Origin of the sequence: Novosphingobium anseongense (genome assembly GCF_037482895.1) — a bacterium.
Lineage (GTDB): Bacteria > Pseudomonadota > Alphaproteobacteria > Sphingomonadales > Sphingomonadaceae > Novosphingobium > Novosphingobium anseongense.
The window spans coordinates 1,124,514-1,181,476 of record NZ_JBBHJZ010000001.1; the positions used below are offsets into that span (position 1 = coordinate 1,124,514).

The window sequence follows — 56,963 nt, forward strand, 5'->3', positions numbered from 1 at the left end:
GCCTCGCGGCGCTGTTCCTCGGTGAGGTTCGGCACGATCACGCCGACGGTCAGGCCGAGGAAGCGATAGATCTGGCCCATCCAGTCGGCATCGCGGCGGGCCAGGTAGTCGTTGACCGTGACGACGTGAACGCCCTTGCCCTCGAGCGCATTGAGATAGGTTGCGAGCGTGGCGACCAGGGTCTTGCCCTCGCCCGTGCGCATCTCGGAGATCTCGCCGCGGTGGTGGACGATGCCACCAATCATCTGCACGTCGAAGTGGCGCATGCCGAGCACGCGCTTGCCCGCTTCGCGCACCGTGGCGAAGGCCTCGGGCAGCAGGTCATCGAGCGAGGTGCCCTCGGACAGCAGGTGGCGGAACTTGGCGGTCTGGGCGACCAGTTCGTCGTCGCTCAGTGCTTCGAGCGTGGGCTCGAAAGCCGCGATCTGCTTGACGACCTTGTCGAGCGACTTGACGTAACGGTCATTGGACGAGCCGAAAACGGCCTTGGCGATTGCCCCGAACATAGCGGAATTCCTGAATTGTAGTGCGGATTCGGCGCGCACGGATCGGCACGCGCCATCGAAATGGTGAACGCGTGAAAGCGCTTATTCGCGCGCGCGATCGATCCCGAGCATGACGGGAGGAGCGCAATCTGCGTCCTGACGCATGACGACGATCGTGCAGCGCTCTTCCCGCTTGCCCGGATCGGCCAGGGGGGCGCGCACGGCAGGCCGCGCGACGGCGGCGTTTTCGCTGCGAACGATCGCCGCGAAGACCCCGATCTCGCTCGTGCCCTCGGCGCGAATCCGCGCCTGTGCCGGGCTCATCTGCGCGGCAAGGCCCGTGAACAGGGCCAGAAGGGTCAACAGCAGGCGGGTGGCCATGCATGGCAGATAGGAAAAGACGAGTCGCTCGTCCAGTGCGGTGACGTGTGGATCGGTGATTTTCCCCGCTCGTCGCGGTGTTGTCACAATTCGTCTCTGCCAGAGCACGGGATACCGCAGTGCAGCATTCACTCGGTTGAGCGCAAACCAAGCGCGATGATACCGTTTAGGCGAGGTCGGATCTTGGTTAAGGCAATATTAAAATGACGAAATCCTGGGAACTGACCATCAGCCAGGCCTTGGCGGAAGACTTATTTGAAGTCGTTCCAAGCCTTTACGAGACCTTTTGCCCGCTAGTCTCTCGCATCGCCGTCGATGTGTTTCGTCGTTTCAACATCGCCGCCAATCTGCTGCCCTGCCAACTTTGGCAGGCGTCGGACGAAGGCAACCATGTCATTGGTTTCATGGGCAATGCGACACCCGACAAATGGGACGGTCACGTCGTCTGCGTGACCAGCACGATGCTGATCGACGGCGCGGTGCGCGGACTGCACCGCGACTTCAATTTCGCCGTTCCCGCCGTTGCCGTGGTCGAGCGCTTCAACGCCCATTCGCACGCGATCGCGCGCTGCGATCTCGAAGGCAGCCGGCGCCTGTGGTGGTTCAACCCACCCTACGGCTTCGACACGACCCCGCCGCTCCAGCCCGTCGAACTGATCGACGAATATGCGAGCGCGGTGACGGAGCGTATCCGCGCGCGCCTCGGCGACACGCCGCCATCGATGGCCAGCGCGGCCTGAAGCCTTCGCGATTGCGGGGACTGCCGTGATTGACTAGGCGAAGCGCCATGTCCGACGCCGTCTCTCCGCTCGCCTCGCCCTTCCCCGCGCTGCCGGCCATCGCCGGCGTGACGCCGCGCATCGCGCGCGCCGGTTACAAGGACTGGGGCCGCTGCGACCTGACCTATGTCGAATTGACAGAGGGCACCGCCGTCGCGGGCGTGTTCACGCGCAACGTCTGCTGCTCGTCCGAGGTCGAGATCGGTCGCGACAACATCCAGCAGGGACGCGCACGCGCGCTCGTGGTCAATGCCGGCAATTCGAACGCTTTCACCGGCTATCGCGGCCGCGAGGCGGTCGAGGTCATCATGGGTCAGGTCGCCGCGCACCTCGGCTGCGCGCAGGATCAGGTCTTCGTCTCCTCGACCGGGGTGATCGGCGTGCCGCTGCCCAAGGACAAGGCGCGCGCAGGTGTGGAAGCTGCGCTGACGGCGCAGCCCTGCTCGTGGGAGGATGCGGCCAGAACGATCGGCACGACCGACACTTTCGCCAAAGGCGCGACCGCCTCGGCAATCGTCGACGGAAAGCGCATCGAGTTCGCCGCGATCATCAAGGGCAGCGGCATGATCGCGCCCGACATGGCGACGATGCTCGGCTACGTCTTCACCGACGCCGCAGTCGAGCCGGCCTTCCTCCAGCAGTGCCTCTCGGCCGCCAATGTCGAGACCTTCTCGTGCATCACGGTCGACAGCGACACCTCGACCAGCGACACCGTGCTCGCCTTCGCCACGGGCGCCGCGGGCAATGCGCCGCTGGCCTCGTTCGACAGCCCCGGCGCCGAGGCCTTCGCCGCCGCGCTGCACGACGTCTGCCGCCAGCTCGCGCACCTCGTCGTCAAGGATGGCGAAGGCGCGCAGAAGTTCATCGCCGTTGCGGTGACCGGCGCGGTCTCCGACGCGAGCGCGCGCAAGGTCGGCCTGGCGATCGCCAACTCGCCCTTGGTCAAGACTGCGATCGCCGGCGAGGACGCCAACTGGGGCCGCGTCGTCATGGCGGTGGGCAAGGCCGGCGAACCGGCGGACCGCGACAAGCTGTCGATCGGCTTTGGTGGCACCTGGACGGCGAAGGACGGGCAGCCGCTGGCCGACTACGACGAGGCGCCGGTGGCCGCGCATCTCAAGACCCGCGAGATTTCGATCGAGGTCGATCTTGGCCTCGGCGAAGGCCGCGCCACGGTCTGGACCTGCGATCTGACCCACGGCTACATCTCGATCAACGCGGATTACCGCTCGTGACTCAGGCGCTGACCCAAGCCGTCGCCGCGATCATGCGCGACGCCGCGGCACGTGCGATCATGCCGCACTATCAGGCACTCTCGGCCGACCAGATCGACGCCAAGGCCGCCGACGACGTCGTCACCGTGGCCGATACCGAGAGCGAGGCGATCCTCGCCGAGAGCCTGGCCAAGCTGCTGCCCGAAGCGGCGATCGTCGGCGAGGAAGCCGCGCACGCCGACCCGTCTCTGCTCGCGCGGCTCGGCGATGCGCTGTGCTGGATCATCGATCCGATCGACGGCACCAACAACTACGCCGCGGGCAAGCCGCCCTTCGGCATCCTCATCGCGCTGGCCGAGGCCGGCGAGACCGTCGCGGGCTGGATCTACGACCCGCTGACCCAGCGCCTGTGCCACGCGCACCGCGGCCAGGGCGCCTTCATCGGCGACCAGCGGATCACCGCGCGCAGCACGGGGCAGACCCCGCCGATCGCCGCGATTTCGCTGGTTTTCGCCGATCCGGCCCGGCGCGAGGCGCTCAAGACGCAGATCGCGCCGCACTACACGATGGTCGACATTCCGCGCTGCGCGGCCGAGCAGTATCCGCGCATCGTGCTGGGCACGAACGACCTGTCGATCTTCGAGCGCACGCTGTCGTGGGATCACGCCGCGGGCGTGCTGTTCGTCAACGAGGCGGGCGGCAAGGCCGCGCGGATCGACGGTTCGCCCTATCGCGTCGACGAGGACCGCAAGGGCCTGATCGCGGCGGCGAGCCCGGCCCTGTGGGACGAACTCGCCGCGCGGATGGTCAAGCTTTAGAGTTCGCTTTCGATCCAGCTCTTGAGCTGGCTCTTCGGCGCGGCGCCGAGCTTCTGGGCGGCGGGCTTGCCGTCCTTGAACAGCACGAGCAGCGGAATCGACTGGACGCCGATTTCGCCGGGGATCTGCTGGTTCTCCATGATGTCCATCTTGACGATGTTGACCTTGCCTTCGAGCTCCTCGGCGATCTCTTCGAGCGCGGGGGCGATCATCTTGCACGGGCCACACCAGTCGGCCCAGAAATCGACCAGCACCGGCGTGCTGGATTCGAGCACGTCTGCGGCGAAGCTGGCGTCGGTCACGGCTTTGGTCGGCATGTAAGGTACTCCTGAATCTGTTTTCGTGGTGCAATCTAGGGATGCCGTGCCGCTTGGCAACGGCGGGGACGAATAGGATTACTCCGCAGCGAGCAAGACGCGCTTGTGTTCCGCAAGAACCTCCGCCGGCAGCGCGATCAGCCGCGGCGCCGCGGTGTAGAGCAAGGCCGCCTCGACCACGCGCCCCGGATAGGCCGCCTCGAGCGCCGCCGCATAGGCCGCCATCTGTCGCAAGGTCGCGACGGGCACTTCGGACGCATCGGCCGGCGGCCGCCGCGCGGTCTTGAAGTCGACGAGCCGCACGCGTGTCGGTTCGATCAGCAGCCGGTCGATCTTGCCCGATACCACCTGCCCGCCGACCACGGCCGCGATCGGCACCTCGGCGAGGCCCTCGGGCACGAACAGGTCGCGCCAGTCGGGGTGCGCCAGCACCTCGAGCGCCGCGGCGAGCAGGTCGTCGCGCTGCGCAGGATCGAGCTCCTCGGCGTTGCGCGCCAGCCAGCGTGCGCCCGCCTCACCGCGCGCGGCTTCGGGCACTTCGGGCAGGCGTTCGAGCAGCTTGTGCACGAGCACGCCGCGCCGCGCCGCCTGGCTGCCCGCCCCAGGCGGCCAGGGCGGATCGGGCGACTGGTCCTCGCCGAGCGCCGAAGGCGCCAGCGGCTTGGGCGGACGCGGCTCGGCCGGTGCGCCGCGTTCGAGCCAGACCGGCAGCGGCTCGGGCAAAGGCAGTTCGACCGAACGCGTGCCCGGCGCCGCCGGCGGCAGCTCGCCGAGCGCGCCCCATTCGAACCGCGCGGTCCACAGCGGATCGGCCACCTCGTCGTCGGGTCCGAACAGCAGCGCCAGCTTGGCGTACCAGGAATTCTCCGCGGGCACCTTCTCGCGCGCGCTCAGCGCCCCGCCGATGAACAGCGCCTCCTCGGCGCGCGTCATCGCGACGTAGAGCAACCGCCAATGCTCCTGCATCTCCTCGCGCTCGATCGCCGCGTGATGCTCGGCGATCCGCCCGACGCGATCCTCCTTGCGCAGCCCCGGCAGCGGGATCTTGCGCTCGGGCTCGTGGACATCGGGCAGGTCGAGCCGCCCGCCGCGCGAAGCGGGATTGCCCGCGGCATCGGCCAGGATCACGATCGGCGCCTGCAGGCCCTTCGAGCCGTGGACCGTCATGACGCGCACGAGATCGCCCGCGCCGCTCGCCTCGCGCTTCAACTCACCCTCGCCCGCATCGAACCAGGCGAGGAAGCCGACGAGGCTCGGCGTCGCGTTCGCGGCATAGGCCGAGGCGGCGTTGAGCAGTTCGTCGATCGGATCGTTGGCCTCGCGCCCGAGCCGCGCGATCAGCTTGCGCCGCCCCTGCCACGGCCCGACGAGCAGCCAGTGGAGCAGCGCCTGCGGCGGATCGTAATCGGCCAGGCGCAGCAGCTCGTTCAGGGTATCGACCACCGGATGGCCGATCTGGCGCAAGTGCGACCAGAGCCTGATGCCCTTGTCGCGGTAGCCATGCGCGAGCAGGTCTTCCTGCGTCCAGCCCAGCAGCGGCGAGACCAACAGCGAGGCGAGATTGAGATCGTCGAACGGCTGCGCGGCGAAGCGCAAGGCCGCGACGAGATCGCGCACGGCCAAGGGCGCACCCAGGCGCAGGCGGTCGACACCCGCGACTGGGACGCCCGCCGCGTGCAACCGCGCGACGATCAGCCCGGCCAGCTCGCGCCGGCGACGGACGAGGATCATGACGTCGCCCGGCCCCGCGCGCCGCGCGCCGCCCTTCACCAGCGGAAAGCCGTGATGCATCCAGCGCCTGACCTGCTGGGCGATCTGCTCGGCCAGCTTGCGGTCGGCGCGCGAGAACCAGTTCTCCTCGACCGGTTCCTCTTCCTCGGGCGCGAAAGGATCGTCCTCGGTGACGAGGCCGACGGGCCGCCACAGCGCGACATAGCCGGGCCGCGCTTCGCCCTGATGCACCTCGGGCGCCTCGCGCAGGCCGATCTCCTCGTGGCCGATGCCTTCGAGCGCGGCGTCGACGAAATCGAGCACCGGCTGCGCCGTGCGGAACGAGCGGTCGAGCCCGTATTCGCGCAAAGGTCGCGGTCGTTCGTGCTCGGCGAGGCGCATGTCCTGCGCCGCATCGACCGCGCCGCGCATCGCCTGCTTCACGCGCTGGCGCGCCTGCTCGAAGTTCTCGGGGCTCGTGCCCTGGAAGCGGAAGATCGCCTGCTTGTAGTCGCCCACGACGAACAGCGTGCGCAGCTTTTCGTCGTGCTGGCCGAGCCCGGCGAAGAAATCGCCGGTCAGGGCGTCGATGATCCGCCACTGCGCGGCATTGGTATCCTGCGCCTCGTCGACCAGGATGTGATCGAACCGCCGGTCGAGCTTGTAGCGGATCCATTCGGCGAGATCCGAAGTCGCGAGCAGCGCCGCGGCCTGGCGGATCTGGTCGTCGAAATCGATCAACCCCTCGCGCTTCTTCGCCTCGTCCCAGGCCAGCGCAAAGGCGCGGCCGAGCCGCAGCGCGAGCACGAGGCGATCGGCCAGCGCGAGCAGGCTGGCCATGGCGCGCGCCGCAGCGATGCATTCGCCGACGTCGGCGACGTAGCTGGCATAGCCCGGATCGAGCTTGTCGAGCGAGGTCGTCGCGCGGAGCTTGCCCTCCTTGGTGAAGAACACGCCGTGCAGCGCATCGAGCCCGGCGGCACGCTGTTCGGGCGCGCCGACCAGCCAGGCCTCGATCTTCGCGGCGTTCTCCTGCCCCGTCTTGGCCTTCCACTCGCGGTTGACGTCGAGACAGCGGCGCAGCGCACGCACGTCGAAGGCGTCGTCGGCGCAGATCGTCGCGAGGAAATCCGCATCGGCATCGGCCGGCAGCCCGAGCAACTGGTTGATCCGTGGCCGCATCGGTTCCTGCCAGGCGCCCGTGCCTAACCAGGCCTCGCGCGCCTCGGCGCAGCGCAGCAGATAGGCCTCGACGTCCTCGGGCCCCATGCGCAGCGACAGGTCGGCGACGGCCGCGAGCATCTGCGGATCGCCGAGCGGCTCGCGCTCGGCCGCGGTCAGCAGCTCGGCCAGCACCTGCCGCGCGAGCAGCACGCGGTCGCGATCCTCCATCGGCCGGGTGCCGGGCACCAGTCCCGCCTCGTGCGGGAAGGCACCGAGCAACCACTGCGCGAAGGCGTGGATCGTATCGATCCGCAGGCCGCCTCCCGGGCAATCGAGCACCGCCGCGAACAGCGTGCGGGCGCGGGCGCGCGTCTCGTCGTCGGACGGCGCGCCGATCGCCTCGAGCCGCTGGAACAGCGCGGGATCGGGCAGCCGCACCCATTCGGCCAGCGTGCCGTTGATGCGCGCGGCCATCTCGGTCGCGCCGGCCTTGGTGAAGGTCAGGCAAAGGATCTGCGACGGCTCGACCCGCGGCTGAAGCAGGAGCCGCAACACGCGCGACGACAGCACCTGCGTCTTGCCCGTCCCCGCCGAGGCCGAGAGCCAGACGGTCTCCTCGGGCGCGACGGCGTGCATCTGGTTGCCGTGGAGCGGGTGGACCTTCGCGAGGCCGCTCATGCCGAGATTCTCCCCTGCAAGGGGAGGTGGCAGGCCGCAGGCCTGACGGAGGGGTGTCCCCGTTTCGGAGAGGGCGACACCCCTCCACCACGCACTTCGCGCGCGGTCCCCCTCCCCTTGCAGGGGAGGATCTGGACTAGCTCATTCCGCATCGTCGCCCTCCCCGCCGAGCTGGCCCAGCCACTCGTCGAGCCGCATCAGCTGGTCATAGTCGTTGTAGCCGCCGATGTCGGGATTGAGCCGCGCGGTGAACGGCTCGCTACCCAGGATCCAGCGATCGATCGCCTCGATCAGATAGCGCGTGGTCTCCGAGATGAATTCCTCACGCGGAATGCCCGTGCGGCGCCTGTCTTCGAGGATCGGCTCTTCCCAATAGCCGAAGGCATTCTCGCCGCGCTGCTTGGGATCGCGCGACAGCGACCAGTATTCGAAGCGCTCGGCCGCGCCCGAGACGCCCTCGAAGCCGCCCTGCTCGGCGATCATGCCGATCAGTCCGAGCTGGAGTGCGAAGCCCTCCTGGACCATCGATCGCGAAGGCGGCTGGCCGGTCTTGTAGTCGACCACGGCGAGCTTGCCGTCGGGCAGCCGGTCGATGCGGTCGGCGCGGCCGTGGACTCTCACGCCCTTGACCAGCATGTCGCCCTTGCGTTCGCTGGCCAGGACCGTGCGACCCTCCGCCTGCAGGCGGCCGATCTCCGTGCCGATCCAGCCCAGCGCCGCGACGAGCCGCGGACGCCAGAGCGTGCGCATCAGCGGGTGCGCGCTCATCTTGTCCAACTCCTCGTCGGCGATCTGCAGCAGGTCGCCGCCGTCCTTGTGCCAGCGTTCTAGGATCGCGTGGACCGCGGTGCCCTTCCAGGCGGCCGAGGGTTCGGCGTCGAGCGCATCGAGCGAGGACAGCCGCAGGATCGAGCTCGCGTAGAACTGGTAGGGATCGCCGCGCAGGCGATCGAGCCCGGTCACGGCGATTTCGACCTTGCGCTGCTCGGCACTGGGCATCGGCTGCGGCTGTTCGTAGCGCGGCGCCGGTGCGGCATCGTCGATCGCGCGCGCCAGGGTGACGGCGCGGGTCTCTTCATGCGCCTTGAGAAGTTCACCGAGCATGGCCTTGACGCGCAGGACGAAGCGCGAGGGAATCACCGGCGCGCCTTCGTCGCGCTGCGCCCAGGACAGCACGACCTCGGGCGCGCCGAGCGCGGCCGCGAGATCGTGCGCCGACAGACCAATGCGGAAGTCCGCGCCCGGCACGCCGAGCGCGCGCAGCACGGCCGGCGGCAGCAGCGCGTCGGGCGACGGCGAGGCCGGCCAGACGCCCTCGGTCAGCCCGCCGCAGATCACCAGGTCGGCGCGGCTCATCCGCGCCTCGATCAGGCCGTAGACCGCAACGCGCGGATGCCCGCCCCACGGTGGGCGCACGGCCTGGCGGTCCATCGCGTCGCGCAGCACGGCGTGTAGCTCGCGCGGATCGATGCGGGTTTCGGCCGCGCGCGCAGCCTCGCGCAGGTCCTCGACGAAGGACGACAGCGCGCGCCCATCGGGCTTGCCCCAGAGCGCGGTGCCGCAGAGCGCTTCGGCAACCGAGGCCAGCATTTCGAGCAGGTCGGCGAGCGAGGCGTCGTCGGCGAAAGCGAACAGCGGCGCGAGCATGGCCTCGACCCCGCCCCACCAGTCGCGCACACGGCCCTTGTCCGCCGCCGCGGCGATCGGCGCGAGCCCGGCCGCAGGCCGCGGACCGCGCAAGGCAAGGTCGAGGCTGCGCGCGGCTTCGAGCCAGGCCGGGCGATCCGCCTCGGCCGAAACCAGCGGATGCGTCAGCAGCGCGAGCAGCGGCACCGGCGCAGCCTGCTCGGCGACGAGTTCGGCGAGCAGCAGCAGCAGGCGCCCGGCCGGGGTCAGCGCCAGCGGCTGGCCGGCGGTGTCGTCGGCCTCGATGCCCCAGCGCTGCAGCAGCGCGACGACCCTGCCGGCGAGCCCGCGGTCGGGGGTGATCAGCGCGACCCGACGCTCGGGCTGCTCGAGCGCCTCGCGGATCAGCACGGCGATCGCCTGCGCCTCCTCGCCCGGATGCGCGGTCTCCATCAGCCGCACGCCCGAGAGGCGGCGCTGGTCGGCGGGCAGCTCGACCCAGCGCGCCGAGACCGCGGGCGGCAGGAACAGGTTGGAAATCGCGCGGCTGCGCTCGGGCGGCGCGGCGCTCATCCCGGCGCGATGCCAGGGCTGCACCTCGTCGCGCGCGATTCCCATGCGGTTGAGCAGCAGCTTGAGGTGGTATTGCGGATGGCTTGCAGCGTCGTTGCGACCGAATTGCGGGGCATCTGCAGACACGGATTTGCCTGCGTTTCCGAGCGAATCCCATACCTCTGCGTCGAGCGAAAGGTCGAGATCGGGCAGGATCACGGCGCCTTTCGGCAGCGCCGAAACCACCCGCAAGAGCCGCGCCAGCGCCGGCGAGGCGCTGGTCACCCCCGCCGCAACCACCGGATTTCGCGGGGGATTTTCGGCCCAGCGCGCGGCGGCATGATCGAACAGCAGGTTCCGCCGCGTCGGCGCATCGACCATCTCGCGCTCGGCCAGTTCGGCGTTCCAATGCGCCTGGACCATCAGGAACGCCCGCGTCGAATCCTGCCAGTGCCGCGCCAGGTCTCCAACGATTCCAACGACTTCCTCGGACAGCAGGTCGATCGGAGCAATCCCCTCGACCAGCAGCCGATCCATCGTCCGCCCCAGTTCGAAAGCCCGCCGCAGCAGCGCTGCGCCCTGCCCCGCCTCGTCGCCCTCGACCGCCCGCAAATGATGCGCGAGCCGCAGCCAACGCCAAGTCGGATCGGCCGCCCGCGGGACTTCTGCGCCCGCTCCCAGCGGGTCAAGCAGCGCGCCCAGCGTCTCGTCGAGATCGAGATCGCCCACCGCCGCCATCCGCGGCAACAGCATGCCGGCACCCGAAAGCCGAATGAAGGCCTCGGTCACGGTGCGCACCGCGCGCTGGCTCGGCAGCAGCAGGGTCAGCCGGGCGAGGCCCAGTTCACCGTCCGAATAGCGCGGGATCAGCCCCGCGACGAGCGCATCGGCGAAACCGCGGTGCGCGGCGATCGAGTAGATCCGCGGGCCCTCAGGCACGCGTCAGCAGCGCCTCGGTCGGCGCGATCGCGCCGGGCTCGCCGACCTCGCACCACAGGCCCGTGTGCGACAGGCCGTAGAGCCGCTCCTCGGCAATCGCGCGCTCCCACAGCACGTTGGTCGAGAAAGCGCCCGCGGGCGCTTCGCGCAGCAGCCGGTGCGAAACGATCTGGATACCGGTATAGATGAACGGCGCGATCCGCCCCGTGCGGCGACGGCTGATCCGGCCGAGCGGATCGAGATGAAAGTCGCCCTTGCCCTCGTAGTTGAACGCACGCGCATGCGGCACGACGAGCAGCAGCGCGTCCATCTTGTCAGCATCCCAGCGGTCGGACAACTCGCGGAACACGTTGCGCGGACCGTCGAGCCAGATGTTGTCGCTGTTGAGGCAGAAGAACGGATCGGGCAGCAGCGGCGCCGCCTTGACCATGCCGCCACCGGTCTCGAGCAACAGGTCGCGCTCGTCCGAAATCGCGGTTTCCGGCCCTTTCTTGCGCGCCTGAAGATGGGCTTCGAGCGCGTCGGCGAGGTAATGAACGTTGACCACGGCCTTGGCGACGCCGGCATTGGCAAGCCCGTCTAGACTGTAGTCGATCAAGGCCTTGCCGTTGACGCGGACCAGCGGCTTGGGCTGGCTCGCGGTCAGCGGCCGCATGCGCTTGCCGAGGCCCGCGGCCATGACCATGGCGGTATCGGAGGCGAGATCGCTCACAGATCGTAGCTCCCGCCGCCCGCCTGACGCAGCTCTGCCGGCACGTTCGCGTCGAACCAGGCCGCCACGGGCGCCAGCGCCGGATGCGCGAGATCGCGTTCGAGCAGCGCCCAGACGCGCGGGATCAGATCGAGGTAGCGCGGCTTGCCGTCGCGCTTCCACAGGCGGACGAAGATGCCGACGATCTTGGCGTTCCGCTGCGCGCCGAGCCTTGCGTAGTCGGCGAAGAAGTCCTCGGCCGGGACACCGGTCTTCTGGATATAGTGATCGAACATCTCAGCCTCGAGCTCGGGCGAGACGTCGCGGCGCGCGTCCTGCAGCAGCGAGACGAGATCGTAGGCGCGGTGGCCGATCAGCGCGTCCTGGAAATCGAGCAGACCCTGCTTGTGCAGTTCGCCGAGCAGCATGATGTTCTCGGCGTGATAGTCGCGCAGTACGGTGACGCCGGGGCGCTGACGCAACGCCAGCGGCTTGAGCACCTGCTCCCAGGCCTCGGCATAGCCCGCGCCGTCGACGTAGAGGTTCTGCGCCGGGCAGTACCAGTCGACGAACAGCTTCGCCTCGCGCTGGTATTCGGGAATGCCGTAGTCGAGGAAAGGCCCCGACGGCAGGCGATGGAGATCGACCAGCGCATCGACCGCAGCGCGATAGACTTCGCGCTCGTCGGCGGGCCACTGATCGAGATAGTCGCGCATCCGCGCCAGGCCGAAGTCCTCCAGCAGCACCAGCCCGCGTCCTGCGTCCTCGGCCAGGATCCGCGGTGCGCGCATGCCGTTGCTGTCGAGCCACTTGGCAGCGCGCAGAAACGGACCGGGATCCTCGTGCGGCGGCGGCGCGTCCATCAGCATCGCGGTCTTGTCGCCGCGCCGGATGCGGAAGTAGCGGCGGAACGAGGCGTCGCCGGCAAGCGGCTCGACCTCGCTGCCGCCCCAGCCGGCGTTGTCGAGGAAATGGTCCAGGCCTTCGGGCATCACGGTCAGAGACATGGCAGCCGCCCTAGCCAATCCGCCCCCGCCTCCACAATCGCAATCCGCCCGGTGCCCACATCTTCGAGCGCAATCGCGAGGCAGCCCGGCTCATGCCCGAAACCGCCGGCATGCTCGGGCCATTCGGCCAGCAGCGCCGCTCCCTGACGGTAGTCGTCGAGCCCGATTTCCTCGGCCTCGGCCGGGTGCGACAGGCGGTAGAAGTCGGCGTGAACCAGAGGCATGCGGGTCGAGGGCGGTTCGTAGAGCTCGACGATAGCGAAGCTCGGCGATGGTGTCTCGCCCAGGTGGCCGAGCGCGGCGATGATTGCCCGCGCGAGAGTGGTTTTCCCCGCTCCCAGCCCGCCCGAAAGCGCGACCACGTCACCCGGCTGAAGTTTCGCGGCGATAGCCTGGCCGAAGCGCTCCATCGCGTGCAGATCGGGCAGATCGATCCTCACGGCAGTTCGACGATCGCCGCTGTCCCCTGGCCCGGCTCGGACAGCAGCTCGAGCGTGCCCCCGTGCGCCTCGACGAGCTGACGCGCGAGCGGCAGACCCAGGCCCTGACGGCGCTCGACGGCCTTGCCGTCGGCGCTGACTTTCAGGCCGCCAAGCGCCCGCGCAAGCATAGCTGCGTCCATGCCGGGACCGTTGTCCGAGATGACCACACGCGCCCAATCCTGCCCTTTGACCTTGTGCCGCGACAGCTCGACGAGAATGCGGCCGCCGCCGGGGGTCGCCTGGATGGCATTGTCGAGCAGGTGCCCGAGCGCCCGGCCGAGCCGGCGCGGATCGCCCGATATGCGCCCGGCCGTAGCCTTGTTGCCGCGCAGATCGAGCGCGAGTTCGGCGCGACGGATGCGCGGTTCGCGCTCCTCGACCAGCCGCGTGACGAAGGGCATGAGGTCGATCTCCTCGCGCGCGAGCGGCAGGATGCCGGCTTCGCTCTGCGAGAGGTCGAGCACGGACTCGATCTGCTCGCCCAGGCGTTCGACCGAGGCGAGGATCGCGGTCACATATTCCTGACCGGTGTCGGACAGGCCGCCGCCCAGCCCCGCCTGGAGCAGTTCGGCAAAGCCGCCGATCGAAGTCAGTGGCGTGCGGAACTCGTAGCTCATGTTGGCAAGGAAGCGCGTCTTGACCGCATCGGCCTCGACCAGCGCGGCATTGCGTTCGCGCAAGGCTTCTTCTGCCTTTTGCGAGTCGGTGATGTCGAGCACGGTCAGCAGACCGTTGCCATCGGGCAGCGGCACGCCGGCGAATTCGAGCGTGCGGCCGTCGGCCAAGTGGACGCGGCCGCCAGTCTGCTTGCGATCGAGCGTCGCGGCACGGACGACGTTACCCACGCCCTTGGCCTGCGGCGGCCGCATGAGCCGCGCGGCGATGCGCTTGAGCAGATCCTCGATGTGCGGGTGCGTGTCGAGGAAATCGCTGTCGAGCCCCCAGTCGGCGGCGAAGCGACGGTTCCACAGCTGCATGCGACCATCGGGCGCGAAGACCGCGATCGATTCGAACAGGCTGTCGAAGGTCGCCGTGCGCGTGCGCAGCAACGTGTCGCGCACCGCCGAAAGGCGCAGCTGCTCGGTGCGATCCTCGGCCACGAGCACGAGCCCGCCATCGGGCATCGGCTGCGCAACGATACGCACATGAGTGCCGTCACCGAGCGGCCAGGCCTCTTCCTGTGCCTCGCTGGCGGCAAACCAGTCGGCCTTCTCGCGGCGCCAGGCCTGATAGTCGCGCGCCTCGGGCACACGGCCGGCGTCACGCGCGATGTCGAGCAGGCGCTCGAACGGCGGCGGATTGAGCACGTGCGCTGGGGTCAGCGCGAAGAGGCGCTGGAAGGGCTGGTTGGCGAAGGTCAGCTGCCGCTTGTGATCGAACTGCGCGACGCCCGCCGAAAGCTGATCGAGCATCGAGCGCTGCGCATCGCGGAACGCCTTGAACTCGCGGCCCAGCTCCTCGAGGTCCTCGACGTCGATCGCATAGCCGGCGATGCCGTCGTCGATCAGCGGCAGATCGCTGACGCGCAATGCGCGGCGTGCGCCGTCGATCGTCGCGTGGACCATGCGCTCGATGGGCAGCTTCTGCTGCGCGGCCTGAAGCGCGACCTGGGCGGCGGTGAGCCCATCTACCGCCTCGACGAGTTCGGTACCCTTCTCGACGACGCTTTCGGCATTCTTGCCCGCGACCGCGGCAACATAGGCCGAATTGACCAGCCGCAGCCGCCCGTCGTGGCCGCGGAACCACATCGGCATCGGCGCGGCTTCGATCAGCGAGACGAGCGCACTGAAATCGCCGCGCGCGCGCGCGGCTTCGGCGCGCAGCTTGACCAGTTCGCTCTCGCTATCGGAAAAGTCGAAGACCCAGACCAGCGCAGCCCCACCCGGCGAGACGTGCGGATCGGCAAGGTGGCCGCGCAAAGCCAACGACCGGCGCGACCCGCGCGGCGTCGCCACCATGCGGAACGGCGCAGCGGTCTTCTGGGTGCGGCGGACCTCCGTGGTCAACTCGGCGAGCTGTTCGGCGGTCAGGCCCTTGTCGCCCGTATCGAGCTCGGTAAGGAACTGCGGCACGGTTTCTAGCCCCAGCCAGTTGGCCAGGCGCTGCGGCGCCTCGATCCGCCCATCGGCGCGGACCAGCAGCGGCAGCGCGGGCGATTCGTCGATCATGCGTGCGAGCCGGCGCATCGAACGCTGGCCGGCCTCGGCGCGTTGCTGACGCACCCGCGCCATCACGATCGCCCAACCCGCGGCGAGCGTCCAGGCTGCCAGCAGCATTCCCAGGAGGACAAGCACGGTCTGGCTAAGGATCATCGCATCTTGGGTATGAGGCGGCGGGTAGGATTACAAGGGGATGCCACCCGCTCTTCGCCGTGTTCGCAGATGCGCCCACAGATGCGGTGGGTATAAACGCAAACGCCGACCTCACCCGCAAGGTGAGATCGGCGTTTCCCGATCGCGCGGCGCCGAGCCTCATGCGAAGCCCGACGCGAGGCCGCGATCAGTAGCGGTAGTGATCCGGCTTGAACGGACCTTCGGTGGTCACACCGATGTAGTCCGCCTGCTTCTGGGTCAGCTTGGTAAGCTTCACGCCGAGCTTCTCGAGGTGAAGTGCCGCAACCTTCTCATCGAGATGCTTGGGCAAAACATAGACTTCGTTCTTGTAGTTCTCACCCTTGGTGAAGAGCTCGATCTGCGCCAGCACCTGGTTGGTGAACGACGACGACATGACGAAGCTCGGGTGGCCGGTGGCGCAGCCCAGGTTCACCAGGCGGCCCTTGGCAAGGATGATGATCTGCTTGCCGTCGGGGAACTCGACGAGGTCGGTGCCGGGCTTCACCTCGGTCCACTTGTAGTTGTCGAGCGCGGCGATCTGGATCTCCGAGTCGAAGTGGCCGATGTTGCAGACGATCGCCATCGGCTTCATCGCCTTCATGTGCTCGGCGGTGATGACGTGCTCGTTGCCCGTGGCGGTCACGAAGATGTCGGCGCGGCCCGTGGCCTCCTCCATCGTCACGACCTCGTAGCCTTCCATCGCCGCCTGCAGCGCGCAGATCGGATCGACTTCGGTCACGAGCACGCGGGCGCCGCCATTGCGCAGCGAGGCGGCCGAGCCCTTGCCGACGTCGCCGAAGCCGGCAACGCAGGCGACCTTGCCGGCCAGCATCACGTCGGTGGCGCGACGGATCGCGTCGACCAGTGATTCCTTGCAGCCGTAGAGGTTGTCGAACTTCGACTTGGTGACCGAGTCATTGACGTTGATCGCCGGGAACGGGAGCTTCCCCTCCTTGGCGATCTGATAGAGGCGGTGGACGCCCGTGGTGGTCTCTTCCGACACACCCTTGAGCGCCTTGACCGTCTCGGTCAGGTAGCCGGGCTTCGCCTTGAGGAAGGCGTTGAGCGCGCGGACGAATTCGATCTCTTCGGCGTTGGTCGGCTCGAACAGCTTTTCGCCGGCCTCGACGCGCCCGCCCCAGAGCGCGAACATCGTGGCATCGCCGCCGTCGTCGAGGATGATGTTCGAGGTGGTATCACCCCAGTCGAAGATCGAACCGACATAGTCCCAATAGTCGGCCAGGCTCTCGCCCTTGATCGCGAAGACGGGGATGCCGGCAGCGGCGATCGCCGCGGCGGCGTGATCCTGGGTCGAGAAGATGTTGCAGGTGGCCCAGCGCACGTCGGCGCCGAGCGCGACGAGCGTTTCGATCAGCACCGCGGTCTGGATCGTCATATGGAGCGAGCCGGTGATGCGCGCACCCTTGAGCGGCTGCGAGGCGCCGAATTCCTGGCGCAGCGCCATCAGGCCGGGCATTTCGGTCTCGGCGATCTTGATCTCGGCGCGACCGAAATCGGCGAGGCCGATATCGGCGATGACGTAGTCGTTCTGGACTTCTGCGACGCTAGCCACGGTGGGGAAACTCCTGCTGCTTGAACCCGCGATCCGACCCTGCCGGATGCAAGGACGGGCGGTTGCACGATTGCCCCGCCCTTAGCCCAGGCGGGCATTAGGTGGCAAATATAAAGATTGCTTTATATGATCGCCAGGCAGTTCACGCAGATGATCTGCTGATAGGAAGCCGCACCCGCTTCATATCAGCACGAGAACGCGAATGGGCGGCCCCTTCTCAGGAGCCGCCCACCGTTCCCCGCAGAGGTTGGGGAGATACCGACCGCGCGCTGTCGCTTAACGACCGGCCCAGGCGAGACGCGTCGTCGAGCCATAGTCGGACAGCAGCTGATCGGCCGCTTCTTCCAAGGTCGCGCGACCGCGCACGGTGGCGAGATTGCGCGCCACAGACTTGAGTTCGGCACAGCCGAGCCACGGGTGCCCCTGCCCGTAACCATTGGCCATGACGGTGCTCAGGCGGTCGAGCGCACGCTGGGCGCCGGCGGCGCCATAGCGGCGCGCCATCTCACCCTTGAGCTCGGCGTTGGCGGCGTTCAGATCGGACAGCTGGTTCGTGGTGAAGCGTCTGTAGTCGGCCTGGAAATTGTCGGCGGTGGTGCGGCAGCGCAGGCCGGTCACCATCAGCATGATGTCGAGACGGCGCACCTTCTCGGCACCGCTCATCGAACCGGCGGCATGCGCGGGCGTCGCGGCGGCGATGCCCAGCGTCAGCGCGGCAAGTCCCAGCATCGTCGAACCGAGCAAGGAAGAGCCCAGCATCTTGGTGTCGGCAGCACGCGCCGCCGTGTAATTCGGTGTCATCGGTAGTCTCCCCGCGGAGCAGCGTCCCCGCGAGAAATCCAATGCGCCCGGCGTCGTTAGCATCGCTTCAATTTCGGCGGTTAAGGAGAAATAAAGCATGGTCGGCCGTTGTCGCGCGGCAGCCTTGGCCTATATCTCCGGCGGCCCAGATTTCTTTGACCGATTCCCATTAGGAAGGATGATGCGATGACCATTGCCGTTGGCGAAAAACTGCCCGACGTGAAACTCAAGAAGGCCGGCGAGAACGGCCCCGAAGACGTCCAGACCGGTGACTACTTCAAGGGCAAGCGCGTCGCGCTGTTCTCGGTCCCCGGCGCCTTCACCCCGACCTGCTCGGCCAAGCACCTGCCGGGCTATGTCGAGAAGGCCGGCGAGCTCAAGGCCAAGGGCGTGGACGAAATCGTCTGCACCGCGGTCAACGATGCCTTCGTGCTCGGCGCCTGGAACCGTGCCGACGGCTCGTCGGACGTGACCATGCTGGCCGACGGCAATGGCGATTTCGCCAAGGCGCTCGGCCTGCCGCTCGACCTGACCGGCGGCGGGCTCGGCCACCGCGGCCAGCGCTTCTCGCTGCTCGTCAACGACGGCGTCGTCGAGCAGGTCAACGTCGAGGCAGCCGGCGAATTCAAGGTCAGCTCGGCCGAGCACCTGCTCGAGCAGCTCTGAGCCTTTCGCTCCAAGCAAAACGGTCGGGCGCGATACCCTAGGGTGTCGCGCCCGATTTGCGTTTGAAGACCACGGCCACGCGATCGCCAAACAGCACCTGCCAGCGCTTGTCGGCCCGCAGTTCGGCGATCAGCGCGCGGTTCCACTCGGGGCTCAGCACATAGGCCGCGGGATGATAGCGGCGCTCGATTTCGGCCAGGCGCACCCTGTCCCAGCTCACACGGCGATAGAGATCCCATTCGGCCGGCGCGTAGCGATAGTAGCGCCCGTCGAAGGCCACGCGGCGATCGGGATGGCCGCGATCGATCACCGGACCACCCCAGGGGAAATGCGCGAAGACCGTGCCGCGGACCTGCGCCGCCTCGAGCCGATCGATCGCCGACAGCGGGATCGTCGCCTCGAAATGCGTCGGCCGCAGCAGCGGCACCGCGATGGCAACGACCAACAGCGCGAGCGGCGCGATGACGGCGGGCAGACGGCGCTCGACGGGCGGCGGCGGCACGGCGCGCGCGATCACAAGGATCAGCGTGATCGCCCAGAACAGCACGAACCGTGTGGCAATCACCGTCATCGCGAAGAAAACGATCGTTACCGCCAGTTCGCGCGGATCGATACGGTGGGGATTGCGCAGCAGCAGCCAGGTCACGACCACCGCGATGAGCAGCACGGGCACCGCGCCATAGCGGTTGAGCGCATCCCACAGCGGCAGCCATTCGCTGACGCCCATCGCCACGCTCGCCCGCGCGTTCTGGCCCGACCAGGCAAGGATCGACCAGCCGTCGGGCGTCGCCAGCATAGCCGCCGCCGCCATGCCGGCCAGCAGGGTCGTCTCCCAAGGGGCAGCGCCGCGCTTCTGCAGCCATTCCCACCACCCCCAGGCCGCATGAGTCCCCAAGGCGATCGCGGCAACGCTGACCGAAGGATGCAGGTTCTGCCAGATCACGAACAGCGGCAGCGCGAACAGCGCGGTGCGCCAGGGCCGAAGCTCGAGCCGCAGAAGCGCCAGCAGCAGCCCGAAACCGAGAACAGCGAAGCTCTGCGGACGCAGGCTTGCGGTCGGCAGCGCAGTGAAGAGCGCGATGGCCAGGCCGAGCACGACGCCAGCGGCCGAGCAGCTCCGCCGCCGGCATGCCGCGGCAATCGCGAAAAAACCGCCGAGCCAACACAGCGCATCGAATATCCGCAAGCCGGTCCAGCCGGCAGCCAGGCGCACCGCCGCCATGATCGCCTGCCCAAGCCAGGCGAAGGCGGGCATCGGCTCGCCAAGGTGATTGGCGGCGAAGGGCTCGCTCGCCAGCGGAGCCCCGTTCGCGAGGATGAGCTCGCCCAGCTTGAGCTGCCAGAAGACGTCGACGTCCCATATCGGGCGGACCAGCAGCACCGCCAGCATCGCGGCAGGTGCGAGCGCGAGGAGCCAGGCCGCGACGACGCCGCGCACCTGGCCAAAGGCGTTCGTGCTCTCGCTCAAAACGCCCCCTTGCGTCCAACCCTTATCGACGAACCGATCAATAGCCCATCAGGCTCAGCACTTCCTTGCGGCTCGACTGGTCCTCGAGAAACACGCCCATCAGCCGGCTGGTGATCATCGCGACACCGGGCGTGCGCACGCCACGGCCGGTCATGCAGCCGTGTTGCGCCTCGATCACCACGGCGACGCCCTGCGGCTTGAGATGATCCCAGATGCACTGCGCGACCTCGGCGGTCAGACGCTCCTGGATCTGCAGCCGCTGCGCGAAGCCGTGCAGCACGCGCGCGAGCTTGGAAATGCCGACGACATGGCTGCGCGGCAGATAGGCGATCGAGGCCTTGCCCGTGATCGTCGCCATGTGGTGCTCGCAATGCGACTGGAACGGGATGTCCTTGAGCAGCACGATCTCCTCGTAGCCGCCGACCTCGTGGAACACCTTGGCGAGGTGCACACCCGGATCCTCGGCATAGCCCTGGCAATATTCCTTCCAGGCGCGCGCGACACGCGCAGGCGTTTCGATCAAGCCCTCGCGGCTCGGATCGTCGCCCGCCCAGCGAATAAGGGTGCGGATCGCGTCCTGCACGTCATCGGGTACCGGCAGCTTGCTCAGCGGGCCGTCGTCTCCGTCGTGATGGTGATCCTGATGCTTGCTCATCGATCCTCTTTCTAAGTCTTTCCGCACACAGTCTATCGGGGGCGACGCAGGATACCGCCCCGCCTGAACAATCCGCGCTTCTCGCCGATCGGTTCGAACATCTCGTCGGGCCGTTCGGGATCGAGCCAAGCGCTATCTGCTATCGTCTTTTCAGCTTCCGTAAGCGGACGCAAGACAAAGGGTTCCAGCCGTTTACCTTCCCGCGGGAGCGATTCTATCGCCGCAATCATCGATCCGTGCCGCTCGATCGCAGTCGTGAGACCGTCGATCGTCACGCCGCAATGCTCGGCAAGCAGCGAGTAGCGCAGACCCTGGATCGCCGGACCGATATGGCCGTTGCCAGGCCGCGCCGCGTCGATGAACACGTCGCATTCGCTGTCGAGACCCATCGAACGGTTGTTCATGTTGGCCGAGCCGACGCGGACGATCTCGTCGTCGACGATCAGCAACTTGGCGTGAACGTAGATCTGCGTGCCGCCCGAGGTCAGCGGCACGAACACGCGGAAGCGCCGCTTGTGGTCCTTCTCGCCGATCGCGTGGAGCAGGCGAACGCGGGCCGTGTCCATCGCCTGCTGCTCGAGCCAGCCATGCGCGGTCACCGGGTTGATCAGGACGATCTCGGGCGGATCGGGCTCGGCGACGCGATGGGCGATCGCTTCGGCAATCCGGCGCGAAGCGAAATACTGGCTTTCGGCATAGATGAACCGCTTGGCCCGCCCGATCTGCTCGACGAACAGTTCCTCGATCTCACGCACTTCGGGGCAGCCGTTGTAAGCTGCTCGGGTGCGCGCGATGCCGATCTCGACATCGGTGAATTCGGCTGCGAGGCCAGCCGGCCAGGGGCTTTCCGTCTGCGGCTCGCAGGGCGGCATGTCCTCGCCTCCCGCAAAGCTCCAGCGCTCGCGCCCCAAGTCGCCGAGCGCACCGGCGACCTCGCCCTCCAGCATCATCGTGATGTCGTGCCAAGGGCCGTAGAGGCGGCCATTGGGGCGTCGGCGGCGGAAATCCTCGTGCAGGTGTTCGCGCGTGTCCCATCGGTCCGACGTAACGTCTATGCCACCGCAAACCGCGAACCTGTCGTCGATCACCGCGATCTTCTGGTGATGGCTGCAACCGAGGGGATGCGCCGAATCGAGTTTCAGGTCGATCGACCGGTTCATGAAGAAGCGCGCGACGTCGACGATCATCGTGCCGCGCAGCAGGAACTTGAGCGCGCCGAAGTTCCATTCGAGCAACTTGATCTGCAGCTCTGGCCGCCGCTTGGCCAGCCAGACCATGAAGGCGCCGAGCCGAGCCGGAAAGCTTTCGCGCCGCGGAAGATTCCACCAGCGTCGGCCCGGCCCGAGGCGGATGCGCGAATCGAAGTCCCAGCTGATCAGGAAAATGCGCTGCCGCGCCTGAAGCATCGCCTCCTGGATCAGTTCGAAATAAGCGGCCGCATCGATGACCACGTGCGCGCGTGAGGCTTTCGCATAGCGCCAGACCGACGCGCTCGCCGATCCCTCCTCGTCCTTCGTACCGCCCATCGAAAATCCCATTGGCCGACAGGCACAGCCTCACCCGTCCTCTACAGTCAAGATGGAGCACGGCTCGGCACTTGTCATCTGCGACCTCGCGAGGAATTCTCGGGGAAGACGGCCACGAGCCCGCGGGAGAGACGGAATGACCACGCCGACCAGCCAGATCCTCAACGAGCTCGCCGATCGCGAGGCGATCAAGGAATGCCTGTACCGCTATTCGCGCGGGGTGGATCGGCTCGACGCCGACATGCTGCGCAGTGCCTACTGGCCGGACTGCATCGACGAGCACATGGGCTTCGAGGGCAATGCCGAGGAATTCATCGCCTGGGCGTTCCCGGTCATGGGTTCGATGGACCAGGCGCAGCACTTCATCTCGAACGTGCTGATGGCGATCGACGGCGACAAGGCCGACGTTGAGTCCTATTTCTATGGCTTCCACCGCATCAATACGCCGGACGGCCAGAAGAACGACGTGATCGGCGCGGGCCGCTACGTCGACAATTTCGAAAAGCGCGGTGACGAATGGCGGATCATGAAGCGTCTCGTCGTGACCGACTGGTTTCGCCATTATCCGGATTCGGCCGACTGGTCGCAGGGCATGCTGGGCATCATGATCGAGCCCGGCGGCCGCTATCCCGACGATGAGAGCTACAAGCGGCTCAAACTGGCTTGATCGGGCGGGCTAACCGCTCGCGGCAACTACGGACGCGCGGGATGCAAGTTCATGCTCCCGCGCTACCGTGGCGATACAGAACGGCTAAAAGCGCGCGAAGAAAGCCACAGTGCGGAAGTGTTCGAGCAGCACATAACATAGATTAAAGCGCGACTGAAAATTTCCGGCCAAATCCGCACGTTATTCGTGCGAGGGCCTGTGACGACCAATGTAAGATCTTTCCCGCATCGTCACGCAACCTCCCCTAACCGCTTTGTCGCATTCGCCGACCTGACCGAGGCCGAACTGAATGCCCTGGGGCACCTCGGTGCCGATGTGGCCTCCTATTCGCGCGACAAGGTGATCCGCCACGAAGGCGATCAGCCCGACGTGTTCATGCTGCACAGCGGCTGGGTGGCCAGCAGCGGCTCGTTCGACGACGGCAGCCGCCAAGTGGTGAAGGTGCACCTTCCCGGCGACCTGATGGGCGCGCCGAGCATGGGCTATACCGCCGCGGCGGACACGCTGACCGCACTGACCGACGTGACCATCAGCAAGATCGCCCCGGAGGGGATCGCGCGCCTATTCCGCGAATCTCCTCGCCTGGCCATGATCATGTTCCTGCTCGCGCAGGAAGAGCGGATCATTCTGATGGAGCGGCTCATGTCGGTCGGCCGGCGGCGCGGCGCTCAACGCCTGTCAGCCTTTCTGCTGCATATATACGATCGCCTGTGCCTGCTCGATCCCGACTGGCCCTTGTCCTTCGAACTGCCGCTGACGCTCGATCAGATCGCAGACGTCCTTGGCCTCCATGCGGTTCACGTCAGCCGCACCTTCAGCCGGCTCGAGCAACAAGGGCTGATCCATCGCGACCACAAACGGATCGACCTCATCAATCTCGATGAACTGCGCAAGCAGGCCGGTTTCCCGCGACGGACACTGATGCGCAACGCGGCCTGGCTTCCCCCGTCCGCTCCCTAGCCGAAGATCGCCGACGCTCGGCAGGAGCAACGGCGATCTTCCGCGGCGATCGATGCCAGGAGCGACCCGGACGATGCGGCAACCATGCCGATTCTTCCGCTCGCCGCCATAACCTATGCTGTGGCGGCCGCGCGGCGCTAGTCCGCATCGCGGACCAAAACCTTGCGGTGCCCCCATGCCTGCAGACCAAAAGAGAATGCCGCCCTCCGCATGTTGCGAAGGACGGCATGAAACTCTTGGCGCGCCCGGAACGATTCGAACGTCCGACCCTCAGATTCGTAGTCTGATGCTCTATCCAGCTGAGCTACGGGCGCGTTGGGAGGCCCCCACTAGGGGGGACTTCCGGGGTTGGCAAGCGGCTATTTGCGTTTTTTTCCAGAAGCGCCTCCGCAAGCGGATAGTCGAGCGGCGGCATGGGGAGTTCGGCGATTTCCTCACCCCGGAACCAGGCGATCGCCTCGCCGTCCCGACACTCGGGCACGCCGTCCCAAAGGCGGCAAGTGTAAAGCAAGATTACATAGGAGCGGCGTGGCGGTTCCGGGACGTCGATGTCGCTGGCAAAGCTGACGGGTTCGAGACGCGCGGCCTCGAGCCGCAGCCCCAGTTCCTCCTCGATCTCGCGCACGGCGGCGCCCTGCGGGCTTTCTCCGGGCTCGACCTTGCCACCGGGAAATTCCCAGAGCCCGCCGTGCTCGCTTCCGCGCCGCCGCCGCTGGAGCAAAATCCGCCCTTCCCCGTCGACAAGCGCCACTGCGACCACAAGCACAGGTGTCGAAAAATTTTTCAAGAGTCGGTGTCTCCTAAAGGAAATCTTAAGCCTGCCCCGCGACAACGGCAACGATCGGCGAGAAGCCAGGGGTATCGAGACCATGCTGTCATTTCTGAGAACATTGCTCGGGGAAACGCGCGGCGCGACGGCGATCGAATATGGCCTGATCTGTGCGCTGATCGTCCTTGTGATGCTCGGCGCCCTGCAGGGGATGGCCGGTGAGAATGGCGGCGTCTGGGGTGCGGTCAAATCCAAATCCGTCACCGCCATGCAGGCGAGTTAAGTAATTATCAATTGTTTCGAACTAATTCACAAAGCGTCCGGAAGCTTACGCGCACGGATGGGGTAATCGAAGACTGCAAGCCAGGAGACTGTCCATGAAGTTCATCAAGAAGCTGGTCCGCAACGAAAAGGGCGCGACCGCCATCGAGTACGGCCTGATCGCCGCTCTCATCGCCGTTGCCGCGATTTCGGCCATGCAGGGTCTGGGTAGCCAGCTCTCGTCGACGTTCGCGAAGACCTCGGTAAGCATGAAGGTCTAAGCGACCTCGATCCTTACGGAAACGCTGAGGGGCGGCAGGGCAACCTGTCGCCCCTTTACGGTTGCGCGAGTTAGCGATGTTTCATCCGACCGCGCCTCGCGGCTATTCCTCGTGCCGCGCCAGTGGATGGCGCGCGTTCACCAGTTGGACGAGACGTGCACTGTCGACGTGGGTGTATATCTGAGTCGTGCTGATATCGGCATGACCGAGCAGCGTCTGCAGCACTCTGAGATCCGCACCACCTTCGAGCAGATGCGTGGCGAAGGCATGGCGCAACACGTGCGGCGATATCTTCGCGGGATCGATCCCGGCCCGTGCGGCCAGTTCGCGCAGGAGCTGGAAAAGGCGAACCCGGGTCAGGTGCCCTTGCGCCCCGCGCGATGGAAACAGCTGGCGCCCGCCCGCGGGACGTAGCGCCAGCCAGCGCGACAGAGCTGCCCGCGCCCTGCCGCTCACCGGTACCATCCGCTGCTGTCCACCCTTGCCCGTGACCGTCAGGAACGGTGCATCGCGCGGCACCGAGGCCAGCGGCAGGGCGACGAGTTCGCTGGCCCGCAAGCCCGAGCCGTAGAGCAGTTCGAGCAGAACGAGCAGGCGTACCGCTTCGGCGCGATCGCTCGCCGCCTCATCCTCCACGCGGCGAAACAGCGCTTCGATCTCCCCGTGCGACAGCAGGCGCGGTAGCGGCCGCCGCATCGCGGGGCGTGGCAGCACCGGCGAGGGATCCTCGTCGCGCAGGCCTTCGTCGATCAGGAACCCGTAGAACTGGCGCAGCGCCGAGCAACGACGCGCGAGACTCGACGGCGCAAGATCGGCCCAGACCTTGCCCAGTCCCGCCAGCGCCGACGCATCGGCCCGGACGAGATCACCGACAGCCTCTTCCGCCGCATCGAGATCGCGGCGGTAGGCGAGCAGGGTATTGGCGGCGGCACCGCGTTCGGCGGCGAGCATGGCGAGGAATGCGTCGACGGGCCGCGCGGAGCCGCCCCCGGTCACGCCCGGGCGACGGCCTCGGCGGCGATCATGCGCGCCTCGGCGGCGAGGCCGACGCGATTGAGCGCCGAGACGATGTGATAGAGGTGGAGCGGGGTCATTTTCGCCCAGCTGTCCCCCTGCATGCCAACACCGGCGAGCAGGGCCACCAAAGTCGCGTTGTCGACCTCGGCTGCCTGGTCGATCAAGCGGCTCCAACGGGTCTGGCGCGCCAGATCGAATTCCATGCCCTGGGCGAGATTCTTGGCGACCTCCGGGCTGATCCGTCCGAGCCCGGCCAGGCCAGCGACGAGAAAAGCCGACTTGCGCGTGCCCTCACTGTCGTCGCCGTCGCGGAACGTCTCGATCGATCCGGACGACACCGGCTGCGAACGCGCTGGCGCGGCGAGTACGAGCAGCGCCCAGGTCTCGCTGCCGAGTTCCGCCTCGTTCGACCAGCGCAGGGCATTGGCGTCGAGCCCCGCCGCGAGCATCGAAGCGACGAGATCCGAAGCCTTGGCGGCCAGGTCGGGCCCAACGGGCAGGCGCGCGGCAGCGTAGGCGGTCAAAACCTGGCGTGCATAGCGCTGTTCCGCATCGGCCGTGCCGCTCCAGAGCTGCTCCATCGCACCGAGCCGCGCACTCGGTTCCGCCGCGACATAGGCGTCGCGCAGCAACGACGCGCGTTCCGACCATTCGCCGGTGATATCGTCGGCAGCATAGATCTGGCCGTAGAGGTCGATCATCGCCTGGCTAGACAGGATGCCGGCCGCGCCGGCCCGATCGGCCGCGGCCGCACGCGCCGGCAGGCCGACCATCGGCGCGGTCGCAGTGATATAGTCGTAGCGAACGTCCGCCCCGCGCATAAGCGGCGCGGGTGGCGTCAGCCCCACGGCGATCGCCAGGCCGTAACGCCACGGCGTCATGTCCTCGACCTTGTCCCATTCGATCGTCACCGCACGGCGCGCGCGGCCGGCAGCGCCCGCATATTTCTGCGCCAGGAGCACGTCGATGCGCGGCTGCTGACCGCGGTTCAGCGCGCGGTCGAGCTGTGCCAGGCCAGCCGTGCCGTCCCCCTGGAAGACCGTGCAGATCGCCTTGGCCATTTCCCAGTGGGCATCGCCGCCGGTCGTGCCCTGTAGCGCCAGCGCCGGACAGAAGCCGGTGAAATCCGCCGTCGCCACGTAAGCGTCGAAGGCGGCGCGGGTCAGGTCGGGTGTGTAGTTGCCGGTATCGACGTCCTGCACGAGCGCGCGCGCGGCATCGCCCTCGCCCATCCGCACGAGCAACGCGGCGCGCAGTGCAGCGAAGTCGGCGGGATTCATCTGGGTGGGCGCGTCGAGCCGCGAGGCGAGCGCGCGGCGCAGCAGGATATGCCCCCAGCGCGATACGAGCCTGCCCTTGTTGCCAGCGAGCGCGGCGCGAACCAGCGAGGCGTTCTGACCGGCCAGCGAGGTCGGCGAAAGGCCGCCCTCGCGCTGATCGAGCAGACCGACCTGCTCCATCGAACGGCGCGCCGCGGGCGGAATGTCGGACTTGGGGCGAAGGTCGAGCGCCTCTTCGAGCTGCTCGGGGGTCATGCGCTCGAGCTCTTCGAGCGAGGGCAGCTTCGCCGATGCCGCAGCCACGGCGGCCGAGGAGACGCGCGGCGCGGTCTCAACCGGGATCGGTTGCACGACGGCCGTCGCAGTGGAGGACGGACTGGCAGCGGCGCTCGTCGCGCTAGTTGCGCTCGTTGCAGGACGCGGTGCCGGCGTGCGCACCGGCTCGGTACGCGGCGTCTGCGCCTTGGGCGCGGGCTCGTCGAAGCCCGGCGGGAGTAGCGATTCGGGCGCCTTCTGCGCCAGCGCCCAACCCGAGGTCAGCGCCAGGGCGGTTCCGAGCAGGAGATGCAGCGGCTTCACTTGACGATCTCCGGCACGGGAATGGATTGCGAAATCGAATGCACCGGCTCGCGGCCGCCATCGATCCAGGCGTAGGCAAGGACCATAAGCACGATTGCGGCCACGCCGATCAACAGCCTGCCCTTGCCCATCGTCACCGTCACTCGCACACCTTCGCTAGACCGGATCGGCGTCCATCGCATTTGGGGCCGACCTTGCGCTGCCGAGTAGCCTAACTATAGGCGGGCCTGCAATGGACGTTGAAGATTCCCAGCTCTCCACCGGCGAGATCGAGGCCATGGCGCGCCGCATCGATCGCCCGGTCGTGCTCGTCGGCATGATGGGCGTGGGCAAGTCGAGCGTGGGCAAGCGGCTTGCGACACTGTTCCACTGGCCTTTCGTCGACGCCGACGACGAGATCGAACGCGCTGCGCAGATGTCCATTCCCGAAATCTTCGCCACGCACGGCGAAGCCTATTTCCGCGACGGCGAACGCCGTGTCATTGCCCGGCTGATCCAGCAGGAAGGCCCGAACGGCTCGGGAGCGCGACGGGTCATCGCTACCGGCGGCGGCGCCTTCGTCAATCCCGAGACGCGCAGCCTGATCCTCGAACGCGCGATCGCGGTCTGGCTCGACAGCGACATCGACACCCTGATCGAGCGCACCGCGCGCAAGGACAACCGCCCGCTGCTCCAGCAGGGCGATCCGCGCGAGACGCTGACCCGCCTGCGCGACGAACGCCGCGAGGCCTATGCCCAGGCGCCGATCCACGTGGTCAGCGGCAGCGGCCCGCACGGTCGCACCATCGCCAAGGTTTTGCAGGGGATCGGACAATGGCTGTAATCCCGGTAGACATCGCGGGCCGCCCCTACGAAGTTCGCGTCGGCGCCGGCCTCCTGGCCGAACTCGTCGACAATTGCCGCGGCAAGCTGCGCAAGCGGCGCGTGCCGATCGTAACCGACGCCAATGTCCACGCCGCCTGGGGCGCGGTGATCGATGGCGCGCTGACCGACAACGGCCACGAGCCGCACTGGCGCATCCTTCCGGCGGGAGAGGCCACCAAGTCCTGGGAGCACCTGGCCGCGACGGTCGACTGGCTGCTCGAAGGCGAGGTCGAGCGCGGCGACCACGTCCTGGCGCTCGGCGGTGGTGTGATCGGCGATCTCACCGGCTTCGCAGCCTCGATCCTCAAGCGCGGCTGCCAGTTCATCCAATTGCCTACGACCCTGCTGGCCCAGGTCGATTCCTCGGTTGGCGGCAAGACCGCGATCAACACGCCGGCGGGCAAGAACCTCGTGGGCGCATTCCACCAGCCCTCGCTCGTGCTCGCCGACCTCGCCGTGCTCGACACCTTGCCCGAACGCGAACTGCGCGCGGGCTATGCCGAGGTCGTCAAATACGGCCTGATCGCCGATCCCGATTTCTTCGCCTGGTGCGACGGCAACGGCGCGGCGATGCTCGCCGGCGATGCCGCCCTGCGCGAATATGCCGTGGCCTACAGCGTCGGGGCGAAGGCGAAGATCGTCCAGGAAGACGAGTTCGAGACGAAGGGCCTGCGCGCTCTGCTCAACCTCGGCCACACCTTCGGTCACGCCCTGGAGGCGCAGACCCATTTTTCCGACGCGCTACTTCACGGCGAAGCGGTCGCACTCGGCATGGTGCTCGCCGCGCGCTATTCGGCGCGGCGCGGCTTGATGCCCCGCTCGAGCGCCGATCACGTCGCCCGCCATTTCGCCGAAATCGGCATGAAGAGCGAGATCGCCCAACTCCGCCTCGACTGCGACGGCCGCGATCTCGTGACGCACATGCTGCACGACAAGAAGATGGACGCGGGCACCCTACCCTTCCTGCTGATGCGCGGGATCGGCGAGACCTTCCTAGCCAAGGACGTCGCGCTCGACGATGTCGCGGTGTTTCTCGAGGAAGAACTGCGGCGCTGAGCGCTGCTTTCAAACCGTCAAATCTTCATTGGATTACAGCGACTCGCTGGATTCAGGCGCCTGCGCATCTTGCCTCACAACTTTTCGCCCTCTAAGCGCGAATGCGAATCAGTCGCATTATAAGAAATGAGGGCAATCGATGATCAATCTTTCCGCCGCGCCGCGGCGCCGTTCGACCGCGAGCTGGCGCCTTGACCTGTCCCGCGCCGCTTTCGCGGCCGCCCTCCTCGCGACGGGCTCGACCGCCCATGCCGCCGAGGCCGAGACCAGCGACGAGCAGATCGTCGTCACCGGCCTGCGCGCCGCCGAAGTCGCCTCGGGCACGAAAACCTCGACCCCGCTGATCGAAACCGCGCAGACGATCACCGTGATCGACGCCGAAGAGCTCGAGCGTCGCAACGCGATCTCGCTCAACCAGGCGCTCAGCTATGTTGCCGGCGTCGCGGTCAACCAGCGCGGCGGCACCGTCACCCGCTACGACCAGATGGTCCTGCGCGGCTTCGCGCCCGGCATCTTCGTCGATGGCATGCGCTCGATCGCGGGACCTTATTCGACGCCACAGACCGACTTCAACCGCATCGCCCAGATCGACATCATGAAGGGCCCGGCTTCGGTGCTCTACGGCAACGGCACGCCGGGCGGCCTGATCAACATCACCAGCAAGAAGCCCGAGGCCGAGGCTTCGGGCAGCTTCGAAGCGCAGGCAGGCAACTACGACTTCTTCCGCGCCGTCGGCGACGTCAACCAGCCGCTTGATGCCGACGCCAAGTGGCGCGTGCGCCTGGTCGGCGGCTGGCAGAAGGGCGACGGCTTCACCAAGCAGACCTTCAGCGAGCGCTGGCACGTCAGCCCGTCGATCGCCTTCGTGCCCGACGATCAGACCAGCATCACCGTGATCGCCGCTTACCAGCACGCACCCTCGGGGGGCGGCTATTCGGGCGTGCCGGCCTACGGTACGGTCCTGCCCAGCACCGCCGGCAAGATCGCGCTCCACATCAACACGGGCGAACCGGGCTACGAGGTCTACGACCACAAGGCCAAGTCAGTTTCCGCCTTCTTCCGCCACGAGTTCAACGAGCACTTGGCCTGGCGAACGAACTTCCGGTTCCAGAACAACAAGCTCAACTACCGTCAGATCTACGTCGGCGGCTTCCTGACCACGGGCGCCGGGCTCAACATCAACACCGACTACGCGAACATCTTGCGCGGCGGCGGCGGCGCCGACGAGGATTTCGACACGCTGACGATCGACAACAACCTCAATGCCAAGTTCGCCACCTTCGGCGTCGAGCACGACGTCCTGGTCGGGATCGACTACCTGCGTATCACCGGCGAGAACTTCCAGCAGTTCAACACGGGCCAGACGACCAATCCGCTGACCTCGATCCCCAACCTCAACCTCTTCGCGCCGGTCTATGGCCGGTCGATCCCAGCCTACGATCTGACCCAGCTATCGGCCGCCTATGTCAACACGATCAGCAAGCGCGATCAGACGGGCGTCTATATCCAGGATCAGATGAAGCTCGGTCGGCTCAACCTGATCGCCAGCGGCCGCTGGGACTGGTTCGAGCAGCGCACGATCAACAAGAAGACCACGCCGAACACCGTGACGCCGCTGTCGCAGACCGCCTTCACGATGCGCCTCGGCGCGCTTTACGAATTCGCCTTCGGTCTCTCGCCCTATGTCAGCTATTCGGAAAGCTTCGAGCCGCAGGCGGGCACCGACTACCTCGGCAACCTCTTCGTGCCGACCACGGGCAAGATGTGGGAAGCCGGCCTCAAGTTCCAGCCACAGGGCGTGCAGGCGCTATTCACCCTGTCCGTCTACGACCTCAAGCGCCAGAACGTGCCCGTCGGCGATCCGCTGGCCGGCACAGGCGGCCGCCCGACCAACTCGCAGGTGCAGATCGGCGAGACCCGCGTGCGCGGCGTCGAGATCGAGGGCCGCGGCGAGATTACGCCGGGCTTCGACGTGATCTTCGCGGGCTCCTACACCGATGCCGTGATCACCCAGGGCACGCCCGCCGTCGCGCCGGTCACGGCCACGGCGACCCGGCTCGGCAATGCCGGCACGCCCTCAACCACAGGCACGCCAGCGCTCGGCGTGCCGAAGTGGCAGGCCTCGGCTTTCCTGTCCTACGACTTCGGCGCGAACAAGGATCGCCAGGGCGGGCTCGCGGGCCTGAAGCTCGGCGCGGGCGTCCGCTATGTCGACGGGTCCTACGGCTCGACCATCTACAAGGTGATCAACAGCGTGACGACCTTCGAGATGTTCAAGACAAATGCCTTCACCCTGTTCGACGCGATGATCGGCTACGACCTCGGCCGTGCCGCGCCTTCGCTCAATGGGCTGAGCCTGGCAGTCAACGCGCAGAACCTGTTCGACAAGGAGCACATATCGGCCTGTCCGTTCAGCAACTCGTGCTACTTCGGCGCCTCGCGCACCGTGGTTGGCTCGCTGCGCTACAAGTGGTGAGAACGATCGGGGCGGTTGACGGGCCGCCCCGCCTCAGCGGGGATGCAGCCTGGCGAGGGCGATCCCCGCGAGGTTCTGCGATCGCTTGACGTAGCGGATCGGCGGCAGACCCGCCTCCCCTGACAGATCGCGCAAAGTCTGAAGGTGGCCGACCGCGGCGCCGCGGCATTTCACGGCGCCGGTCGCTGGCCCGATGACCGAGGCCGCATCGCCCAGCAGCACGACGTCGCGGGTGCCGAGCGTCTGCACCAGGCATAGCGCCTCGATCAGTGCCAGCCATTCGGCGTCCTGGTTGGTGCCCTCCCCCATATCGGTGCGCAGGTAGACCTGCCCGCCCGCGACGACGGCGATCTCGATCGCACCGGGATTGGGCCGGCAACCGCCATCGAAGAACACTTTCAAGCGCGACGGCATTTTCGGCCCCTTGGTCTGGTCGCCATGACGTGGCAAAGGCCGACCATGTCGCGACTGGTCCTGTTCAACAAGCCTTACGGGGTGCTCTGCCAGTTCAGCGACAGCCGCTCTCCCACGCCGCGACCGACGCTGTCGGACTTCATCGACCTACCCGGCGTCTATCCGGCCGGACGGCTCGATCTCGACAGCGAAGGCTTGTTGCTGCTCACCGACGATGGCCGACTGCAGGCGCGGATCGCCGACCCGAAGTTCAAAACGGCCAAGACATATCTCGTGCAGGTCGAAGGCGATCCTAGCGAACAGGTGCTGGAAGACCTGCGCCGGGGCGTCATGCTCAAGGACGGCCCCACCCGCCCCGCCGAGGTCGAACGGATTGCGGACCCGGACCTCTGGCCGCGCAACCCGCCGGTGCGGTTCCGCAAGACCGTGCCCGACACCTGGATCAGGCTGACGATCCGTGAGGGCCGCAACCGCCAGGTCCGGCGGATGACCGCGGCGATCGGCCATCCCACCTTGCGGCTCGTACGATGGCGCGTCGGCGATTGGTCGCTCGACGATCTGGCCCCCGGGGCTTGGCGCCCGGCCTAGCTGCGATCTGGACCGGACGCCCTGGCCTGTAGCGCCGAGTTCAGTTGATCGGGCGTGAAAGGCTTGGCGACGAAGGTGAGATCCGACTCTTCGGCCTGATCGGCATAGTCGGGCTCGCCCGAGGTGATAACGATCCTCACTTCGGGCCAGCGCTCCTGCACGGTTCTGGCGAGGGCAAAGCCGTCGAGCCCGCCGGGCATCTCGACGTCGGTGAGCATGACCTGGAACTCGGTCGGTCCCTCCAGCTCCATGATCGCGTCTTCGGCGCTGAACGCCCCTACAGTCAGGTAGCCAGCCTCTTCGGCGACATCGCATTCATAGAGCCGAGTCAGCGGCTCGTCGTCGACGACGAGAATCACGGGTTGGGCATTTTCCACGGCATTTGCTCCCAAGCTTGCCTCCGAGACCCGCGTATTCGTGGCCAACGCAGCCGCAGAGCCGAGGGTTCCTCCTGCGAGCGAGTCCCGCCCCTTTCAGCCGCGGCCGGAGCGATTCGCGCGCCGGATCGAGCGATCGGACAAAGTCTGCGGTCGCATCGCACCGCTTGCCCTGTGCGCCGACACTGCTAACAGCACTGTAAGCATTTCACCGGAGAGCGCATGACCGCGGCCGAAGCCACCCCCGAACTCGCCCCAAATCCCCACGATACCGCTTTCCTCGGCCATCCCAAGGGCCTCGGCTATCTGGCCGTCGTCGAGGGCTGCGAGCGGTTCTCGTACTACTCGATGCAGACCTTGCTCGTGCTCTACATGGTCAAGTATCTGCTGCTGCCCGAGCATATCGGGGGGGTGATCGGGCTCGATTGGTTGCGGGCGAACTATTACACCGGGCTAGAAGGACAGCCGCTCGCCTCGGCGCTGTTCGGCGACTACACCGCGCTGGTCTACCTGACCCCGATCCTCGGCGGCGTGATCGCCGACCGCTGGCTCGGCCGCCGCACCACCCTGATCCTCGGCGGTCTGATCATGGCGCTCGGGCATTTCCTCATGGCCTTCGAGGGCTCGTTCCTCTTCGCGCTGCTATCGCTCGTCGTCGGCGTCGGGCTGTTCAAGGGCAACATCGCCAGCCAGGTCGGCGAGCTCTATTCCGAGAGCGACCTGCGACGCGCGATGGCCTTCCAGATCTTCTACATCGCGATCAACGTCAGCGTCATCGCCGCGCCGCTTGTCTCGGGCACCTTGGGCGAGAAGATGGGCTGGCACTGGGGCTTCGGCGCCGCAGGCGTGGTCATGGTGATCGGCCTTCTGATCTACCTCGGCGCCGCGCGCTGGCTGCCCGCCGACAACCGCCCCTCCAAGCAGAACAAGGCCGAGCGCGCGAAGATGCAGGGCAACGACTGGCTGCGTCTGACCGCGGTGATCCTGCTCGTGCCAATCTTGGCGATGTCGCTGCTGACCAACCAGGAAATCTTCAACGCCTATCTCGTCTGGGCTGACGAGCACTTCCAGCTGACCTTCATGGGCCAGACCCTGCCGACGAGTTGGATGATTACGATCGACGCCACCTTCAGCTTCTCGATGCTGGTCGCCGTCGCACTGTTCTGGAAGTGGTGGAGCACCAAGTGGCGGGAGCCCGACGATTTCACCAAGATGATCATCGGCAGCCTGTTTTCGATGGCCGGCGGCGCCTGCCTGTTCATGGCCGCGGCGACACAGGGCGACGGCAAGATCGGGCTGTTCTGGCCGGTGATGTTCCACCTGCTCAACTCGATCGCCTTCTCGCACATTCTGCCCGTCAGCCTGGCGCTGTTCTCGCGCCTCGCGCCCAAGGCGATCAACGCGACCGTGCTCGGCATCTACTATCTGTCCTTCTTCGCGGCGAACAAGGTCGTCGGCACGGTCGGCGGCTGGTACTCGTCGATGCCGACGACGACCTTCTGGTTGCTGCACATCGGCGCCGCGGGCGTGGGCCTCGTCGCCTTCACGCTGTACAAGCTGCTCGTCGCGCCCCGGCTGCTGCGCGAAGCCGCGCCCGAGGACGTCGCGCTCGCCTAAGGCTTGAGGTCGACCACGACGAAGTCGGACAGCAGCGCGTCGATCAGCAGGCTGCGATGGCATTCGCGCGCCTCGCGCTCATAGCAAAGGAGCGCGACGCGTTTCTCGCAGGCAAGCTCCCGCAGTTCGGCCATTGCCGCCATCGCCTGGGGGAGTTCGAGCTGGCCGGCGTAGACCTTGGACAAGGTCGCATGATCACCACGGCGCGCCGCCGCCCGGCCCTCGGCCGGCGTACCCAACTGCTTCATGTGGCGATATGCGATCCCCGTCTCCCCCATGGCCGTGGCGAGCGCGGACTTCGAGAAGCCGGGCCGACGCGACAGCGGTAGGTAGCGGATGTCGGCGAGCACTTCGACGCCGGCCGCGGAAAGCGCTGCGGTCACGTCGTCGATGCGCGCCTGTTCGTAACCGATGGTCCAGATCGTGGGCATGCCAACAAAGTGGGGAGTGGGCTCAGCCGAACAAGGCCACCGACTGTAGGCCCGACAGCATCGGCGCGCCCTCGGCGTTCCAGATTGCCATGCGCTGGCTCGAACAGCCGGCCTCGGCATAGTCGCCAGTCGAGCGCAGCAGCCACCAGCCGTCACGCGTCACCGGCGCCGGGGTCAGCAGATTGACCTGCCACTGCATCGTGCTCACCGGCGTCTTGGGCCCCAGCAGCGACATCACGCCCGGCGGCAGGGCATCGGCGCAGAGCACGAGCTCGACCATCGGATCGAGCCCAACACGGTCGCGCGCGCGCACCCACCAGCACTGCTCGGGACGCTTGTCGTCGCTGCGCGGGACCGCGAAGCGCACGTCGAAATTGTGGCGCAGGAACGACGGCGCCCGGTCGTTCTCGAAGCCCTTGGCCTCATCGAGTGCGATCAGCCCCGCAGGCACCGGGCAGTCGTCGACGTGGACCGCGCTCGCGACCGGCCCCATAAAGACGAAGCTCGCGGTGAAAGCGACTTCGCCGTCCCGCAGGACTTCGGCGGCCATCCAGGTGGCATTGCGACCGCGCCGAATCTGGCGCGCGTGTACGGTCACCTCGCCGAACACCGGCGCGATCATCGAGACCTGGGCCGAGCGCAGCGGGGGCAGGCTTTCGCCCAATTCGATCGCGGTCGCCAGGGCGAGCGCGGTGGAGAAGCCGCCATAGGCGGTGCGCCCCTGATGCCAGTCCTCGGGAACGCGGTAGGTGCGGCGGCCGGGCTCGCCGCCCGCGGCGGCCAGGATTTCGGAGAAGGCTGTCGACATGGCCCCCCCCTTGGCACGACCGAGGGGAAGCGGACAAGCCGGCTAGGGCCGCAGCATCAGGTTGACCGCGAACACATGGTCCATCTGATCGCGGCCGACCGGCGTCTTGACGTACTGGTTGAGATAGCCGGTCTCGACCGTCGACTTGCCCGATAGCGGCAGCTCGACCCCGGCGAAACTGCGCACGCGATCGAAGCCGCCGCGCGCCCCCCAGTCGGTGTCGTTGAGCGCCACGAAGCCCTCCACCCAGCCGAGCAGTGCGACCTTGCTGCCCTTCTTCACGGGCACGGCCGCGCGGATCATCTGGCGCACGCGCCAGCCGGTGTCGTCGCCGGTCGACAGCCAGCGCTGTTCGAGCCGCGTACGCGACGACAGCGCGATGCCCGCCGGCTTTCCGAGCGACCAGTTGACCTGCTGGAACGAGCGATGCTCGCGCGTCTCGCGTCCACCCGCAGGCCGGGTGCGGACATTCGCATAGCCCTGGTAGACGCTGACCTTGTTGGAGAGCTTCACGCCGACCGCCCCGCGCAGCATCATCTGCGACAGCTCGGACGCGTCGTTGCCGAAGCGCGGCTGGAGCTCGAGGAAAAAGACGAGATCGTCCTTGATCGGCCCTTGGGCCACGGTCTGTTGCCAGACCTGGGCGTCGTGCCGGGTTTCTGCGCGCGCGGGCATGGCAGCCAGTGCCGCGGCGGCAAGCGAAAGAATGGCGAGAGAACGCGGGTCAAGCATAGTCACCCTATTCATGTCGCCGCCTTACAATCGCGTTACTCCAGCGTTACGAAATAATCCCAACGCCGCCGATCAGAACAGCCGTGAGCCGTTGGGCACGGCCTGGTCGGGCGCGAACAGCACCACCCTGCCTTCGGTATCGGCGAAGCCCAGGGTCAGCACTTCGGACAGCGCCTTGCCGATCTGCCGCGGCGGGAAGTTCACCACTGCCGCGACCTGCCGGCCGACAAGCGCCTCGGCATCGTAGAGCGCGGCGATCTGCGCACAGCTCTTCTTCACGCCGATCGTTGGCCCGAAGTCGATGCGCAGCTTGAGGCTGGGCTTGCGCGCCTCGGGAAAGGGCTCGGCCGCGACCACCGTGCCCACCCGAATGTCGACCCGCAGGAAGTCTGCGAAATCGATCGTATCTTCGGGGGGCGCGGCTGGGTCGTGGTCGAGATGCACCTTATTCCAGCTCGAGGATGATCGCGTCGACGGCCAGGCTCTCGCCGGCCTTGGCGTTGACCTTCTTGACCGTAGCCGACTTCTCGGCGCGCAGGATGTTCTCCATCTTCATCGCCTCGACCACGGCGAGCGGCTGGCCAGCCTCGACCTTGTCGCCTTCCTGGACGTTCAGCGAGACGAGCAGGCCCGGCATCGGGCAGATGAGGAAGCGCGAGAGATCGGGCGGAATCTTTTCGATCATGTGGCCGGCAAGATGCGCGATCGAAGCCGGCAGGACCTCGACCTTGTGGATCGCGCCACGCGTCGTGACCTTGAGGCCCGTGCGCGTCGGCTCGATCTTGATGCCGATCGGCTCGCCGTCGATCTCGGCCTGGATCAGCTTGTCGCCGGGGGTATATTCCATGACCAGGTCGACGACTTCGCCGTCGACGGTCACTTCCTCGTCGCCCAAGGTGACCGCGAAGGTCCGGGCACCGATCTTGACCGCCCATTCGTGCGGCGGCGGCAGGTGATGCGCGAGCTGGTTGTCGATCTGGCGCGCGCGGTCGGCGCGGGCCGTGGCGACGAAGCCCGCGACCGCGGCGATCTTGGTGCGCAGCTCGTCCGAAGCGGCGGCGCCGTGGAAGCCCTCGGGATATTCCTCGGCGATGAAGCCGGTGGTCAGCTCGCCCGAGCGGAAGCGCGGGTGCTGCATGATCGCCGAGACGAAATCGATGTTGTGGCCCAGGCCTTCGATCTCGAAGGAGTCGAGCGCGGCGACCTGGAGATCGGCCGCTTCGTCGCGCGTCTTGCCCCAGGTGATCAGCTTGGCGATCATCGGATCGTAGAACATCGAGACTTCGCCGCCTTCGTAGACGCCGTCGTCGACGCGGATGCCGTCGACGCCGCGGCGGCCGTTCTCCTGGCCGTCATCGGTCCAGCCTTCGACGGGCGGACGATAGCGGGTCAGGCGCCCGGTCGAGGGCAGGAAGCCGCGATAGGGGTCTTCGGCATAGACGCGGTTCTCGATCGACCAGCCTTCGATCTTCACGTCCTTCTGCTTGAAGGACAGTTCCTCGCCCGCGGCGACGCGGATCATCTGCTCGACGAGGTCGACGCCGGTGATCGCTTCGGTGACGGGGTGTTCGACCTGGAGACGCGTGTTCATCTCGAGGAAATAGAAGCTCTCGCCTGTCGGGTCGGCGCCCGAGACGATCAGCTCGACCGTGCCGGCGCTGTAGTAACCCACGGCCTTCGACAGCGCGACGCACTGCTCGCCCATGGCCTTGCGCATCTTCTCGGTGACGAAGGGCGAAGGCGCCTCTTCGACGACCTTCTGGTGGCGGCGCTGGATCGAGCATTCGCGCTCGTTGAGGTAGAGCACGTTGCCGTGCTTGTCGCCGAGGATCTGGATCTCGATGTGGCGCGGGTTGAGGATGAACTTCTCGATGAAGACGCGGTCGTCGCCGAACGAGTTCAGGCCCTCGCGCTTGGTCGCCTCGAAGCCCTCGCGGACGTCCTTCTCGTCGTAGGCCAGGCGCATGCCCTTGCCGCCGCCGCCGGCCGAGGCCTTCATCATCACCGGATAGCCGATCTCGTTCGAGATGCGGACGGCGTGCTCGGTGTCCTCGATCTCGCCGACGAAGCCCGGGACGACGTTGACGCCGGCGGCCTTGGCGAGCTTCTTGGACTCGATCTTGTCACCCATCGCGGCGATCGCGTTGACCGGCGGGCCGACGAAAGCGATGCCCTCGGCGGCCAGCGCTTCGGCGAAGCTGGTGCGCTCGGATAGGAAGCCATAGCCCGGATGGACCGCGTCGGCGCCGGTCTGCTTGCAGGCGGCGATGATCTTGTCGGCGATCAGGTAGGACTGCGCGGCGGGCGATGGGCCGATGTGCACGGCCTCGTCGGCCATCTGCACGAACGGCGCGCGCGCGTCGGCGTCCGAATAGACGGCCACGGTCGCGATGCCCATGCGGCGCGCGGTCTTGATGACCCGGCAGGCGATCTCGCCGCGGTTGGCGATGAGGATTTTCTTGAACACGTCCTACCCTTCTCTTCTGTGCCTGCCGCGATGCAGCCGGCACGAACTATTCTAAAAATCTTTGACGCTCAAACCGGCTTTCGCGCCAGGTAGACACCCAGCGCCATGACGACGATGCCCAGCAGACGCCGCGGCGTGATCGCCGCCTGCGCCGCGCTGAGCAGGCCGAAGTGATCGACCGTCGCCGCCGCGACGACCTGGCCGAGCAGCACGAAGAACACCGCATTGCCCACGCCAATGCGCGGCCCCGCCCAGGTGATCGAGGCGATGTAGGAGACCACCACCAGCGCGCCGAGATAGAAATACGGCGGAATGCCGCGGAACTTCGCGAGCGCGGGGAAGCCGCCGTTGACCATCATCAGCCCGAACGACAGCACCAAGCCAAAGCAGAACAGCAGGAAGGTCGCCGCATAAGGGCTGTCGATCTGCCGACCGAGCCCGCCGTTCAGCGCAGCCATCAGCGGAATGCTGACGCCCACGACGAACATCATCGCCGCTATCCCCAGAAAGCTGGCGGGGTTGGTCTGCAACTTATTCGGCCGCTTCCAGCTCGCCGCCCAGCGGCGGCATGTTGTGGCCGAGCAGGCGCAGCACGTCGGCCGCGCATTCGACCACGTTGGAGCCGGGGCCGTAGATGCCCTGGACGCCGGCGTTGCGCAGGTAGTCGTAGTCCTGCGGCGGGATGACGCCGCCGGCGATGACCTTGATGTCGCTGCGGCCCTGGGCGCGCAGCAGCTGGATCAGTTCGGGGATCAGCGTCTTGTGGCCGGCCGCGAGGCTCGAGGCGCCGACGACGTCGACCTCGTTGTCGAGCGCCAGGACCACGGTTTCCTCGGGGGTCTGGAACAGCGGACCCGAAACGATGTCGAAGCCCATGTCGCCAAAGGCCGAAGCGATGACGTTGGCGCCGCGGTCGTGGCCGTCCTGGCCCATCTTGGCGACGAGCAGCTTGGGCTTGCGGCCGAGGCGGCGGGTGACGGCCTCGACGCCGTCGAGCACCTGCTGCCAGCGGCTGTCGCCCGCGTAAGGCGCGGCATAGACGCCCTTCACCGGGGTCGGCTGAGTGCCGTAGCGCTTGAAGCTGTCCTCCATCGCCGAGGAGATCTCGCCGAGCGTGGCGCGTTCGCGCGCGCACTCGACCGCGGCGGCGAGCAGGTTATTCTCGATCGACTGTTCGCCCGCAGCGGCCTTGCGCAGCGCGTCGAGCGCGGCCTGGCACTTGGCCTCGTCGCGCTCGGCCTTCATCTTGTTGATGCGGGCGATCTGGCCCTCGCGGACCTTGGCATTGTCGACCTCGAGCGTCTCAAGCAGGTCCTCGGTGGCGAGGCGGTACTTGTTGACGCCGACGATGACGTCATCGCCGCGGTCGACGCGCGCCTGGCGGGCGGCGGCGGCGGTCTCGATCATCGCCTTGGGCCAGCCGGCGGCGACGGCCTTGGCCATGCCGCCCTCAGACTCGACGCGCTCGATGATCTCCCAGGCCTGGTCGACCAGCTGCTGCGTCAGGCTCTCGATGTAGTAGGACCCACCCAGCGGATCGACGACGTTGCACATGCCGGTCTCTTCCTGGATGATGATCTGGGTGTTGCGGGCGATGCGCGCCGAGAAGTCGGTCGGCAGCGCGATCGCCTCGTCGAGCGCATTGGTGTGCAGCGACTGCGTGCCGCCGAGCATCGAGGCCATCGCCTCGATCGTCGTGCGGATCACGTTGTTGTAGGGATCCTGCTCCTGCAGCGACACGCCCGAGGTCTGGCAGTGGGTGCGCAGCATCTTCGAGCGCTCGTCCTTGGCGCCGAGGTTCGTCATCACGCGGTGCCACAGCACGCGCGCGGCGCGCAGCTTGGCCACTTCCATGAAGAAGTTCATGCCGATGGCGAAGAAGAACGACAGGCGGCCGGCGAACTTGTCGATGTCGAGGCCCGAGGCGACGCCGTATTTCACGTACTCGGCGCCATCGGCGATCGTGAAGGCCAGTTCCTGGACCTGCGTCGCGCCGGCTTCCTGCATGTGGTAGCCGGAGATCGAGATCGAGTTGAACTTGGGCATCTCGCGGCTGGTGTAGCCAAAGATGTCCGAGATGATCCGCATGCTCGGCTCGGGCGGGTAGATGTAGGTGTTGCGGACCATGAACTCCTTGAGGATGTCGTTCTGGATGGTCCCGTCGAGCAGCTTGCGCTCGACGCCCTGCTCTTCACCCGCGACGATGAAGAAGGCGAGGATCGGGATCACCGCGCCATTCATCGTCATCGAGACCGACATCTGATCGAGCGGGATGCCGTCGAACAGGATCTTCATGTCCTCGACCGAGTCGATCGCCACGCCAGCCTTGCCGACGTCGCCGACGACGCGCGGGTGATCCGAGTCATAGCCGCGGTGCGTCGCGAGGTCGAAGGCGACCGACAGGCCCTTCTGACCCGCCGCCAAGTTGCGGCGATAGAACGCGTTCGATTCCTCGGCGGTCGAGAAGCCCGCGTACTGGCGGATCGTCCAGGGACGGCCCGCATACATCGAGGCGCGCACGCCGCGCGTGAACGGCGCAAAGCCCGGCAGGCCCGGATCGACCGTGACGTCCTCGGCCGTGTAGAGCGGCTTGACCGCGATGCCTTCGGGCGTGTTCCAGGTCAGGTCCTTGCCCTTGACCTCTTTCGCCTTCGCGGCTTCCCAGGCTTCGATCGTCGGTTTGTCGGTCATCGCTCTAACTCTCGCGTTGTCGTCATTCTGATCGGGCTATCGCCCCAAGCGATCAGTGCGCGCCCTTGGGCGTCTCCATGATCTCGGTCAGCTGGCCGCCCATGTCCTTCGGGTGGACGAAGAAGATGAGCGTCCCGTGCGCGCCCACGCGCGGCTCGCCGAGCACGCGCTTGCCCAGCTTCTCGAACCAGGCCTTGGCTTCGAGAATGTCGGGCACTTCGTAGCAGATGTGGTGCTGGCCCCCGAGCGGGTTCTTCTCGAGCCACTTGCCCACGGCGCTGTCGGCGGCGGTCGGCTGGAGCAGTTCGATCTGCGTGCCCGCGGTACCGTTCTCGCCCGGCGTATTGACGAAACAGACGCGAACCTGCTGGCTTTCGAGCACGAAAGGCTCGGTCACGTCGGTCGCGCCCATGACGTCGCGGTAGAAGGCGATCGAGGCGTCGAGATCGGGCGTCGCGACGCCGATGTGGTTGAGGCGGCCGAGCTTCACGGGCGTTACTCCACGTTCTCGATGACCATGGCGATGCCCTGGCCGCCGCCGATGCACATCGTGATCAGGCCGTACTTGCCGCCAGTCCGCTTGAGCTCGTAGATCGCCTTGACTGTCATGATGCAGCCCGTCGCACCGACCGGATGGCCGAGGCTGACGCCCGAACCGTTCGGATTGACCTTCTCGGGGTCGAAGCCGAGCACCTGGGCCACCGCAGCAGCCTGCGCGGCGAAAGCCTCGTTGCTCTCGATGACGTCGATCTGGTCGAGCGTCAGGCCGGCGCGCTTGAGCGCGATCGGCACGGCCTTGATCGGGCCCTCGCCCATATAGGCGGGCTCGACGCCGGCATGGCCCCAGGCGACGATCCGCGCGAGCGGCTTGAGACCTTTGGCATCGACCGCAGCGCCCGTGGCGAGCACGACCGCAGCCGCACCATCGTTGATACCAGAGGCGTTGGCCGCGGTGATCAGGCCGTCCTTCTTGAACGCCGGGCGCATCCCGCCGAGCGTCTCAAGGTTGGTGTCGCCCTTCACGTGCTCGTCGGTGTCGAACACGACGACGCCCTTGCGCGTCTTGATCTCGATCGGGAGGATCTGTTCCTTGAAGCGACCCTCGGCCTGGGCGCGCGCGGCGCGCTGGTGGCTGGTGACGGCCAGCGCATCGGCATCCTCACGCGTGATGCAGTGGCGCTCGGCCACGTTCTCGGCGGTGATACCCATGTGATAGTCGCCGATCGGATCGGACAGGCCGACCGTCAGCGCGTCTTCGAGCACGACATTGCCCATCTTCTGGCCGAAGCGGGTCGAATGGTCGTGGAACGGGGTGTTGGTCATCGACTCGGCACCGCCGGCGATCGTGATCGCGGCTTCGCCCAGCTTCATCATCTGCGCGGCCGAGACGATCGCCTGGACGCCCGAACCGCAGAGGCGGTTGAGCGTGAAGGCCGGGACCGCTTCGGGCACGCCGGCCTGCAGCGCGATCACGCGCGCCAGGAAGGCGTCGCGCGCAGAGGTGTTGCCGACCTGGCCGAACACGACGTGTTCGACGTCGCCGCCGCTGACGCCAGCGCGGCTCAGCGCTTCGCTGGCGACCTTGGCGCCGAGCTCCGATGGCTTGAAGCCCTTCAGCGAGCCGCCGAAGTCACCAACCGCGGTGCGGACGCCAGAGACGATGTAGATGTCTTCCATAGACCTGTTCCTCAAAGCGGCCCCGCATGCCGGGGCGGCCAAAAATCAGAGCGGAATGTTGTCGTGCTTCTTCCACGGATTCTCGAGCTGCTTATTGCGCAGCTTGCGAAGCCCGAGCGCGATGCGCCGACGGGTGGAATGTGGGTAGATCACCTCGTCGATGAAACCCTTGGCCGCGGCGACGAAGGGATTGGCGAAGCGGTCTTCGTATTCCTTGGTCTTGGCGGCGATGCCATCGGCGTCCTGGCCGCGGAAGATGATCTCGACCGCGCCCTTGGCGCCCATGACCGCGATCTCGGCGGTGGGCCAGGCATAGTTGAGATCGCCGCGCAGGTGCTTCGATGCCATGACGTCGTAGGCGCCGCCATAGGCCTTGCGGGTGATGATCGTGATCTTGGGCACGGTCGCTTCGGCATAGGCGAACAGCAGCTTGGCGCCGTGCTTGATGATGCCGTTGTGCTCCTGGCTGGTGCCGGGCAGGAAGCCGGGCACGTCGACCAGGGTGACGATCGGAATGTTGAACGCGTCGCAGAAGCGCACGAAACGCGCCGACTTCTTCGACGAGTTGATGTCGAGCACGCCCGCCAGGACCATCGGCTGGTTGGCGACGATGCCGACGGTACGGCCCTCGACGCGGCCGAAACCGCAGATGATGTTCGCGGCATAGCCCGGCTGGATCTCGAAGAAGTCGCCCTCGTCGACCGTCTTCTTGATCACTTCGTGCATGTCGTAAGGCTGCGTCGCCGACGCCGGGATGATCGTGTCCAGGCTGTCCTCGAGGCGATCCCACGGATCGGCCGACGGACGCTCGGGCACTTCCTCGCGGTTGTTGAGCGGCAGGTAGTCGAACATCTCGCGCGTGGCGAGCAGCGCCTCGATGTCGTTCTCGAGCGCGAGGTCGGCGACCGAGGTCTTGGTCGTGTGCGTGATCGCACCGCCCAGTTCCTCCTGCGTGACGACCTCGTTGGTCACGGTCTTGACCACGTCGGGACCGGTGACGAACATGAACGAGCTGTCCTTCACCATGAAGATGAAGTCGGTGATCGCCGGCGAATAGACCGCGCCGCCCGCGCAGGGGCCCATGATGACGCTGATCTGCGGCACAACGCCCGAGGCGTTGACGTTGCGCTGGAAGATCTCGGCATAGCCGGCGAGCGCCGCGACGCCCTCCTGGATACGCGCGCCGCCAGAATCGTTGAGGCCGATCACGGGTGCGCCGACCTTCATCGCCGCGTCCATGATCTTGCAGATCTTCATCGCGTGGCGTTCGGAAACGGCGCCGCCGAAGACCGTGAAATCCTGGCTGAACACGTAGACGAGGCGGCCATTGATCGTGCCCGAGCCGGTGACGACGCCGTCACCGGGGATCTTCTCGCCTTCGTGCATGCCGAAGTCGACGCAGTTGTGCTCGACGTAGCCATCGACCTCTTCGAAGCTGCCCTCGTCGAGCAGGATGTCGAGACGCTCGCGCGCGGTAAGCTTGCCCTTGGCGTGCTGGGCGTCGATGCGGCGCTGGCCGCCGCCCATCTTCGCCGCCGCCCGGCGACGCTCCATTTCGGCAATATTGGCTGACATGCGGGCAGAATCCTCCTGAAAGCGGACTTGCGCCTAGGCGCGCGGGGCGCTCAGCGTCAATAGGGTTTAACCGCGCGATTAAAACGATCGTGTGAAAACTGCGCGGCAATCGCGGGCAAAAGATCGCTCGGCCAGAGACAAGTGAGCCCTGCGTGAAAGCCCCGTGGCAATCTTCGTCTTTTCCGTTATGGGCGCCGCCCATCCGAAGCGGTTGGGACAACGACCCCAGTCCTCGTCTGTCCCAACTGTGCGAGTCCGATGCGCGACGCTCCCTTCATAACGCAACCTCTGTCCGTCGTACTCGACCTCGTGCGCGCGCTCGCCGCGCTGGTGGTGCTGATCGGCCATGCCGTGCAGCTCGGCCACTACGACGGCTACTATCCGTTCTCGACCCAGTTCCAGCACAATGCAGTGATCGTGTTCTTCGTGCTTTCGGGCCTGGTCATCGCCGCCTCGGTCGATCGCGCCAAGGCTTCGCCGCGGCCGCAGACGCTGGCAAGCTATGCCGTGGCCCGTGCCGCGCGTATCCTGCCCGTGGCGCTTCCCGCCCTGGCGATATCGCTCGCGGTCATGGTGCTCGATGCCTTGATCCTACCCACGGCGATCTTCGGCGAGGATGCGGTCGGCGTCCCCGCCAGCGAGTGGCTGTACGCGCTGCTGTTCCTCAGCGAGTCCTATCAGACCGCCTTCGCGCCCAATCCGCCCTATTGGTCGCTCTGCTACGAAGTCTGGTTCTACGCGCTGTTCGCGATCGCGACTTTCGTCGGCGGCTGGCAGCGGCTGTTCTGGCTGGCGGCGCTGGGCGCCATCGCCGGACCCAACGTGCTACTGCTGTTTCCCGTCTGGCTTATCGGCGTCGCGCTGGCCCGGATGCCGATCGCGCGGCGGGTGCCGTTCTGGCTGGGCATTGCCTTCGTCATCCTGGCCGTGGCCGCGCTCTTTGCCATGCCCATGATCTCGCGCCCGCTCTACCACGTGATCGCGGGCTTCGTGCCGTGGCGCATGGGCTTTTCGATGCTGGCGATCACCGATTTCCTGCTCGGCCTGGCGCTGGCGCTCGGCTTCGCCGGCTTGCGCAGGCTGACGCTCGACCGCGGCACAGTGCTCGTGCGGATCGCGCCGGCGGTGCGCTATGCGGCGAACATGTCGTTCTCGCTATACCTGCTCCATTGGCCGCTGCTCAAGCTGCTGCGCGTGCTGCGCGAGCCCGAGAACGGTACGCTCGGCTTCGGGCTCGTGCTGGCGGTAATCCTCGTTGCCAGCGCGCTTTTCGCCACGCTGACCGAACACCACACGCCGCGTTTCCGCGCCCTGCTGGAGCGCGGCTTCGGGCGGAGAGGGAAAGAGAACGCCGCCACAGCAGCCTGAACGCCTCCCTATTCGTCATGCTGAACTTGTTTCAGCACCCATGGAGCCGCAAACTCGAAGCTCGCAGGAGTGAAGCGAGGCCGCCGCCCTTTCCAGCGAACTCCGATGCCGAAGGAGAGATAGGCCCTGAAACAAGTTCAGGGTGACGAGACAGGTTTAGGCGTTGCTCCCCTCAGCGCATCAGCACGAGTTCCTCGGCCATCGAGGGGTGCAGCGCGACGGTGGCGTCGAAGTCCGCTTTGGTCAGCCCGGCGCGCACGGCAATGGCTGCGGCCTGGAGGATCTCCGGCGATTCCGGCCCGATCATGTGGATACCCAGGATCTTCTCCGAATTGGCATCGACGACCATCTTGTAGAGCCCGCGCTCCTGGCGGCTGGCGAAGACGTTCTTCATCGGGCGGAAATCGGCGGAATAGACCTTGATGTTGCCGTACTTGTTGCGCGCCTCACCCTCGGTCAGGCCGACCGCGGCGAGCGGCGGCTGCGAGAAGACCGCGCTCGGCACACAGTCGTAGACCGTGTTGCGCTTGTTGCCGCCGAACACGCTGTCGGCAAAGGCGTGGCCTTCGCGGATCGCGATCGGGGTCAGCTGGATGCGGTCTGTCACGTCGCCGACCGCATAGATGCTGTCGCAGGCGGTCTTGCTGTAGTCGTCGACCGGAATCTCGCCCCTGGGGCCGAGTTCGATGCCCGCGCTCTCGAGGCCCAGCCCGTCGGTCTTGGGCTTGCGACCCGTGGCAATCAGGACGACGTCGGCCTTGAGCGGTTCGAGCTTGCCCGGCGTCGCCAGCAGGCCGCCATCCGCGGTCTTCTCGACCTTGGTCAGCGGGCAATTGAACTTGTATTCGATGCCGCGCGCCATGGTGATCTGCAGCAACCGGTCGCGCAGCGCCTGGTCGTAACCACGCAGCAAGGTCTCGCTGCGGTTGATCACGGTGACGTGCGCACCCAGCGCGTTGAAGATGCCGGCGAATTCCATGGCGATGTAGCCCGCGCCCTGGATGACAACGCGCTCGGGGAACTTTTCGAGGTGGAACACCTCGTTCGAGGTGATGCAGTGCTCGACGCCGTCGAACTCGGGCATGACCGGCCAGGCACCGGTGGCGATCAGGATGTACTTGGCGGTGATCTCACGCCCGCTGGCGAGCTTTACGCCATGCGGCCCGGTAATCGTGGCACGCTCGAGAAAATGGTCGACCTTGTTGTTGTCGAGCGTCGCCGTGTAGGCCGTCTCGATGCGCGTGACGTCGCGCAGAACCGCGTCGCGCAGCACCGACCAGTCGAACTTCATGCCCTCGACCGACCAGCCATAATGCGAGGCGTCCTGCAGTTCCTCGGCGAAGTGCGAACCGTAGACCAGGAGCTTCTTCGGCACGCAGCCGCGGATCACGCAGGTGCCGCCGATCCGGTGCTCCTCGGCGACCGCGACCTTGGCGCCGTGCGAAGCCGCAATCCGGCTGGCACGCACCCCGCCCGAACCCGCGCCGATGACGAAAAGGTCGTAGTCGTACTGTGCCATGAAACGCTCCTGTTGCGGAGCGCATATGGGCGGTGGCACGCACTCTTGCCAATCGCTTTTGCGCATGACCGCAATCGTCCGCGGCAGCTCCGCTCATTCGGGCGTTTCTGCCGCGCGCTCTATCGCCAGGGGATTGTCTACGGCGAAAGTTGAGTTATTTGTTAACCATAATTCGCGGCGAGCAGCGCGCCGCGATTCTGCGGTCGAGGCTCCGGTCTGCGCATGGACCGGGGCCTCGACCGCTGCCCATCAGGCTATCCCCGCAGCGGCGAGCAGCGCCTCTGTCGAGGCGTCGAACTGGGCGCCGCCCTTCTCGATCTGCTTGGCGATTTCCTTGCCCAACTCGACGCCGAACTGGTCGAAGGGATTGATCTCCATCAGCACGGCATTGGCGAAGGTGCGATGCTCGTGGAAGGCGATCAGCGCGCCGAGGGTGGCGGGATTGAGATCGTCGAGCAGGATCGTCGACGAAGGCCGGTCGCCCGGATAGGCACGCGCGCCGTCGTCGGCGTTGGCGCGCCCGGCCATCAGCGCGGCGCCCTGCGCGAAGCAGTTCGACAGCAGGATCCGGTGATGCGCGGGATCGAGCGCGTCGCCGGGCGCGATCGACGCGATGAAGTCCACCGGCACGAGGTTCGTGCCCTGGTGGAGCAGCTGGAACACGGCGTGCTGCGCATCGGTGCCCACCCCGCCCCAGGTGATCGGCGCGGTCGGGCCGTCCACCGGCGCACCGTCGAGCGTCACCGACTTGCCGTTCGATTCCATCTCGAGCTGCTGGAGATAGTCGGGCAGCAGGCGCAGCCGCTCGTCATAGGCGAAGACGCCGCGCGTCTGGCAGCCGCGGATCCGCGTGTAATACTGGTCGGCGAAGGCCGCGCGCAGCGGCAGGTTGTCCGCGCCGTCGGCATCGCGGAAATGCGCGTCCATTGCCGCGGCGCCGTCGAGGAACTCGGCGAAATCCGGCCAGCCGAGCGCGAGCGCAATGGGAAAACCGATCGACGACCACAGCGAATAGCGCCCGCCGACCGACTCGGCGAAAGGCAGGATCCGCGTCTCGTCGACGCCCCATTCGACCGCCGCGTCGGGATTGGCGGTCAGCGCCACGACGCGGCCATAGGGATCGTCGACACTGTTCTCGCGCAGCCAGGCCAGCGCGCTGCTGGCATTGGTCATCGTCTCGGTGGTGGTGAAGGTTTTCGAGGCGACCGCGATCAGCGTGGTCGCCGGATCGCAGGCCTCGAAGGCCCCCTCGAGCGCGCAGCCATCGATATTCGAGACGATGTGGACGTCGACCATCGCGCCATCGCGCGCCAGGGCATCAACCACCAGCGCCGGCCCCAGCGCCGAGCCGCCGATGCCGATGTGGATCAGGTGCTTGATCTCGCCCAGCGCGCCCTGGTGCACGGCTTCGATCAGCCCGTGCATGCGCGCATGGAACATCGCCGCCTCGTCGACGGCCTGCTCGTCGCCCACGCCGCGCTGCGCCGTGTGCTCGGCCGCCCGGCCCTCGGTCGTGTTGACCGCCTCTCCCGACAGCAGCGCGTCGCGCCGCGCGGCGAAACCTGTCGCTTCCGCCAGCCCGGTGAAGGCCGCCAGCCTGGCCTCGTCGAGATGAGTCTTCGACCAGTCGAACAGGATCGCCCCGCCGGGCAGTTCGAGCTTGCTCGCCAGCCGGTCGAGACGCCCGGTGTCCTGCGCGAACAGAGCCTCCAGCCGTGGGCTCGGCAGCGCCCGCAATTCATCCCACGCCGCCTTGACCGATTCGCTCATGCCGAAATCCTTCATCTTTGACGCGCCAAGCTTAGTCCCGCTGCAACTGCGAAGACAATGCGCGCGGCGCTCCGCGGCCCGCGCGATGCGTCCCAGTTACATCCACACGCGACAGGGCGGCGCGCTTGACGTAAGGCCCGACGATCAACATGGATGGCGTAATGACCGAAACCGCTCCCGCCCAACAGGCAAAGCACCCGGCCCCCGAAGACGCCAAGTCCGCCAAGCCGGCGAAAAAGGAGGAGAACTTCTTCCTCTTCCTGGCCAAGCTGGTGCTGATCGTCGTGGTCTTCCGCAGCTTCATCTTCGCGCCGTTCAACATCCCGAGCGAATCGATGCTGCCGCGGCTGCAGAACGGCGACTATCTGCTCGCGGCCAAGTGGCCCTACGGCATCTCCAGCTATTCGCTGCCCTTCAGCCTGCCGCTGATCCCGGGCCGCTTCTTCGCCAGCCAGCCCGAGCGCGGCGACGTGGTCATATTCAAGGCGCCGCCGACCAACAGCGACGATTACATCAAGCGCGTGATCGGCCTGCCCGGCGACCAGATCCAGATGATCGACGGCCAGCTCCACATCAACGGCAAGGCCGTGCCCAAGGAGCGCCAGCCCGATTTCCAGATCGCGGTATCGCCCAACACCCATTGCTACGCGCCGATCTTCGAGCGCGCCAACCGCTACGAGGCGACGCGGCCCGACGGCACGCGAATCTGCTCCTACCCGCAGTTCAAGGAAACGCTGCCCAACGGCAAGAGCTACAACGTGCTCGATCTCGAACGCACCGCGCAGGACAACACCCCGGTCTTCGTCGTACCCGAGAAGTCGCTGTTCCTCATGGGCGACAACCGCGACAACTCGCTCGACAGCCGCTTTCCCGCCTTTCCCAAGCAGGGCATCGGCATCGTCCCGCAGGACAACCTGGTCGGCCGGGCGACGATCGTGATGTTCTCGACCGACGGTTCGTCCGAATGGATCAAGCCCTGGACCTGGTTCACCGCCGCGCGCTGGGACCGGATCGGCGGCACGTTCTAGCGCCATGCTCGAAACCGACACCCGAGCGTTCCTGACGGACTTCGCCGGGCAACCGCTCCAGGACGAGGGGCTGTGGCTTGAAGCCCTGACCCATGGCAGCACCGGCCATCCGCGCAATTACGAAAGGCTCGAGTTCCTCGGCGACCGCGTGCTCGGCCTGGCCATAGCCGATTGGCTGCACGAACTCGGCACGGGCGACGAGGGTAAGCTGTCGCAACGCCTCAACGCGCTAGTCAGCCGCACCACCTGCGCCGAGATCGCTCGCGAGATCGGTCTCGGCAAGCACATGCAGCTTGGCAAGCAGGCGCGCGAGGACGGCGGCTACGACAGCGACAACATCCTCGGCGACGTGATGGAAGCCCTGCTCGGCGCGAGCTTCCTCGAACGGGGCTTCGACGCCACGCGCGATATCGTTCGCCGACTGTGGAGCGGCGCGGTCACGGGCCAGACCGGGCAGCGCAAGCACCCGAAGTCGGCGCTCCAGGAATGGGCCGCGGGCAACCGTCGCAAGATGCCCGAATACAAGCTGGTCGAACGCTCGGGGCCAGATCACGCCGCGCGCTTCACCGTGGCGGTGAGCATCAAGAGCGTCGGCGAGATCCAGGCGACCGGATCGAGCAAACAGGAAGCCGAGACGCTGGCGGCCGAAGAATTCTTGAAGAGGTTCGGGTAATTTCCCGACAAGCTCAGGACGAATGCAAATGACAGACAAATGCGGCCTCGTTGCCGTTATCGGCGCCCCCAATGCGGGCAAGTCGACGCTCGTGAACGCGCTGGTCGGCCAAAAGGTCGCTATCGTTTCGGCCAAGGCGCAGACCACGCGCGCACGCCTGATGGGCATTGCGCTACAGGATCGGGTGCAGATCATCCTCGCCGACACACCCGGCATCTTCGCGCCCAAGCGCCGGCTCGACCGGGCGATGGTCGCCGCGGCCTGGGAAGGCGCGCAGGAGGCCGATGCGATCCTGCTCGTGGTCGATGCGCGCAAGAAGCGTCGTGACGATCTCGAGCCCATCCTCGAATCGCTTAAGGGCCGGCGCGAGCGCAAGATCCTCGTGCTCAACAAGGTCGATTCCTGCGTCAAGGAACCGCTGCTGGTGATGGCTGAGGAACTGGCCGGGCCCGGCGAGGACGGCACGGTCGCTTTCGACGAGGTGTTCTTCGTCTCTGCGCTGACCGGCGACGGCGTCGCCGAGCTCAAGACCCGGCTCGCCGAGCTGATGCCCGAAAGCCCCTGGCACTATCCCGAGGACCAGGTCTCCGACGCCAGCGAGCGCCTGCTCGCCGCCGAGATCACCCGTGAGCAGATCTATCGCAAGCTCCACGACGAACTGCCCTACGACTCCGCGATCCGGCCCGAGAGCTACACGCACCGCAAGGATGGCTCGATCGAGATCCACCAGCAGATCGTCGTCGCGCGCGACAGCCAGAAGGCGATCGTGCTCGGCAAGAACGGCGCGATGATCAAGGCGATCGGCGAGACCGCACGCAAGGAGCTGTCGGAACTGCTCGAAACCAAGGTCCATCTGTTCCTCCATGTGAAGGTCGAGGAAGGCTGGGCCGACAGCCGCGACTTGTTCGAGGAAATCGGGCTCGACTGGGTGCGGTAACTAGAAACGATCCTCCCCTGCAAGGGGAGGTGGCATCGGCGAAGCCGATGACGGAGGGGTGTCCCCGTCTCGGAGAGGCTGACACCCCTCCACCACCAGCTACGCTGGCGGTCCCCCTCCCCTTACAGGGGAGGACCAACTAACTCAGTGGATCGCGTCGCAGCTCGGCCATTCGTGGTAGCCGTCGGGACCGAAGCTGTAGGACCGCGCCAGCCCTTCGCCGGTGCGCTCGGTCATGCAGACAACCGCGTCCTCGGTCTGCAGACGATAGACCAGCTTGAAGCTCTTGGCCGGACAGATCATCCCTTCGCACGAAGTGATCGTCACCTGGTCGTTACGGATATCGACGCGGTCGGCCGCGGCGTCACCCCGGGCGAGTTCGCGCAGTTCCTCGTGCAGCATCTCGCCGTTGTCGAGATTGAGCACCGCCTCCTTGATCGCCGGGTTGCGCAGCATGTCGCGACCGCCCTCGTGGAGCGAGCGAACCTTGTCGCGATAGAGCGTCATGTCGACCTTCGAATAGTCGACCGGCACGATCGTCCGCGCAGGCGCGGGTTCGGGCGCGTGATGCACGGCGCCGGACGGGCGCGCGATGATATAGGTGGCCTGGCCGACCACGGCCGTGCCCAACACGCCGATCGATGCGATCATGCCGGCGAAGGTCATGCGCGAGATCTCGCGCTTGCCCTTGAACGGTGTTGCCACGGCGACCACGGCCTTGCCGGCAAGCGCGCGCAGCTTGGTGACGAGACCGGGCTTCTTCTTCGAGCCGTCCTCGCCCTCTTCGGTGCCCTCGCCTTCGGCTTCGGACGCACTTTCCACGACGGGATCGGGCATCGAGGCCGCCATCTCGTCGAGCATCGCGTTGAAGTCGTCCGACATCGCCTCAGGCGCTTCGACTGGAGCAACCTCCTTTTCGCCGCGCTTTTTGCCCTTAGCCTTGGTCTCAACCACGGGATCGGCGGCCGGCGCCGGCGGCGCCAATTCGCCGAGGATGTCGTCCAGGCTCTCGCCGGCGTCGATCGGAGCCGGCAGCGGCGCCAGTTCACCGAGGATGTCGTCGAGGCTCTCGGCCGGTGGCAGCGGTGCAAGTTCACCGAGAATGTCGTCTAGACTCTCGACCGGAGGCAACGGAGCGAGTTCGCCGAGAATGTCGTCCAGGCTTTCGGCCGGCTGAGCCGAAGACGCGGGTGCGATCTCGCCGAGAATATCGTCGAGACTTTCTACCGTCTCGACCCGAGCTGGCGGCGCGATCTCGCCAAGAATATCGTCCAGGCTCTCGACCGGAGCTATTTCGCCGAGGATGTCGTCGAGGCTGTCGGCCGCTGCGGTGGGAGGCGCGATTTCGCCCAGAATGTCGTCGAGGCTGTCGACCACGTCGGCGGGGGCCGGTGCGAGCTCGCCCAAGATGTCGTCGAGCGCGTCGCTGGTCGGCGCCGGCGCGGGTTTGCCCATGACATAGTCCGCGCTCGGCGGCGTGTCCGTCGGCGCCGCTGCGAGTTCACCCAGAATGTCGTCCAGATCCTCGACCGCCGCAGGCGCAGGCGCGATGTCCGCGAGAATGTCGTCGAAGTCATCGGGTTCGACCGGAGCGGGTGGCGGCAGGATTTCGCCGAGAATATCGTCCAGGCCGTCGAGCGTTTCGACCGGCACGGGCACGCCGAGATCGCCGAGAACATCGTCGAGGTCGACGACGTGGTCAGTCGCCAAGACCTCAGCCTCCGCGCCCTTCTCGAGCACGTCCACGGCTTCGCGCCCCGCAGCCCGGCGGGTGGTCGAGCCTTTGGTGCGTTTGGTCTCGGACAAAGGGGTGCTCTTCTTTCGCGGCAATGCTGCCGCTCCCCTCTGCCCCAGACATAGTAAACATATGGTGACTTTGCTCCTCACGTAAATCTACGCGAGGGTGCCTCACAACAGGTCGGCAAGACCGAGCTCCCGTCATCCTGATGAACGTCAGAATGACGGGAGCGGGACCTAAACCCTGCCCTCGATGAAACTATTCGGCCGCCTTTTTCTTCGCCGGCGCCTTCTTGGCGGGGGCTTTCTTGGCAGGCGCCTTGGTGGCGCCGTCCTTCTTGGCCGGTGTCGCCTTCTTGGCCGCTGGCTTCTTCGCGGGTGCCTTCTTGCGACCGCCCTTCGTCGACGGCCCCTTGGCGGCGCGCTCGTCGATCAGGACGATGGCTTCTTCCAAGGTCAGGTCTTCGGGCTTCTTGTCGCGCGGCAGGGTGGCGTTCGTGGTGCCGTCGGTGACGTAAGGGCCATAGCGCCCCGCCATCAGCTTCATCTCGCCGCCAGAGGTCGGGTGCGGACCGAAGGTGTTGAGCGGTTCGGCCGCCGTGCGCGCGCCGCGTCCGCCGCCGGCAGCGGCTTCGGCCAGCTTGGTCACGGCCAGGTTCATGCCGGTCTCGAAGACCTCGATCGTACCGCGCAGCTTCGCGTACTTGCCGTTGTGCGCGAGGTAGGGGCCATAGCGACCGATGCTCGCGGTGATCGGCTGGCCCGTCTCGGGATGCTCGCCGATCGTGCGTGGTAGGTCGAGCAGCTTGACCGCCCAGTCGAGCGTCAGTTCGCCGCCCGGCAGGTCCTTGGGGATCGAGCCGCGCTTGGCCTCCTTGCCCTCGCCCATCTGGATGTAGGGGCCGAAGCGGCCTGCCTTGCGCGTGATCTCCTCGCCCGTCTCGGGATGGTTGCCGAGCACGCCGTCGCCTTCGGCATCCTGGCCGTCGGCGCCCGGCTGGGCGAACTTGCGGGTGAACTTGCACTCGGGATAGTTCGAGCAGGCGATGAAGGCGCCATAGCGGCCGCCGCGCAGCGACAGCCGGCCTTCCTGGCACTTGGGGCACAGACGCGGGTCCGAGCCGTCGTCGCGCGGCGGGAACAGATAGTCGGACAGGAACTCGTCGAGCGCTTCGGTCACTTCCGAAGGCTTGCGCTCCATCACCTCGTCGGACTTGGGCTTGAAGTCCTTCCAGAACTTGGCGAGCAGTTCCTTCCACTGCTCGCGCCCACCCGAAACCTCGTCGAGCTCGTCTTCCATGCCCGCGGTGAAATCGTAGGCGACATAGCGCGGGAAGAAGCGCTCGAGGAAGGCCGTCAGCAGTCGGCCGCTCTCCTCTGCGAAGAAGCGGTTCTTCTCGGTGCGGACGTAGGAGCGGTCCTTGAGCACCTGCAGGGTCGAGGCATAGGTCGAAGGCCGACCGATGCCGAGTTCTTCGAGGCGCTTGACCAAGCTGGCTTCGGAGAAGCGCGGCGGCGGCTGGGTGAAGTGCTGGCTGGCCTCGACGCCCTTCTTGGCGGGCATGTCGCCCTTGTCCATCGCCGGCAGCAGGCCCGACTCGTCGTCGTCCGCGCCGTCGGTCTTCTGGTCACGGCCTTCCTCGTAGACTGCGAGGAAGCCGGGGAACTTCACGACCTGGCCGGTCGCGCGCAGTTCGTGCGTGCCGGTACCGTCGCGCAGGGTGACCGTGGTGCGTTCGATATTGGCCGAGGCCATCTGGCTCGCCAGCGCGCGCTTCCAGACGAGCTCGTAGAGCCGCGCCTCGTCGCCCGAACCGTAGCGGTCCTTGGTGAAGTCGGTCGGTCGGATCGCCTCGTGGGCTTCCTGCGCGTTCTTGGCCTTGGTCTCGTAGTGGCGCGGCTTCTCGGGGACGTAGTGCCCCGAATAGCGATCGGTGATCGCCGCGCGCGCGGCAGAGATCGCCGAGGGATCCATCTGGACGCCGTCGGTACGCATGTAGGTGATCGCGCCCTGCTCGTAGAGCGTCTGGGCGATCCGCATCGTGTGGCTGGCCGAGAAGCCCAGCTTGCGCGCGGCCTCCTGTTGCAGGGTCGAGGTGGTGAAAGGCGGCTGCGGGTTGCGGCGGGTCGGCTTGGTCTCAACCTCCTCGACGCGGAAAGCCCCGCCCTCGACTGCGGCCTTGGCGCGCTCGGCAATGCCCTGCTCGCCCAGGCTCAGCCGGTCGAGCTTCTGCCCCTCGAACTTGACGAGACGCGCGGTGAACTCGGTGCCGCCCTTCTCCATCTGCGCGGCGACCGACCAGTATTCCTGCGGCTTGAACGCCTCGATCTCGCGGTCGCGCTCGACGATCAGGCGCAGTGCCACCGACTGCACGCGGCCCGCGCTCTTGGCGCCGGGCAGCTTGCGCCAGAGCACCGGCGACAGCGTGAAGCCGAACAGGTAATCGAGCGCGCGACGCGCCAGGTAGGCGTCGATCAG

51 protein-coding genes and 1 tRNA gene (2 of these 52 cut by a window edge) are annotated in these 56,963 nt (G+C 66.8%); 17 read left to right on the top strand and 35 right to left on the bottom strand.

The genetic code is table 11. The features are described from left to right. Window positions 1–506, bottom strand: partial view of a preprotein translocase subunit SecA gene (gene secA / locus WG901_RS05425; RefSeq protein WP_339585984.1) — the start only. 2,227 nt of this gene lie to the left of the window's left edge; 506 of the gene's 2,733 nt are visible here — the first part of the coding sequence; it begins with the start codon at window positions 504–506; its stop codon lies off the left edge, out of view. A gap of 81 nt (window positions 507–587) precedes the next feature. Next, window positions 588–866 (bottom strand): hypothetical protein, encoded by a 279-nt coding sequence (locus WG901_RS05430; protein WP_339585985.1) that lies wholly within the window; start codon window positions 864–866, stop codon window positions 588–590. Window positions 867–1,069: 203 nt separating this feature from the next. Between WG901_RS05430 and WG901_RS05435 the strand changes: the two genes are divergently transcribed. Genes WG901_RS05435 through WG901_RS05445 form a run of 3 tightly spaced genes read left to right on the top strand, consistent with a single transcriptional unit; the run spans window position 1,070 to window position 3,677 of the window. Further along, on the top strand, window positions 1,070–1,606 hold the full coding sequence (locus WG901_RS05435; RefSeq protein WP_339585986.1) for a hypothetical protein: 537 nt from the start codon (window positions 1,070–1,072) through the stop codon (window positions 1,604–1,606). Window positions 1,607–1,653: 47 nt separating this feature from the next. Continuing rightward, entirely contained in the window at window positions 1,654–2,880 is a 1,227-nt protein-coding gene (gene argJ, locus WG901_RS05440; RefSeq protein WP_339585987.1) for a bifunctional glutamate N-acetyltransferase/amino-acid acetyltransferase ArgJ, read from the top strand. A 32-nt stretch (window positions 2,881–2,912) separates the two neighbouring features. Continuing rightward, complete coding sequence (locus WG901_RS05445; RefSeq protein WP_339586650.1) at window positions 2,913–3,677, top strand: inositol monophosphatase family protein; 765 nt, start codon at window positions 2,913–2,915, stop codon at window positions 3,675–3,677. Here the strand turns inward: WG901_RS05445 and trxA are convergent. The 9 genes from trxA to WG901_RS05490 all read right to left on the bottom strand — a co-directional run bounded on the left by trxA (window position 3,674) and on the right by WG901_RS05490 (window position 17,550). Continuing rightward, complete coding sequence (gene trxA / locus WG901_RS05450) at window positions 3,674–3,994, bottom strand: thioredoxin (protein WP_339585988.1); 321 nt, start codon at window positions 3,992–3,994, stop codon at window positions 3,674–3,676. The genes WG901_RS05445 and trxA overlap by 4 nt on opposite strands. Before the next feature lie 78 nt (window positions 3,995–4,072). Continuing rightward, a complete protein-coding gene (gene addA, locus WG901_RS05455) occupies window positions 4,073–7,546 on the bottom strand; it encodes a double-strand break repair helicase AddA (protein ID WP_339585989.1) in 3,474 nt (1,157 codons plus the stop codon). A gap of 141 nt (window positions 7,547–7,687) precedes the next feature. Continuing rightward, entirely contained in the window at window positions 7,688–10,663 is a 2,976-nt protein-coding gene (gene addB / locus WG901_RS05460) for a double-strand break repair protein AddB (protein ID WP_339585990.1), read from the bottom strand. Further along, entirely contained in the window at window positions 10,656–11,375 is a 720-nt protein-coding gene (locus WG901_RS05465) for a nucleotidyltransferase family protein (protein WP_339585991.1), read from the bottom strand. The genes addB and WG901_RS05465 overlap by 8 nt, the downstream gene beginning before the upstream one ends. Further along, the gene (locus WG901_RS05470; RefSeq protein WP_339585992.1) at window positions 11,372–12,361 is read right to left on the bottom strand and encodes an aminoglycoside phosphotransferase family protein; all 990 of its coding nucleotides are present in this window, start codon (window positions 12,359–12,361) and stop codon (window positions 11,372–11,374) included. The genes WG901_RS05465 and WG901_RS05470 overlap by 4 nt, the downstream gene beginning before the upstream one ends. Continuing rightward, a complete protein-coding gene (gene tsaE / locus WG901_RS05475; RefSeq protein WP_339585993.1) occupies window positions 12,352–12,801 on the bottom strand; it encodes a tRNA (adenosine(37)-N6)-threonylcarbamoyltransferase complex ATPase subunit type 1 TsaE in 450 nt (149 codons plus the stop codon). Before tsaE ends, WG901_RS05470 begins: the two co-directional genes overlap by 10 nt. Beyond that, complete coding sequence (locus WG901_RS05480) at window positions 12,798–15,155, bottom strand: sensor histidine kinase (protein ID WP_339585994.1); 2,358 nt, start codon at window positions 15,153–15,155, stop codon at window positions 12,798–12,800. Before WG901_RS05480 ends, tsaE begins: the two co-directional genes overlap by 4 nt. A 187-nt stretch (window positions 15,156–15,342) precedes the next feature. Continuing rightward, window positions 15,343–16,749 carry an adenosylhomocysteinase gene (ahcY, locus tag WG901_RS05485; protein ID WP_339585995.1) on the bottom strand — a complete coding sequence of 469 codons (1,407 nt, stop codon included), beginning with the start codon at window positions 16,747–16,749 and terminating at the stop codon, window positions 15,343–15,345. Window positions 16,750–17,025: 276 nt separating this feature from the next. Then, the gene (locus WG901_RS05490; RefSeq protein WP_339585996.1) at window positions 17,026–17,550 is read right to left on the bottom strand and encodes an S-adenosyl-L-homocysteine hydrolase; all 525 of its coding nucleotides are present in this window, start codon (window positions 17,548–17,550) and stop codon (window positions 17,026–17,028) included. 186 nt (window positions 17,551–17,736) lie between these two features. Between WG901_RS05490 and WG901_RS05495 the strand changes: the two genes are divergently transcribed. Beyond that, window positions 17,737–18,216 carry a peroxiredoxin gene (locus WG901_RS05495; RefSeq protein ID WP_339585997.1) on the top strand — a complete coding sequence of 160 codons (480 nt, stop codon included), beginning with the start codon at window positions 17,737–17,739 and terminating at the stop codon, window positions 18,214–18,216. Window positions 18,217–18,253: 37 nt separating this feature from the next. Here WG901_RS05495 and WG901_RS05500 read toward each other — a convergent pair whose 3' ends face one another. The 3 genes from WG901_RS05500 to WG901_RS05510 are packed head-to-tail and all read right to left on the bottom strand — an operon-like array spanning window position 18,254 to window position 21,865. Further along, window positions 18,254–19,684 carry a hypothetical protein gene (locus tag WG901_RS05500; protein WP_339585998.1) on the bottom strand — a complete coding sequence of 477 codons (1,431 nt, stop codon included), beginning with the start codon at window positions 19,682–19,684 and terminating at the stop codon, window positions 18,254–18,256. A 37-nt stretch (window positions 19,685–19,721) separates the two neighbouring features. After that, window positions 19,722–20,339, bottom strand: a complete 618-nt coding sequence (gene folE / locus WG901_RS05505) for a GTP cyclohydrolase I FolE (protein WP_339585999.1) — start codon at window positions 20,337–20,339, stop codon at window positions 19,722–19,724. Between the two features lie 32 nt (window positions 20,340–20,371). Continuing rightward, window positions 20,372–21,865 (bottom strand): phospholipase D-like domain-containing protein, encoded by a 1,494-nt coding sequence (locus tag WG901_RS05510; RefSeq protein ID WP_339586000.1) that lies wholly within the window; start codon window positions 21,863–21,865, stop codon window positions 20,372–20,374. Between the two features lie 136 nt (window positions 21,866–22,001). On the opposite strand from WG901_RS05510, the gene WG901_RS05515 reads away from it, so the two are divergent. Continuing rightward, window positions 22,002–22,532: a nuclear transport factor 2 family protein gene (locus tag WG901_RS05515; protein WP_339586001.1), complete on the top strand. Its 531-nt coding sequence runs from the start codon at window positions 22,002–22,004 to the stop codon at window positions 22,530–22,532. Window positions 22,533–22,847: 315 nt separating this feature from the next. Further along, window positions 22,848–23,492 (top strand): Crp/Fnr family transcriptional regulator, encoded by a 645-nt coding sequence (locus WG901_RS05520; protein WP_339586651.1) that lies wholly within the window; start codon window positions 22,848–22,850, stop codon window positions 23,490–23,492. 237 nt (window positions 23,493–23,729) lie between these two features. On the opposite strand, the gene WG901_RS05525 is transcribed toward WG901_RS05520, so the two are convergent. Beyond that, window positions 23,730–23,806: transfer RNA gene (locus WG901_RS05525), tRNA-Arg, on the bottom strand. Beyond that, window positions 23,797–24,279 (bottom strand): (deoxy)nucleoside triphosphate pyrophosphohydrolase, encoded by a 483-nt coding sequence (locus WG901_RS05530; RefSeq protein ID WP_339586002.1) that lies wholly within the window; start codon window positions 24,277–24,279, stop codon window positions 23,797–23,799. The genes WG901_RS05525 and WG901_RS05530 overlap by 10 nt, the downstream gene beginning before the upstream one ends. An 82-nt stretch (window positions 24,280–24,361) precedes the next feature. On the opposite strand from WG901_RS05530, the gene WG901_RS05535 reads away from it, so the two are divergent. Beyond that, window positions 24,362–24,544: a Flp family type IVb pilin gene (locus WG901_RS05535; RefSeq protein WP_339586003.1), complete on the top strand. Its 183-nt coding sequence runs from the start codon at window positions 24,362–24,364 to the stop codon at window positions 24,542–24,544. 94 nt (window positions 24,545–24,638) lie between these two features. Further along, a complete protein-coding gene (locus WG901_RS05540) occupies window positions 24,639–24,803 on the top strand; it encodes a Flp family type IVb pilin (RefSeq protein ID WP_339586004.1) in 165 nt (54 codons plus the stop codon). Between the two features lie 102 nt (window positions 24,804–24,905). Here the strand turns inward: WG901_RS05540 and WG901_RS05545 are convergent, their stop codons facing one another. From WG901_RS05545 to WG901_RS05555, 3 genes are read right to left on the bottom strand one after another with little or no spacing between them, the layout of a single operon-like run. Then, a complete protein-coding gene (locus tag WG901_RS05545; protein WP_339586005.1) occupies window positions 24,906–25,799 on the bottom strand; it encodes a tyrosine recombinase in 894 nt (297 codons plus the stop codon). Continuing rightward, a complete protein-coding gene (locus WG901_RS05550) occupies window positions 25,796–27,679 on the bottom strand; it encodes a hypothetical protein (RefSeq protein WP_339586006.1) in 1,884 nt (627 codons plus the stop codon). The genes WG901_RS05545 and WG901_RS05550 overlap by 4 nt, the downstream gene beginning before the upstream one ends. Then, window positions 27,676–27,822, bottom strand: coding sequence for a hypothetical protein (locus WG901_RS05555; RefSeq protein ID WP_339586007.1), 147 nt, complete (start codon window positions 27,820–27,822; stop codon window positions 27,676–27,678). Before WG901_RS05555 ends, WG901_RS05550 begins: the two co-directional genes overlap by 4 nt. Window positions 27,823–27,911: 89 nt before the next feature. On the opposite strand from WG901_RS05555, the gene WG901_RS05560 reads away from it, so the two are divergent. From WG901_RS05560 to WG901_RS05570, 3 genes are all read left to right on the top strand, one after another. Beyond that, window positions 27,912–28,502: a shikimate kinase gene (locus WG901_RS05560; protein WP_339586008.1), complete on the top strand. Its 591-nt coding sequence runs from the start codon at window positions 27,912–27,914 to the stop codon at window positions 28,500–28,502. Further along, complete coding sequence (gene aroB / locus WG901_RS05565) at window positions 28,493–29,599, top strand: 3-dehydroquinate synthase (protein ID WP_339586009.1); 1,107 nt, start codon at window positions 28,493–28,495, stop codon at window positions 29,597–29,599. The genes WG901_RS05560 and aroB overlap by 10 nt, the downstream gene beginning before the upstream one ends. A 139-nt stretch (window positions 29,600–29,738) precedes the next feature. Further along, window positions 29,739–32,075 (top strand): TonB-dependent siderophore receptor, encoded by a 2,337-nt coding sequence (locus WG901_RS05570; RefSeq protein ID WP_339586010.1) that lies wholly within the window; start codon window positions 29,739–29,741, stop codon window positions 32,073–32,075. 33 nt (window positions 32,076–32,108) lie between these two features. On the opposite strand, the gene WG901_RS05575 is transcribed toward WG901_RS05570, so the two are convergent. Then, a complete protein-coding gene (locus tag WG901_RS05575) occupies window positions 32,109–32,489 on the bottom strand; it encodes a ribonuclease HI (RefSeq protein WP_339586011.1) in 381 nt (126 codons plus the stop codon). A gap of 45 nt (window positions 32,490–32,534) precedes the next feature. Here WG901_RS05575 and WG901_RS05580 point away from each other — a divergent pair, with 45 nt between their 5' ends. After that, window positions 32,535–33,077, top strand: coding sequence for a pseudouridine synthase (locus WG901_RS05580; RefSeq protein WP_339586012.1), 543 nt, complete (start codon window positions 32,535–32,537; stop codon window positions 33,075–33,077). Here WG901_RS05580 and WG901_RS05585 read toward each other — a convergent pair. After that, entirely contained in the window at window positions 33,074–33,454 is a 381-nt protein-coding gene (locus WG901_RS05585) for a response regulator (RefSeq protein ID WP_339586013.1), read from the bottom strand. The two genes, WG901_RS05580 and WG901_RS05585, sit on opposite strands and share 4 nt — an antisense overlap. A gap of 222 nt (window positions 33,455–33,676) precedes the next feature. Between WG901_RS05585 and WG901_RS05590 the strand changes: the two genes are divergently transcribed. Beyond that, window positions 33,677–35,071 carry a peptide MFS transporter gene (locus WG901_RS05590; protein ID WP_339586014.1) on the top strand — a complete coding sequence of 465 codons (1,395 nt, stop codon included), beginning with the start codon at window positions 33,677–33,679 and terminating at the stop codon, window positions 35,069–35,071. Here WG901_RS05590 and WG901_RS05595 read toward each other — a convergent pair. From WG901_RS05595 to WG901_RS05640, 10 genes are all read right to left on the bottom strand, one after another. After that, window positions 35,068–35,502, bottom strand: a complete 435-nt coding sequence (locus WG901_RS05595; protein ID WP_339586015.1) for a DUF488 domain-containing protein — start codon at window positions 35,500–35,502, stop codon at window positions 35,068–35,070. The genes WG901_RS05590 and WG901_RS05595 overlap by 4 nt on opposite strands. 22 nt (window positions 35,503–35,524) lie before the next feature. Further along, complete coding sequence (locus WG901_RS05600; protein WP_339586016.1) at window positions 35,525–36,310, bottom strand: acyl-CoA thioesterase; 786 nt, start codon at window positions 36,308–36,310, stop codon at window positions 35,525–35,527. Window positions 36,311–36,352: 42 nt separating this feature from the next. Continuing rightward, complete coding sequence (locus WG901_RS05605) at window positions 36,353–37,057, bottom strand: DUF2490 domain-containing protein (RefSeq protein WP_339586017.1); 705 nt, start codon at window positions 37,055–37,057, stop codon at window positions 36,353–36,355. Window positions 37,058–37,114: 57 nt separating this feature from the next. Beyond that, window positions 37,115–37,486, bottom strand: a complete 372-nt coding sequence (locus WG901_RS05610; protein ID WP_339586018.1) for a tRNA-binding protein — start codon at window positions 37,484–37,486, stop codon at window positions 37,115–37,117. A gap of 1 nt (window position 37,487) precedes the next feature. Beyond that, window positions 37,488–39,509 (bottom strand): acetyl-CoA carboxylase biotin carboxylase subunit, encoded by a 2,022-nt coding sequence (locus WG901_RS05615; RefSeq protein ID WP_339586019.1) that lies wholly within the window; start codon window positions 39,507–39,509, stop codon window positions 37,488–37,490. Between the two features lie 68 nt (window positions 39,510–39,577). After that, the gene (locus WG901_RS05620) at window positions 39,578–40,039 is read right to left on the bottom strand and encodes a DMT family transporter (protein ID WP_339586020.1); all 462 of its coding nucleotides are present in this window, start codon (window positions 40,037–40,039) and stop codon (window positions 39,578–39,580) included. 1 nt (window position 40,040) lies between these two features. Further along, entirely contained in the window at window positions 40,041–42,200 is a 2,160-nt protein-coding gene (gene scpA / locus WG901_RS05625; RefSeq protein ID WP_339586021.1) for a methylmalonyl-CoA mutase, read from the bottom strand. Between the two features lie 52 nt (window positions 42,201–42,252). Continuing rightward, entirely contained in the window at window positions 42,253–42,690 is a 438-nt protein-coding gene (mce, locus tag WG901_RS05630; protein ID WP_339586022.1) for a methylmalonyl-CoA epimerase, read from the bottom strand. Window positions 42,691–42,695: 5 nt separating this feature from the next. After that, window positions 42,696–43,877: a beta-ketothiolase BktB gene (gene bktB, locus WG901_RS05635; protein WP_339586023.1), complete on the bottom strand. Its 1,182-nt coding sequence runs from the start codon at window positions 43,875–43,877 to the stop codon at window positions 42,696–42,698. A gap of 45 nt (window positions 43,878–43,922) precedes the next feature. Further along, complete coding sequence (locus WG901_RS05640) at window positions 43,923–45,452, bottom strand: acyl-CoA carboxylase subunit beta (RefSeq protein WP_339586024.1); 1,530 nt, start codon at window positions 45,450–45,452, stop codon at window positions 43,923–43,925. A gap of 258 nt (window positions 45,453–45,710) precedes the next feature. Between WG901_RS05640 and WG901_RS05645 the strand changes: the two genes are divergently transcribed. Next, on the top strand, window positions 45,711–46,820 hold the full coding sequence (locus WG901_RS05645) for an acyltransferase family protein (RefSeq protein WP_339586025.1): 1,110 nt from the start codon (window positions 45,711–45,713) through the stop codon (window positions 46,818–46,820). A 172-nt stretch (window positions 46,821–46,992) separates the two neighbouring features. Here the strand turns inward: WG901_RS05645 and gorA are convergent, their stop codons facing one another. Then, window positions 46,993–48,339: a glutathione-disulfide reductase gene (gene gorA / locus WG901_RS05650; RefSeq protein WP_339586026.1), complete on the bottom strand. Its 1,347-nt coding sequence runs from the start codon at window positions 48,337–48,339 to the stop codon at window positions 46,993–46,995. A 249-nt stretch (window positions 48,340–48,588) separates the two neighbouring features. Beyond that, complete coding sequence (gene pgi, locus WG901_RS05655; protein ID WP_339586027.1) at window positions 48,589–50,109, bottom strand: glucose-6-phosphate isomerase; 1,521 nt, start codon at window positions 50,107–50,109, stop codon at window positions 48,589–48,591. Between the two features lie 161 nt (window positions 50,110–50,270). Between pgi and lepB the strand changes: the two genes are divergently transcribed. Genes lepB through era form a run of 3 tightly spaced genes read left to right on the top strand, consistent with a single transcriptional unit; the run spans window position 50,271 to window position 52,747 of the window. Next, window positions 50,271–51,137, top strand: a complete 867-nt coding sequence (gene lepB / locus WG901_RS05660; RefSeq protein ID WP_339586028.1) for a signal peptidase I — start codon at window positions 50,271–50,273, stop codon at window positions 51,135–51,137. Window positions 51,138–51,141: 4 nt separating this feature from the next. Further along, the gene (gene rnc / locus WG901_RS05665) at window positions 51,142–51,810 is read left to right on the top strand and encodes a ribonuclease III (protein ID WP_339586029.1); all 669 of its coding nucleotides are present in this window, start codon (window positions 51,142–51,144) and stop codon (window positions 51,808–51,810) included. Between the two features lie 28 nt (window positions 51,811–51,838). Further along, window positions 51,839–52,747, top strand: a complete 909-nt coding sequence (era, locus tag WG901_RS05670; protein WP_339586030.1) for a GTPase Era — start codon at window positions 51,839–51,841, stop codon at window positions 52,745–52,747. A 144-nt stretch (window positions 52,748–52,891) separates the two neighbouring features. Here the strand turns inward: era and WG901_RS05675 are convergent, their stop codons facing one another. Continuing rightward, window positions 52,892–54,553, bottom strand: coding sequence for a hypothetical protein (locus tag WG901_RS05675; protein WP_339586031.1), 1,662 nt, complete (start codon window positions 54,551–54,553; stop codon window positions 52,892–52,894). 190 nt (window positions 54,554–54,743) lie between these two features. Further along, window positions 54,744–56,963 carry the 3' portion of a type I DNA topoisomerase gene (gene topA, locus WG901_RS05680; protein ID WP_339586032.1) on the bottom strand. It continues 396 nt past the right edge of the window, so the window shows 2,220 of its 2,616 coding nt (coding positions 397–2,616); its start codon lies off the right edge, out of view; the stop codon is at window positions 54,744–54,746.

Bases quoted from the DNA above. Each gene is read 5' to 3' on its own strand.
- WG901_RS05560 (WP_339586008.1), top strand. From the start codon at position 27,912: ATGGACGTTGAAGATTCCCAGCTCTCCACCGGCGAGATCGAGGCCATG.
- WG901_RS05470 (WP_339585992.1), bottom strand. From the start codon at position 12,361: ATGTCTCTGACCGTGATGCCCGAAGGCCTGGACCATTTCCTCGACAAC.
- WG901_RS05495 (WP_339585997.1), top strand. From the start codon at position 17,737: ATGACCATTGCCGTTGGCGAAAAACTGCCCGACGTGAAACTCAAGAAG.
- rnc (WP_339586029.1), top strand. From the start codon at position 51,142: ATGCTCGAAACCGACACCCGAGCGTTCCTGACGGACTTCGCCGGGCAA.
- bktB (WP_339586023.1), bottom strand. From the start codon at position 43,877: ATGGAAGACATCTACATCGTCTCTGGCGTCCGCACCGCGGTTGGTGAC.
- folE (WP_339585999.1), bottom strand. From the start codon at position 20,339: ATGAGCAAGCATCAGGATCACCATCACGACGGAGACGACGGCCCGCTG.
- WG901_RS05605 (WP_339586017.1), bottom strand. From the start codon at position 37,057: ATGAATAGGGTGACTATGCTTGACCCGCGTTCTCTCGCCATTCTTTCG.
- WG901_RS05590 (WP_339586014.1), top strand. From the start codon at position 33,677: ATGACCGCGGCCGAAGCCACCCCCGAACTCGCCCCAAATCCCCACGAT.
- era (WP_339586030.1), top strand. From the start codon at position 51,839: ATGACAGACAAATGCGGCCTCGTTGCCGTTATCGGCGCCCCCAATGCG.
- WG901_RS05510 (WP_339586000.1), bottom strand. From the start codon at position 21,865: ATGGGCGGTACGAAGGACGAGGAGGGATCGGCGAGCGCGTCGGTCTGG.
- pgi (WP_339586027.1), bottom strand. From the start codon at position 50,109: ATGAGCGAATCGGTCAAGGCGGCGTGGGATGAATTGCGGGCGCTGCCG.
- WG901_RS05595 (WP_339586015.1), bottom strand. From the start codon at position 35,502: ATGCCCACGATCTGGACCATCGGTTACGAACAGGCGCGCATCGACGAC.
- trxA (WP_339585988.1), bottom strand. From the start codon at position 3,994: ATGCCGACCAAAGCCGTGACCGACGCCAGCTTCGCCGCAGACGTGCTC.
- WG901_RS05540 (WP_339586004.1), top strand. From the start codon at position 24,639: ATGAAGTTCATCAAGAAGCTGGTCCGCAACGAAAAGGGCGCGACCGCC.
- aroB (WP_339586009.1), top strand. From the start codon at position 28,493: ATGGCTGTAATCCCGGTAGACATCGCGGGCCGCCCCTACGAAGTTCGC.
- WG901_RS05445 (WP_339586650.1), top strand. From the start codon at position 2,913: ATGCGCGACGCCGCGGCACGTGCGATCATGCCGCACTATCAGGCACTC.
- WG901_RS05640 (WP_339586024.1), bottom strand. From the start codon at position 45,452: ATGTCAGCCAATATTGCCGAAATGGAGCGTCGCCGGGCGGCGGCGAAG.
- WG901_RS05480 (WP_339585994.1), bottom strand. From the start codon at position 15,155: ATGATCCTTAGCCAGACCGTGCTTGTCCTCCTGGGAATGCTGCTGGCA.
- WG901_RS05575 (WP_339586011.1), bottom strand. From the start codon at position 32,489: ATGCCGTCGCGCTTGAAAGTGTTCTTCGATGGCGGTTGCCGGCCCAAT.
- addA (WP_339585989.1), bottom strand. From the start codon at position 7,546: ATGAGCGGCCTCGCGAAGGTCCACCCGCTCCACGGCAACCAGATGCAC.
- WG901_RS05570 (WP_339586010.1), top strand. From the start codon at position 29,739: ATGATCAATCTTTCCGCCGCGCCGCGGCGCCGTTCGACCGCGAGCTGG.
- gorA (WP_339586026.1), bottom strand. From the start codon at position 48,339: ATGGCACAGTACGACTACGACCTTTTCGTCATCGGCGCGGGTTCGGGC.
- WG901_RS05535 (WP_339586003.1), top strand. From the start codon at position 24,362: ATGCTGTCATTTCTGAGAACATTGCTCGGGGAAACGCGCGGCGCGACG.
- WG901_RS05600 (WP_339586016.1), bottom strand. From the start codon at position 36,310: ATGTCGACAGCCTTCTCCGAAATCCTGGCCGCCGCGGGCGGCGAGCCC.
- WG901_RS05580 (WP_339586012.1), top strand. From the start codon at position 32,535: ATGTCGCGACTGGTCCTGTTCAACAAGCCTTACGGGGTGCTCTGCCAG.
- lepB (WP_339586028.1), top strand. From the start codon at position 50,271: ATGACCGAAACCGCTCCCGCCCAACAGGCAAAGCACCCGGCCCCCGAA.
- WG901_RS05515 (WP_339586001.1), top strand. From the start codon at position 22,002: ATGACCACGCCGACCAGCCAGATCCTCAACGAGCTCGCCGATCGCGAG.
- WG901_RS05430 (WP_339585985.1), bottom strand. From the start codon at position 866: ATGGCCACCCGCCTGCTGTTGACCCTTCTGGCCCTGTTCACGGGCCTT.
- argJ (WP_339585987.1), top strand. From the start codon at position 1,654: ATGTCCGACGCCGTCTCTCCGCTCGCCTCGCCCTTCCCCGCGCTGCCG.
- WG901_RS05435 (WP_339585986.1), top strand. From the start codon at position 1,070: ATGACGAAATCCTGGGAACTGACCATCAGCCAGGCCTTGGCGGAAGAC.
- WG901_RS05490 (WP_339585996.1), bottom strand. From the start codon at position 17,550: ATGACACCGAATTACACGGCGGCGCGTGCTGCCGACACCAAGATGCTG.
- scpA (WP_339586021.1), bottom strand. From the start codon at position 42,200: ATGACCGACAAACCGACGATCGAAGCCTGGGAAGCCGCGAAGGCGAAA.
- WG901_RS05645 (WP_339586025.1), top strand. From the start codon at position 45,711: ATGCGCGACGCTCCCTTCATAACGCAACCTCTGTCCGTCGTACTCGAC.